49 protein-coding genes and 1 pseudogene (2 of these 50 only partly in view) are annotated in these 57,671 nt (G+C 67.8%); 29 read left to right on the forward strand and 21 right to left on the reverse strand.

Annotation, left to right across the window (positions count from 1 at the left end):
• Positions 1–2,034, forward strand: a pseudogene (gene hrpB / locus IPK85_05060) (ATP-dependent helicase HrpB) (it extends 487 nt beyond the left edge of the window).
• Between the two features lie 39 nt (positions 2,035–2,073).
• On the opposite strand, the gene IPK85_05065 reads toward hrpB, so the two are convergent.
• The 4 genes from IPK85_05065 to IPK85_05080 all read right to left on the reverse strand — a co-directional run bounded on the left by IPK85_05065 (position 2,074) and on the right by IPK85_05080 (position 5,812).
• Entirely contained in the window at positions 2,074–2,898 is an 825-nt protein-coding gene (locus IPK85_05065) for a universal stress protein (GenBank protein MBK8246751.1), read from the reverse strand.
• A 55-nt stretch (positions 2,899–2,953) separates the two neighbouring features.
• Positions 2,954–4,516, reverse strand: a complete 1,563-nt coding sequence (locus IPK85_05070; GenBank protein ID MBK8246752.1) for an HCO3- transporter — start codon at positions 4,514–4,516, stop codon at positions 2,954–2,956.
• 522 nt (positions 4,517–5,038) lie between these two features.
• Positions 5,039–5,524: a hypothetical protein gene (locus IPK85_05075; protein MBK8246753.1), complete on the reverse strand. Its 486-nt coding sequence runs from the start codon at positions 5,522–5,524 to the stop codon at positions 5,039–5,041.
• Between the two features lie 66 nt (positions 5,525–5,590).
• Positions 5,591–5,812, reverse strand: coding sequence for a type II toxin-antitoxin system Phd/YefM family antitoxin (locus IPK85_05080; protein MBK8246754.1), 222 nt, complete (start codon positions 5,810–5,812; stop codon positions 5,591–5,593).
• Between the two features lie 211 nt (positions 5,813–6,023).
• Here IPK85_05080 and IPK85_05085 point away from each other — a divergent pair, with 211 nt between their 5' ends.
• On the forward strand, positions 6,024–6,896 hold the full coding sequence (locus IPK85_05085; GenBank protein ID MBK8246755.1) for an ion transporter: 873 nt from the start codon (positions 6,024–6,026) through the stop codon (positions 6,894–6,896).
• Here IPK85_05085 and IPK85_05090 read toward each other — a convergent pair.
• From IPK85_05090 to IPK85_05115, 6 genes are all read right to left on the reverse strand, one after another.
• Positions 6,874–7,680 carry an amidohydrolase gene (locus IPK85_05090; protein ID MBK8246756.1) on the reverse strand — a complete coding sequence of 269 codons (807 nt, stop codon included), beginning with the start codon at positions 7,678–7,680 and terminating at the stop codon, positions 6,874–6,876. The genes IPK85_05085 and IPK85_05090 overlap by 23 nt on opposite strands.
• The gene (locus IPK85_05095) at positions 7,677–8,405 is read right to left on the reverse strand and encodes a GNAT family N-acetyltransferase (protein ID MBK8246757.1); all 729 of its coding nucleotides are present in this window, start codon (positions 8,403–8,405) and stop codon (positions 7,677–7,679) included. Before IPK85_05095 ends, IPK85_05090 begins: the two co-directional genes overlap by 4 nt.
• Positions 8,402–9,826, reverse strand: coding sequence for a DUF389 domain-containing protein (locus IPK85_05100; GenBank protein ID MBK8246758.1), 1,425 nt, complete (start codon positions 9,824–9,826; stop codon positions 8,402–8,404). The genes IPK85_05095 and IPK85_05100 overlap by 4 nt, the downstream gene beginning before the upstream one ends.
• Before the next feature lie 72 nt (positions 9,827–9,898).
• Entirely contained in the window at positions 9,899–11,395 is a 1,497-nt protein-coding gene (locus tag IPK85_05105; protein ID MBK8246759.1) for a sodium:proton antiporter, read from the reverse strand.
• A 457-nt stretch (positions 11,396–11,852) separates the two neighbouring features.
• A complete protein-coding gene (locus IPK85_05110) occupies positions 11,853–12,224 on the reverse strand; it encodes a hypothetical protein (protein ID MBK8246760.1) in 372 nt (123 codons plus the stop codon).
• A gap of 35 nt (positions 12,225–12,259) precedes the next feature.
• On the reverse strand, positions 12,260–12,793 hold the full coding sequence (locus IPK85_05115; protein ID MBK8246761.1) for a MarR family transcriptional regulator: 534 nt from the start codon (positions 12,791–12,793) through the stop codon (positions 12,260–12,262).
• A 201-nt stretch (positions 12,794–12,994) separates the two neighbouring features.
• Here IPK85_05115 and IPK85_05120 point away from each other — a divergent pair, with 201 nt between their 5' ends.
• The 4 genes from IPK85_05120 to IPK85_05135 are packed head-to-tail and all read left to right on the forward strand — an operon-like array spanning position 12,995 to position 17,539.
• On the forward strand, positions 12,995–14,203 hold the full coding sequence (locus IPK85_05120) for a cation:proton antiporter (GenBank protein MBK8246762.1): 1,209 nt from the start codon (positions 12,995–12,997) through the stop codon (positions 14,201–14,203).
• 44 nt (positions 14,204–14,247) lie between these two features.
• The gene (locus tag IPK85_05125) at positions 14,248–15,741 is read left to right on the forward strand and encodes a family 1 glycosylhydrolase (GenBank protein MBK8246763.1); all 1,494 of its coding nucleotides are present in this window, start codon (positions 14,248–14,250) and stop codon (positions 15,739–15,741) included.
• Positions 15,738–16,520 carry an HAD hydrolase family protein gene (locus IPK85_05130; protein ID MBK8246764.1) on the forward strand — a complete coding sequence of 261 codons (783 nt, stop codon included), beginning with the start codon at positions 15,738–15,740 and terminating at the stop codon, positions 16,518–16,520. The genes IPK85_05125 and IPK85_05130 overlap by 4 nt, the downstream gene beginning before the upstream one ends.
• Positions 16,517–17,539 (forward strand): glycosyltransferase, encoded by a 1,023-nt coding sequence (locus IPK85_05135; GenBank protein MBK8246765.1) that lies wholly within the window; start codon positions 16,517–16,519, stop codon positions 17,537–17,539. The genes IPK85_05130 and IPK85_05135 overlap by 4 nt, the downstream gene beginning before the upstream one ends.
• Before the next feature lie 177 nt (positions 17,540–17,716).
• On the opposite strand, the gene IPK85_05140 is transcribed toward IPK85_05135, so the two are convergent.
• Positions 17,717–19,291 (reverse strand): thiol-activated cytolysin family protein, encoded by a 1,575-nt coding sequence (locus tag IPK85_05140; GenBank protein ID MBK8246766.1) that lies wholly within the window; start codon positions 19,289–19,291, stop codon positions 17,717–17,719.
• Between the two features lie 223 nt (positions 19,292–19,514).
• Between IPK85_05140 and IPK85_05145 the strand changes: the two genes are divergently transcribed.
• The 4 genes from IPK85_05145 (at position 19,515) to IPK85_05160 (ending at position 23,317) form a co-directional block, all read left to right on the forward strand.
• Positions 19,515–20,087 (forward strand): sigma-70 family RNA polymerase sigma factor, encoded by a 573-nt coding sequence (locus tag IPK85_05145; protein ID MBK8246767.1) that lies wholly within the window; start codon positions 19,515–19,517, stop codon positions 20,085–20,087.
• Between the two features lie 274 nt (positions 20,088–20,361).
• A complete protein-coding gene (locus tag IPK85_05150) occupies positions 20,362–20,979 on the forward strand; it encodes a serine/threonine protein kinase (protein ID MBK8246768.1) in 618 nt (205 codons plus the stop codon).
• Entirely contained in the window at positions 20,976–22,715 is a 1,740-nt protein-coding gene (locus tag IPK85_05155; protein ID MBK8246769.1) for a tetratricopeptide repeat protein, read from the forward strand. The genes IPK85_05150 and IPK85_05155 overlap by 4 nt, the downstream gene beginning before the upstream one ends.
• 176 nt (positions 22,716–22,891) lie before the next feature.
• The gene (locus IPK85_05160; protein MBK8246770.1) at positions 22,892–23,317 is read left to right on the forward strand and encodes a hypothetical protein; all 426 of its coding nucleotides are present in this window, start codon (positions 22,892–22,894) and stop codon (positions 23,315–23,317) included.
• 70 nt (positions 23,318–23,387) lie between these two features.
• On the opposite strand, the gene IPK85_05165 is transcribed toward IPK85_05160, so the two are convergent.
• Complete coding sequence (locus tag IPK85_05165; protein MBK8246771.1) at positions 23,388–24,431, reverse strand: hypothetical protein; 1,044 nt, start codon at positions 24,429–24,431, stop codon at positions 23,388–23,390.
• Positions 24,432–24,636: 205 nt separating this feature from the next.
• Positions 24,637–26,730, reverse strand: coding sequence for a hypothetical protein (locus tag IPK85_05170; GenBank protein MBK8246772.1), 2,094 nt, complete (start codon positions 26,728–26,730; stop codon positions 24,637–24,639).
• Between the two features lie 154 nt (positions 26,731–26,884).
• On the opposite strand from IPK85_05170, the gene IPK85_05175 reads away from it, so the two are divergent.
• From IPK85_05175 to IPK85_05190, 4 genes are all read left to right on the forward strand, one after another.
• Positions 26,885–28,183 carry a hypothetical protein gene (locus IPK85_05175; protein MBK8246773.1) on the forward strand — a complete coding sequence of 433 codons (1,299 nt, stop codon included), beginning with the start codon at positions 26,885–26,887 and terminating at the stop codon, positions 28,181–28,183.
• A gap of 73 nt (positions 28,184–28,256) precedes the next feature.
• Positions 28,257–28,883: a protein kinase gene (locus IPK85_05180; protein ID MBK8246774.1), complete on the forward strand. Its 627-nt coding sequence runs from the start codon at positions 28,257–28,259 to the stop codon at positions 28,881–28,883.
• A complete protein-coding gene (locus IPK85_05185; protein MBK8246775.1) occupies positions 28,832–30,979 on the forward strand; it encodes a tetratricopeptide repeat protein in 2,148 nt (715 codons plus the stop codon). Before IPK85_05180 ends, IPK85_05185 begins: the two co-directional genes overlap by 52 nt.
• Before the next feature lie 77 nt (positions 30,980–31,056).
• Positions 31,057–31,446, forward strand: coding sequence for a hypothetical protein (locus IPK85_05190; GenBank protein MBK8246776.1), 390 nt, complete (start codon positions 31,057–31,059; stop codon positions 31,444–31,446).
• A 37-nt stretch (positions 31,447–31,483) separates the two neighbouring features.
• On the opposite strand, the gene IPK85_05195 is transcribed toward IPK85_05190, so the two are convergent.
• Together IPK85_05195 and IPK85_05200 are read right to left on the reverse strand one after the other, a co-directional pair.
• On the reverse strand, positions 31,484–32,035 hold the full coding sequence (locus IPK85_05195) for a sigma-70 family RNA polymerase sigma factor (GenBank protein ID MBK8246777.1): 552 nt from the start codon (positions 32,033–32,035) through the stop codon (positions 31,484–31,486).
• Positions 32,036–32,165: 130 nt separating this feature from the next.
• Positions 32,166–32,666 (reverse strand): hypothetical protein, encoded by a 501-nt coding sequence (locus IPK85_05200; protein ID MBK8246778.1) that lies wholly within the window; start codon positions 32,664–32,666, stop codon positions 32,166–32,168.
• Positions 32,667–33,053: 387 nt separating this feature from the next.
• Between IPK85_05200 and IPK85_05205 the strand changes: the two genes are divergently transcribed.
• Both IPK85_05205 and IPK85_05210 read left to right on the forward strand, forming a co-directional pair.
• Positions 33,054–34,826, forward strand: coding sequence for a peptidase S41 (locus tag IPK85_05205; protein MBK8246779.1), 1,773 nt, complete (start codon positions 33,054–33,056; stop codon positions 34,824–34,826).
• A 129-nt stretch (positions 34,827–34,955) separates the two neighbouring features.
• Positions 34,956–36,599: a serine/threonine protein kinase gene (locus tag IPK85_05210; GenBank protein ID MBK8246780.1), complete on the forward strand. Its 1,644-nt coding sequence runs from the start codon at positions 34,956–34,958 to the stop codon at positions 36,597–36,599.
• Here IPK85_05210 and IPK85_05215 read toward each other — a convergent pair.
• The gene (locus tag IPK85_05215; protein MBK8246781.1) at positions 36,578–37,309 is read right to left on the reverse strand and encodes a hypothetical protein; all 732 of its coding nucleotides are present in this window, start codon (positions 37,307–37,309) and stop codon (positions 36,578–36,580) included. The genes IPK85_05210 and IPK85_05215 overlap by 22 nt on opposite strands.
• An 81-nt stretch (positions 37,310–37,390) precedes the next feature.
• Between IPK85_05215 and IPK85_05220 the strand changes: the two genes are divergently transcribed.
• Both IPK85_05220 and IPK85_05225 read left to right on the forward strand, forming a co-directional pair.
• Entirely contained in the window at positions 37,391–38,701 is a 1,311-nt protein-coding gene (locus IPK85_05220; GenBank protein ID MBK8246782.1) for a serine/threonine protein kinase, read from the forward strand.
• An 89-nt stretch (positions 38,702–38,790) separates the two neighbouring features.
• Complete coding sequence (locus tag IPK85_05225) at positions 38,791–39,072, forward strand: hypothetical protein (protein MBK8246783.1); 282 nt, start codon at positions 38,791–38,793, stop codon at positions 39,070–39,072.
• Positions 39,073–39,133: 61 nt separating this feature from the next.
• On the opposite strand, the gene IPK85_05230 is transcribed toward IPK85_05225, so the two are convergent.
• The 4 genes from IPK85_05230 to IPK85_05245 form a co-directional block, all read right to left on the reverse strand.
• Positions 39,134–39,727, reverse strand: a complete 594-nt coding sequence (locus IPK85_05230) for an RNA polymerase sigma factor (GenBank protein MBK8246784.1) — start codon at positions 39,725–39,727, stop codon at positions 39,134–39,136.
• 64 nt (positions 39,728–39,791) lie between these two features.
• On the reverse strand, positions 39,792–42,665 hold the full coding sequence (locus IPK85_05235; protein ID MBK8246785.1) for an Ig-like domain-containing protein: 2,874 nt from the start codon (positions 42,663–42,665) through the stop codon (positions 39,792–39,794).
• A gap of 13 nt (positions 42,666–42,678) precedes the next feature.
• Positions 42,679–43,845: a hypothetical protein gene (locus IPK85_05240; protein MBK8246786.1), complete on the reverse strand. Its 1,167-nt coding sequence runs from the start codon at positions 43,843–43,845 to the stop codon at positions 42,679–42,681.
• Positions 43,842–44,645, reverse strand: coding sequence for a hypothetical protein (locus IPK85_05245; GenBank protein ID MBK8246787.1), 804 nt, complete (start codon positions 44,643–44,645; stop codon positions 43,842–43,844). Before IPK85_05245 ends, IPK85_05240 begins: the two co-directional genes overlap by 4 nt.
• Positions 44,646–44,956: 311 nt before the next feature.
• On the opposite strand from IPK85_05245, the gene IPK85_05250 reads away from it, so the two are divergent.
• A complete protein-coding gene (locus IPK85_05250; protein MBK8246788.1) occupies positions 44,957–46,465 on the forward strand; it encodes an Ig-like domain-containing protein in 1,509 nt (502 codons plus the stop codon).
• A 51-nt stretch (positions 46,466–46,516) separates the two neighbouring features.
• Here IPK85_05250 and IPK85_05255 read toward each other — a convergent pair whose 3' ends face one another.
• Positions 46,517–47,377, reverse strand: coding sequence for a hypothetical protein (locus tag IPK85_05255; protein ID MBK8246789.1), 861 nt, complete (start codon positions 47,375–47,377; stop codon positions 46,517–46,519).
• 201 nt (positions 47,378–47,578) lie between these two features.
• On the opposite strand from IPK85_05255, the gene IPK85_05260 reads away from it, so the two are divergent.
• The 10 genes from IPK85_05260 to IPK85_05305 all read left to right on the forward strand — a co-directional run.
• Entirely contained in the window at positions 47,579–48,151 is a 573-nt protein-coding gene (locus IPK85_05260) for a sigma-70 family RNA polymerase sigma factor (protein MBK8246790.1), read from the forward strand.
• A gap of 28 nt (positions 48,152–48,179) precedes the next feature.
• Positions 48,180–48,770, forward strand: a complete 591-nt coding sequence (locus IPK85_05265) for a hypothetical protein (protein MBK8246791.1) — start codon at positions 48,180–48,182, stop codon at positions 48,768–48,770.
• Between the two features lie 24 nt (positions 48,771–48,794).
• Complete coding sequence (locus IPK85_05270) at positions 48,795–49,523, forward strand: hypothetical protein (GenBank protein ID MBK8246792.1); 729 nt, start codon at positions 48,795–48,797, stop codon at positions 49,521–49,523.
• A 113-nt stretch (positions 49,524–49,636) separates the two neighbouring features.
• Positions 49,637–50,755 (forward strand): hypothetical protein, encoded by a 1,119-nt coding sequence (locus IPK85_05275; GenBank protein ID MBK8246793.1) that lies wholly within the window; start codon positions 49,637–49,639, stop codon positions 50,753–50,755.
• Complete coding sequence (locus IPK85_05280; GenBank protein ID MBK8246794.1) at positions 50,710–51,597, forward strand: ATP-dependent Clp protease ATP-binding subunit; 888 nt, start codon at positions 50,710–50,712, stop codon at positions 51,595–51,597. The genes IPK85_05275 and IPK85_05280 overlap by 46 nt, the downstream gene beginning before the upstream one ends.
• On the forward strand, positions 51,597–53,528 hold the full coding sequence (locus IPK85_05285; GenBank protein MBK8246795.1) for a type IV secretion system DNA-binding domain-containing protein: 1,932 nt from the start codon (positions 51,597–51,599) through the stop codon (positions 53,526–53,528). Before IPK85_05280 ends, IPK85_05285 begins: the two co-directional genes overlap by 1 nt.
• A gap of 179 nt (positions 53,529–53,707) precedes the next feature.
• Positions 53,708–54,445: a hypothetical protein gene (locus IPK85_05290; protein MBK8246796.1), complete on the forward strand. Its 738-nt coding sequence runs from the start codon at positions 53,708–53,710 to the stop codon at positions 54,443–54,445.
• Positions 54,446–54,570: 125 nt separating this feature from the next.
• Positions 54,571–55,614, forward strand: coding sequence for a hypothetical protein (locus IPK85_05295; GenBank protein MBK8246797.1), 1,044 nt, complete (start codon positions 54,571–54,573; stop codon positions 55,612–55,614).
• A gap of 22 nt (positions 55,615–55,636) precedes the next feature.
• Positions 55,637–56,281 carry a hypothetical protein gene (locus IPK85_05300; GenBank protein ID MBK8246798.1) on the forward strand — a complete coding sequence of 215 codons (645 nt, stop codon included), beginning with the start codon at positions 55,637–55,639 and terminating at the stop codon, positions 56,279–56,281.
• Positions 56,278–57,671, forward strand: the 5' portion of a protein-coding gene (locus IPK85_05305; protein MBK8246799.1) for a protein kinase. The gene runs 283 nt beyond the window's last position; the window shows 1,394 of its 1,677 coding nt (coding positions 1–1,394); the start codon lies at positions 56,278–56,280; its stop codon lies beyond the right edge, outside the window. The genes IPK85_05300 and IPK85_05305 overlap by 4 nt, the downstream gene beginning before the upstream one ends.

The following is a 57,671-nucleotide window of genomic DNA, read 5'->3' on the forward strand; positions in this document are numbered from 1 at the left end:
CGGCAGAACCGGTCGCACGGTTGCTGGGCGACGCCCCGGTCATCACGAGCGAGGGTCGCACCTGGCCCGTGGATGTTCGTTATGCCGCACCCCGTGACGGCCAACGCCTCGAGGGATCGGTCGCCGCATTGATCCAACGCGCGCTCCGTGAGACGCCGGAGGGTGATGTGTTGGCCTTCCTGCCCGGCCAGGCCGAGATCGCGCGGGTCCAACAGCGGCTTGCCGACAACCAGGTCGCGGCCGAGCTGCACCGCTCTGTGGGGGAGCCTCTCATTCGCGGACCAGGACCGCGCGCTGCAACCCTCGCCCGCGGGGCGACGCAAGGTGATCCTGGCGACCAGCATCGCCGAGTCGAGCCTGACGATTGATGGCGTGCGCATCGTGGTGGATAGTGGCGTCTCACGGGTCCCACGCTTCTCGCCCCGCACCGGCATGACGCGGTTGGAGACGGTGCGCGTCTCACGAGCATCTGCAGACCAGCGCGCCGGGCGCGCCGGGCGACAGGCCCCTGGGGTCGCATGGCGGCTGTGGGATGAAGGGGAGCAGGCGGGGCTCCTCGCCGCTGCTGCTCCGGAGATCGCCGAAGCCGACCTCGCCCCACTCGCATTGGAACTCGCGGTGGCCGGGGTCGACGTCACTGACCTCGCCTGGCTCACCCCGCCGCCGGCGGCGACCCTCGCACGCGCCCGCGTCCTCCTGCAGCAGCTGGAGGCACTCGACAGCGGCGGACGGGTGACCGCGCATGGCCGCGATATCTCGGCGTTAGGCACCCACCCGCGCATCGCGCACATGCTCATCCGCGCCGGCCCCCCCGACGCCACCGCCCTCGCCTGCGACCTGGCGGCGTTGCTGGAGGAGCGCGACATCCTGCAGGGGGATGGCCCCGCGCAAAACGCCGACCTGCGCGTGCGCGTGGAGCTGGTACGCGAAGCCCGACGCGGCGACCGGATGCCCGATCACGCCGGGGAGATGCGCGTCCGGCGAGACACCGTCCGCGCCGTCGTCGAGGCTGCCCGCACCTGGCGCAGGCAACTGGAGCTCCGCCGGGACGTTGACTGGACCGATGACAGCAGCGTCGGGCGACTGGTAGCGCTCGCCTTTCCCGATCGTGTCGCGCAGCGACGCGGCGAGACCGCGCGCTTCCTGCTGCGCAGCGGTGGGGGCGTCGTCTTTCGTGACTCCCCGGCACTGGCACGGGAACCGTGGCTCGTCGTGGCGGAGACCGACGGTCGCGTCCCCGAGGCCGGTGTGTACCTCGCCGCACCGCTCACCCTGGACGACGTGCGCGCCGACTTCACCTCGCAGCTCACCGTCGAGGAGGAGGTCGCATGGGACCCCACAGCCCAGGCCGTGCGCGGTACGCGTCGCGAGACCCTCGGTGCCCTCGTGCTGCGCGAGACCATGGAGCCGCGACCGGATCCCGCATTGGTGCTCGCTGCCGTTCGCGCACAACTCATCGCCACATCGTTAGGCGCGCTCACATGGAGCCCCGGTGCGGAGGCCGTGCGCCAACGACTCGCCTTTGTGCACCACCACCTGCCGGAGTGGCCCGACGTGGGCGACGCTGCGCTCCTCGCCACCCTCGATGAGTGGCTGCTGCCGCACCTCGACGGCGTGCGCAGCGCCACGCAACTCGCCCAACTCGACCTCGGCGGCCTGATGCTCAACCGCCTCGACTGGTCGCAACGCAGCCGGCTCGACGCCCTCGCCCCGACGCACTACGAGGCCCCGACCGGCTCCCGCCTCCCGATCGACTATGCCGACCCCGCGGCCCCGCTGCTCCGGGTGCGCATGCAGGAGATGTTTGGCCTGTCGGACGGACCGCGCGTGCTCGACGGACGCGTGTCTGTCGTCCTGCACCTCCTGTCCCCGGCGCACCGCCCGCTCCAGGTGACGCGCGACCTGGCCGGGTTCTGGCGCTCGTCGTACCGCGACGTCCAGAAGGAGATGAAGGGGCGCTATCCCCGGCACTACTGGCCCGACAATCCGCTCGAGGCCGAACCCACGCGCCGCGCCAAGCCGCGGAGTTCCTGAGCTAGCGCCTCCACGGGTCGTGCGCCAGCGACGACCCCGTCATGAGCGCGCGCGAACCACGAAGGTACAAATCGCCGAATGCGCCAGGACCTTCTCCGCCGTCGACCCCAGCACCCAGCGCGCCGGTCCGGAGCGCCCATGGGTCGCCATGGCGAGCAGGTCGAACGCGCCTGACTCGGTGGCCCTGAGGATCTCCTCGGCGGGAGCCCCATGGACTACTTTCACGGCTGTCGCGATGCCTGCACGTTGCAGGCGTTCCATCGGTACGGCGAGCCAGCCCCGCACGTCGGCTTCCCGCGCAACGCGTCGGACCGCAGCCATGCCCGGCGTATCCGTCGTCCCTGCATAGTCCACGTACAACAGCGTGACCTCCGCGCCGAGGGCGGTGAGCAGTGGGACCAGGGGATCCAGGACGCCATTCGCGCACTCCGAGCCATCCATCGGGATCAGCACTGAACGCACGCTCCGCGTCGGCGCGCTTCGCGGATTGCTGAGCCAGAGCGGAACCGGGCAGGCGCGCAGCACCCGTTCCGCGACGCTGCCCCGCACCCATCGGCTGAGGCCGCTGCGCCCGTGCGTGGACATCGCAATCAGGTCAACGCTGAGCTCGCCCGCCACCGAGAGGATGGTCGCTGCCGCGTCCGGTCCGGTGCGGTACTCGCGGGTGACCCGGGCGCCGAGTCCTGAGAGGTACCCCTCCGTGGTGTCCAGGTCGACCGGCTCGCCAGAATCGACGTCGGCGACATGCAGCAGCACGACCTGCACCGGCGACGCCGCGCCCAGGATGAAGGGGGCCAGCGAGGCGGCCACCGACCCCGAGAGGGCGGAACCGTCGTGAGGAAGCAGGATCGTATTCAGGGACATGTCGACATCCCCTCCTGGGGACCAGGTAGCTCGACCGGCGACGCAGTGGCCAACTTCACGAATGCACGTCGCCCCCAGCCATGTGTTCCGTTTCGCCCTCGAGTTCCTCGTGCGGATCGAGGACGGCGAGTTCCTCGTCGGTGAACCAACGGCGAAGACTGAGGCGAAGCGGGACCAGCGCCGCGATCAACACGGGAAAGAGGATCCCGGCGCGACTGGCCTTCAGCATCCAGAGCGCGCCGAGCCCGAGCACCTGGATGAGGGTGAAGCGATGAAGCTGACCGCGTGCGACACGCCGAACGGCGTGGGTGGCCGGATACAGCCGCGGATCGGTGAACCAGAGCTGGAAGCGCTCCCAGAACTGGTTGCCGCCCAGGGTGTTGAATCCCATGAACAGGAAGAGCCCGAACAGCACGGCCATCGGGATCACCTGGATCAGGGGCAGGATCAGGATGGAGCCGGCGATGAGCAGATGGATCATCAGCCCGGAGACCCGCGTCTCGCGCACACTGCGAATCACTTCGCGCTGCACACCACCGACGTCTACCACGTCCGTGGTCGCCAGGCTGCGCACGTGGTTGAGCGAGTGGACGGTAGCCGCGACGATCCATGGCAACGCAAAGACGGACCCAACGGCGACGATCACGCCGACCACGAGCAGGTCGAGGTGAAAGCCGGCGCCCTTGCGAAGTTTGTGTCCAGGAGCGTTGACCAGCCGCGTCGTGATGTTCTGGTCGAGGAAGAGGAGGATCGTCGCCATCACGGCGGGCCCCAGCGTGGCGAAGATCGCCCAGGTCGGCAGGGACCACAGGTCCACGCGCCAGGGCCGCCCGGTCGTCGTGCCGAAGGTGTCGGGCACGGCGGGCACCGGCAGCTCCACCTCGGGAAACGAGATCGCGACCCAGGTCATCCCCGCGATCGCCAGGCTGGGCCCGAAGTCGGACAGGAAGTTGCGCGCCGTCGCGTTGAGGTAGCTGCCACGGGCGGCACCCTTGAAGGAGCGCGCCAGCGTGTAGGTCCCCAGGCTCAACACGACCCCCAGGAAGGCTGCCGTCAGGTCACGCGGGTCGGTCCCGAACGGACGCGCCATGGAGCTGACCGCCTCCACGATGAAGATCACCGCGATCAGGCCGGCAAAGATCTCGTCAGTGAAGCGCGTGAAGTGCCGCATCAACACGCTCGCATCGGTGACGGCACACACGATGAGTAGGATGCCGGACCAGATCCCCGTCCACGCATACGTTGCAAGAAACGGGAGCCCGAGCTGCTCACAGGTGACATAGAGCAGCCCTGTGAAGATCACGATGGGTCCGGTGCCGCCGAGGATGGTGAGGGGTTGCCCGCTGAACAGGGCGAACACAATGCCCCCCGTGGCCGTGGCGATGATCATCTCGGTGGTGCCGATGTTGCCGCCCGTGACCGCACCCGAGAGTCCGCCAAAGGCGATCGCGTTGGCGAGGCAGGCAAAGAACAGAAACAGCGTGGACCCCAGCACCTTGGAGTGCAGGCCCGCGCGGAAGTCATCCAGGTAGAAGGGGCGCCGTCGCGCCAGGTCGTTGAAGAGCCCGCCGCCCAACCGCCCGCTGTGCGTCAAGCCGTCATCTTGCCCGTTTGCCATCTCACCTCTCTCCAGGGAACCTCGGTCATCGCCGCGCGTGGTGGGGCGGAGTACCTGCCAGACGGGAAGGGTCGCCACCTGCGCAGGTCCCGCAGGCCCGAGGTGCGTTCCGCCGCCTTGTACCCGGAGCATCGTCGGTTCGGCGGTCACGGGCAAGGCCTATAGTTCGGTCAACATCAATAGAATTCCTGCATGCGTCGGCACCGCGCTGGCCATCCCGGCCCCAGACAGACGCGCGCGGCGCCGCTCGGGATGCGACATCCGGCGACGGCTCGGCCCAAATGACAACGATCCCCTCGCGTCCTGCGAAGGGATCGTTGCCCACGGGAAGGCACCGTACCGCGCACCACCCCGCTTCACGCACGCGGCGCGGGATGGGACGCCGACGATGGTCCGTCGCTGCAGGATCCACGGCGGAATGGACCCCTCAGGGGCGGGAGACCCGCCTGCAGCCAGTCACGACGTGGGGTCATGATGGGCGCCCCATCCCGTGGTGCTCCGGGGCACCAACCGCGGAGGTTCTCAGCTCGCCGGCTTCCGTGGGGCGCCAAAGAGCCGCGCTGGATCGAACGCCGGGAGGGCATACCATTGGGCCGGTGCGCCTCGGCTGGCCTCTGGGCCCGCCACCGCCCCGACGACCTGTCGTTCATGGTCGACCGTGACGAGTTCCTGCGTGAGAGTGGGCAGCGACTTGAGCACGTCCGGCGTCAATGCGTCGATGCTGACCTGCCGTGTGGCAGAGTTGGCGTGGCCCACCCCAACGGGAAGCAGCAGGTGGCCTCGCTTGTCGGGCAGGAGTACCGAAAGATACCGCGGCTTCTTGTCCTGCTTGTCGAGCATGATACGGTCCACCGTGCCGAGTTTCGTGGACCCCGGACCCATGACATCCCAACCATGGACGTCGGGCAGGCCCGGACCCAAGGTGAAGTCCTTCACGTCGCGAGCGGCGAGCAGGGTTGATGCCGTCGTGGGCGTGGTGTTGGGGGTCGTTCTGTTGGGGGCAGCCATCGTGGCCTCCTGGGATAGGGGTGGATGGTGCACCGCGTCCCATCGCCCGACCCCGGCACACCAGGGTCACCCCTTGCCCGCACGGACCACGGTGGTCCATTCGGGAACATCACGACCCAACCGAACGCCGAGTTGCTGCAGGTCCTCAAGGGACACGAGCGCGGCCACGTTGCGACCGTGGCGCTGCAGCACGATGCGGGCGCCACCATAGGCGACCGCGTTCACCAACTCGGCCAACTGCTCGCGGGCATCGGTGGTGGCGATGCGCGCGAGGGGACGTGAACGCATACAGGGGACATGAGGGCGATACCGCGGGACGCGGCACGTCATGCGACGGGCCACCAGCGGTGGCCGCGCCGTGCCAGCATTTGCTGACAATGTCAATATAGTGTATTTTGTACGTTATGTCAACTTTGCACCTTTCGTTCCTGCAACGCTTCCTCGAGGACGTCCGCGAGCCCGCCCGACGCGCGCTGGCCTCGCTCCCGGCTCTCGTCCGATGAGCGCCCCCCTCACCGCGCCGCCCCGCGCGCCCTGGCGCGTCCGACTGCACACCGTGATCTTCGGCCACGAGACCACAGCCGGGAAGGCGTTCGACGTCGCCCTCCTCGTTGCCATCGTGGCCAGTGTGGGTGCCGTGATGGCCGACTCCGTGCCGTCGCTTCGCTCCACCTGGGGCACACCCCTGCGCATCGCCGAGTGGACCTTCACGCTCCTGTTTTCGATCGAGTACGTGTTGCGGTTGGCGTGCGCCGAGCGGCCGACGCGATATGCCACCAGCTTCTTTGGACTGATCGACCTTGCGGCACTGCTGCCCACCTACCTCAGCCTCGTCGCCCCGGGGAGTCAGTACCTCATCGTCATCCGGGGCCTGCGAGTGCTGCGTGTCTTCCGCATCCTCGCCCTCGCCGAGTACGTCGGTGAGGCCGAGTTCCTTGTCCGTGCGCTCCGCGATAGTCGGCGGAAGATCGCGATCTTCATGGCCACGGTCGCGACATTGACCGTGATGCTCGGGACGCTCATGTACTTGATAGAAGGGGCGCGGTCCGGCTTCACCAGCATCCCGACGAGCATCTACTGGACCATCGTCACCATCACGACCGTGGGATACGGGGACATCACCCCGCAGACACCATTCGGGCAGTCACTGGCCGCTGTCATCATGCTGTTGGGCTACGCGATCGTAGCGATCCCGACCGGCATTGTCACGGCGGAACTCGGGCGCGGGAGGCAGCGGCGCGTCGACTGTCCGCGGTGCCCAACCAGCCAACACGCCCTCGATGCCGCATTCTGCCGACGATGTGGCGAGGCCCTCGCTGCGGACCCGCCGGGCGCACGCGATCCCTCGACTACGCCGGCACGTCCAGCTTGAACAACCGGCGGGCATTGCCGGATAGCATCATGGCGGCCGACTCCTCCGGAAGGTTGAGCTGACGCACGAAGTTCAGGTAGGATTTCATGGAGCAGATCGGCCAGTCCGTGCCGTACAGGAAGCGCTTCGGATCCCCGGCGTACAGGATGACGTCGCGGATCTCTTCCGCCATGTAGTCCTCGAACGCCTCGGTGAACTCCCCTAGCACCAGCCCCGAGATATCCGCGTAGACGTTCGGGTTCTTGTAGACCACTTCCATGCAATCGGTCAACCACGGGTTCCCGAGGTGGCAGATCACGAACTTCACGTTCGGGTGATCCACCGCCACCTCATCGATCTCGAGGGGATGGGAATACTTGAGCTTCCCGCGGGCGGAGTAGGTGTCCCCCGAGTGAATCATGACCGGGACGTCGAACTCCTCCGCAAGGTCGTAGACCACCTGCAGGCGCCGGTCGTGCGGATAGAAGGGTTCATACCCCGGGTACAGCTTCAACCCCTTCACCAGCCCGGCGGCCAGGAAGTCGGCCAATTCGCGGAGCGTACGCTCCCGATAGTTGGTATAGCTGACCCCGGCGACCACCCCCAGGTTCGGGATGTCGCGAATGGCTTCCACCACCTCGGCCGTGCTCGGGCGGTGTGGGCTCACCAGGTAACTGGTGAGGACCAGGGCATGGTCCACCCCGTTCTCGGCCATGGACGCTTGCAGCTTGTCCAGACTGCTGGCGAGGGACACCGCTTCCTGCTCGTGGTAGTTGTTCAGGTGCACATGGCAGTCGACGATCATCGCGCGGCGGGAATGGGGAAAGTGACCGGCCCGATGCGACGCCGCGTGGCCAGCGCGCGCATCATCAGGCGAAAAGCCGGACGCTCCAAGGGGCGCGCGATGCGATACCCTCGCCGCCAGATGGCGTACAGGATCCGGCGCAACTCGCTCGCCGCGAGGTAGGGTCGGCGCGGGCCGGTGATGGCCTCGTGATAGAGGTAGAACGGCGACGGGTCGTCGCTCGGGCGCAGCCGTGGTTGGAAGTAGGGAAAGTTGAGCACAAGGACCGCTGGCCGACGCGCGAGCGCGCGCAACCACGGGTTCTCCGCGCTGACCTCACCCAGGATCGCCGCGAGCGGCACCCCCGCCAGCCTGTGCGCGTCGCGCTCGAAGGCACGGCGCAAGCGCTGGCGCAAACGCGAGCCCAGCCCACCCGAGCGCATCCCGGCGTCAATCGCGAGGTACCCCACCATCCCCACATTCAGGCTCCCGAAATAGGTCCCGGTCGCCAAGCCCACAACCTTGCGTCCCCGCACGGCGATCAACAAATGCCACGCAAGGTCGGTCCAGACCCCGCCGGCCTTCTCCTCGAGGGTGGCCTTCCAGTCCGCCAGGGAGACACGCTCCGACGAGTGAAACGTTCGCGCGAGCAAGGCATACGCCTCCGATAGCTGCGGATCATTGGCGTCCGCGACCTCCCGGACCGACAGCCGGGTGGACCTGGGAACGACGGGCTTCCGGATCACGGGCTGCGGGGCGCGAGTGTGTGGGCCACGCGAAGCGAGTCCAGACGCAGGCGCTGGGCGAGGAAGGTCTCGACTCGTCGGCGGTCAGGAGCACCCGGCAGCCGGCTCCAGGCAATCACCGCGGTCTGGGCGGTGTCTCCTGCGGCCGCCCCCCTCGCCGCCTGGACGGCGGGCCCCACCTGGATGGAGCGTACATCCGGGTAGAGCGCCACGAGCTCCCGCGCAACGTCGCCGAGCGGCCACTGCGCTCCGCGAACGCGGAGCAACTCGCCCTCCAACAGTGCGATGCGCGCGTCACGAGACTTTAGCGCCGCCTCATTTCGCGTATAGAGATCCTCGAGGATCCCCGAACGCACCATCTGGCCCAACTGTTCGGGCGCCATCGTCCCTTCGTCCGGCTGGTGGATCACCAGGCGCGCCCGATCCAGCCCGTAGTTGGCCAGTCGCAGGCGCAGGTTGTCCACCGTCTCCGGCGAAAGTGGGCGTCCCAGGATCGTTGTTTCGATCGCCGACGAGTCGCGCCCGTGGACAATCTTCGTGGACACCACCGAGCGGTCGGGAAATACCAGGGACTCCTCCACAAACCGCCGCGCCGCGGACTCGAAGCGCGTTTCCCGCACCACCTGCCAGCCGACGTACACACTCGGCAGGATCGTCAATCCCATGGCGACTCCCAACAGGAGGCGCCGGCGCCCCGCCTCCCTCGGATCCAGCGCTTCAACGCGCTGAAAGCCGAGGAGTCGTACGACCGAGAGGGTCGCGAAACAAATAAAGACCGAGTTGATGACGAACAGGTACAGGGCCCCGAAGAAGAACGAGAAGTTCCCGGTGGCCAGCCCAAACCCGGCCGTGCAAAGGGGCGGCATGAGGGCCGTCGCAATCGCCACGCCCGGGATGACGTTGCCCCGGTCCCCCTTACGCGTGACTGCGATGATCCCTGCGCTCCCGCCAGCGAGGGCGATGAGCACGTCGTAAATGGTGGGCCGCGTTCGTGCGAGCAGCTCGGATTGCGCTTCGGCCAGGGGAGAGACCAGGAAGTACAGCGCCGACGTCACGAGGCTTGCCGATGCCGCGATCGTCAGGTTGCGCACCGAGCGCCGCACCAGCACCAGGTCGTTGATGCCCAGGCCAAGGCCCGCCCCCATGATGGGACCCATCAACGGCGAAATCAGCATGGCGCCAATGATGACCGCCGTGGAGTTGACATTCAGCCCGACGGACGCGACGACGATCGCAAGCACGAGGGCATACAGGTTGCCCCCCGTGAACTCGATCTGGCTGACGATCTGCCGAACCGCCCCTTCCTCGTCGGTGTCGCTGAGCCGATACAGGGGACGCAGGGCGGCCCGCAGGCGCACGATGGCACTCCGGGTCCCCGTCCTGGGTCTGGCCTCGACCTCTGCCTGTTCTGCGCGCGTCATCGGTCTCGTGGCGGTTGGTATGCGTCCTCCCCCGGTGGTCGCGTCCCACCGGCCGGGGGAGCCGTGCGGTCGCTACACCTCACGTCTGGGTGGGCCCCCGGGTTCCGGCGACGCGGAGCCGTGCGGACGTGGAAGCGCCTCGACCCCATGCGTTTCGAGTTGTATGCGCCGACCGGCGACCTCGCGCGTCAACTCCTCATGAACTTCGCTGGAGATCTCATCCGCGCGATAGCCCTCCCCCACCAGTCGGGCCTCCAGGGCCAGAAGGTGCCGCAATGCCGCATGGCGGTCTCGCTCCATCGCCCCGGCCTGACGGCCGAGGGTGTCGATGGCCTGTCGCGCGGCGTCGAGGCGATGCCGGTAGGGTGCGCGGAACGCCTCGGCGTCGCCGTCGCTGACAACGTGGCGGGCCTTGAGTTGATCGATCTCCTGGAGCGCGCCCGTCGCGACACGCACCTCGGCGCGCGCACGTTCCAGCGCGATGTGATCCTCATTCTTTCGGACGAGCCCCAGACGGCGCAGCAAGGGGGCCATGGTCATTCCCTGGAGGAGAATCGACGAGAGCACCACACCAAGCGTCATCGTGATCAGCTGTTCCCGATGCGGCAAGTCACGCGGGAGCCCAAGGGCGAGCACGATGGACAATCCGCCGCGGATCCCGCCCCAGGCGAGGACCGTGGTCCACCCACGCGGCACAGCTTCGTTGGTCCGACGCAACAGCACCGTGACCGCGGCCACGACGAAGAACCGGGCAACGAGCATCGCGACCGTCGCCACCGCGATCTCGCGCCAGTAGGAGGCGAGGCCACCCAACGAGACCTCGAATCCGATCAGCAGAAACACGATGCTGTTGAGCGCAAAGGCCAGGTACTCCCAGAACGATTCCACCGCGAGAAGGGTAGTGGGCGACATGCCCTCGTCCCGGCCGACATTGCCGCACACCAGCCCCGACGCCACGGTGGCGATCACCCCCGACGCGTGTACCTGTTCGGCGGCCACAAACGCGCCGTAGGCCGCGATGACCGTCAAGGTGATCTCGATGGTGGGCTCGTCGACCCGCTTGGTGACGTGCGACGCGGCCAATCCAACCGCCACCCCGATCAGAGCGCCACCGGCCGTGGTGGAGAGGAACTGCGCCGTCAGCGCACTCACGGTGGTCGTCCCGCCGGTGACCGTGGCGAGGATCAGGGCAAAGAGCACGATCGCGGTGCCGTCGTTGAGCAGGCTCTCCCCCTCCACCAGAAGGCTGAGGCGCGACGGCACATGCAGCGTTCGAAATAGGGCAACAACCGCTATGGGGTCAGTCGCGGCGATGAGGGCGCCGAACACCAGCCCCTGGCTGAGCATGAAGGTGGGATCCACCTCGAGCCCGCGCACGATCCACGCGGTGATGACGCCGGTAACTCCGATCGCCGCCACCACGCCGGGCACCGCAAGCGCGAGGATGACGCGGGCGTTCTCGCGCAGCCGGTGCCACCTGATGTGGTATGCCGCCTCGAACAGCAGGCCAGGCAGGAAGACGGCAAAGAGCAACTCCTGCGTCAGGTGCGGGGCGTCGATCCAGCGCAGCGCCCCAAGCCCGAGTCCGGCGAGGACGAGAAGTTAAGAGGGAATGCGGAAGTGCCTCACCAGCAGGGCAACGGCGGTGGCCACGCAAAAAGCAGGATGAACGCGAGCTCGGAATTCATGGACGGCAAGCTGGGGGGGCGGAACGACGGGAAGAACATACCTGCGAGGCTGGACCCTGCCTGCGGTCACGACGCCGGGCGTTCTGGTTGGGTCAGTGCGACCCGCAGCGTAGGTGCCTCCACAAGGTGGAACGTGGCCGAGGCAAGCTTGACCGTCCCCTGCGTCGCATCGATGCGGGGGGGGGGGCGGGGGGGGGCGGGGGGGGGGGGCGGGGGGGGGGGGGGCGACGCCGAATGCCGCGGCGACGAGCACGAAGAGTTTGCTCGATCCGACCCGGCCGCCCCACTCGCTCAGGCTTGCGTCCATGGTGCCTGGCTCTGGACCTGGTTCGGTACTGCTAGGTTCGGGTCGTTCGCGCACGCTCGACGCGGCGCCGCAACGCGCGTTCACACGATCGAATCGCTGCGCTGGCAGCCGCCCAGCTGGTGCCCCCGGTGGCGGTTACCACGACTACGCCGAGGGAGACGGTGGTCACGGTCACCGTTGCGCGCACCTTGGGAGCGCCCACCGGGCCACTCTCATCGCTTGTGGCAACGAGGACCCGCGTCAGTCGCGTCGCGTACTTCCCCAGGTTGCGACCGAGGGCGTCGCGAAGACGCGCGGACTCCAACGTCTCGTCCGGCCCGTTGTCTCGAATGGTCACCGGTGTCTCGGCTGTGGCCGTCTTGCCGCGTTCGCCACGGGCCTGCCGGAAGGCGTCGACGCCCATCGGGCCTCGAGCATTGGTTGACTTCCTCTGTCCTGTCATCTCACCCTCCCGTCTGTTCGGTTGGACCGCGCGGGCGCGCGGCGTTTCGGCGGCAGCTCAGGCTCCTTCGGTGCGGCCAGGTGTTCGGCCAGTGCCGACATGAGCGCATGGACGCGTCGGATATCCTCGGGGTCGCTCTCGGCGAGGACGGCGGTGACGGCGGACTCGACCGTCTCCTCCGTGTCCCCTGTGAGTCGACGACCACGCCGTGTGAGGGACACGCGGATCCGGCGTCGATCGTGGCGATCCGCGGTACGATTCAGGAGCCCTGCCTCCTCGAGCCGCGCGAGCAAGCTGGACAGGCTTCCGGGGTCCAGGTGGAGCAGCGCCGCCAGTTCGGAGGCCGTTGCGTCGGGGAATCGACCAGCCAGGCGAATCACCATCCGTTGCGGCGCGGTGACCCCAAGGCGCCCCTGCATGTGTCGCGACCGACGCTCCATCGCGTGGTTCACCCGCCATAACAGACGCAGGAAGTCCAGCACGGGCCCCAGCTGATGATCGACGGTCGGTTCCGCGGGCAGTTTGGACATTCCGGTTGGACATGGGACAGGACGGGCCAGGAACGTTCTCGCCAAACATCGGGAGACTTTCGCTGGCAACACGGTGACAATAGCACAAGATACTTGGATTTCCAAGTATCTCGTGTTACCCTATGTCATCGCCGACCCTGGCCCAACGATCCGGACCGGGGCTCGGCCTTCCCTGATTCCCCGCGTTCCGCAAGGTGACCGATGGCCGACGAGGCAACCCCGGAACTCGCCTACCTGCTCCTGGTCTTCGGGTTGTTTGTCGTGCCGAAGTTCCTGCAGCGGTATCGCCTGCCGAGCGCGGTCACCAGTCTCGCGCTCGGGGCGTTCGTGTCGCTCGGCCTCCACCTCTTCACGCAGGACGCCACGATCCAGCTCTTCGCCACGCTGGGGATTGTGGCGCTCTTTCTGTTCGCCGGTCTCGAAGTGGATTTTCGCGAGCTGCAACGGGAGATGACGGTGCTCACCTGGCACCTGGGGATTCAGCTTGTCCTGCTTGGCGTGGTTACCTGGATGTTGGCCAGCCTGGTGCCGCTGCAAGGGCGCGCGGCCGCCCTGGTGGCGCTGGCCCTCCTCACTCCCTCCACGGGGTTCATCCTGGACTCCCTCCCAAGCTTTGGGCTCAGCGGACGCGAGCAGTTCTGGGTGAAGTCCAAGGCGATCTCGACCGAGCTGGTGGCCCTCGCGGTGCTGTTCGTCGTGCTCCAGGGCGATGACATCCAGCGCCTGGGGATCTCCTTTCTGACGCTAGGGGGGTTGGTGGTCGTGGTCCCGCTCGCGTTTCTCTTGTTCGCGCGCACGATCCTGCCCTTTGCGCCAAAGTCCGAATTCGCCTTCCTGGTGATCGTCGCACTGGTCTGTGCCTTCGTCACCCGACGACTCGGAGTGTACTATCTGGTCGGCGCCTTCCTCGTGGGCGTCTCGGCGCAGCGATTCCGGCGCGAACTTCCGGCGCTGGCGTCGGAAAAGATGCTGCACGCGGTAGAGGTCTTTGCGTCGTTCTTCGTGCCGTTCTACTTCTTCAAGGCCGGGCTGCACCTCGAGCGCAGCGACCTGACCTGGACAACCTTCGCGGTTGGGGCCGGACTCCTGGTGGTGGCCGTGCCGCTGCGGGTGGTCACCACGGCATTGCTGCGTCGCATGGCGCTGCGTGAGCAGTGGCGCGACGCCGTGCGGGTGTCCACCCCACTCCTCCCCACACTGGTGTTCACGCTCGTGATCGCGGAGATCCTGCGTGAGCGCTTCGTCCTTCCCCCGTGGTTGTTTGGGGCACTGGTCTTCTATACGGTCCTGAACACGATCATCCCCGGATTGCTGCTGCACGCGCCGGCGGCCGAGCCTGACTTGATTGTAGCCGGCGACGCGCCCGATGAAGGGGTGGCGCCGCTCGTCCCCCAACCGAACCAGCCTTGAACCCCTCGAGCGATCGCGCATCCAAGGGACCCCATACCCCCTTCATGCATCGAGACCCGGCGTCCAGCGCGCCGACACAGGAAGAGCGCGGGAGCGAGCTGCCGACGGATTTTCACTGGGGCGTCTCCACCTCGGCGTACCAGATCGAGGGTGCCCACGACGCGGATGGGCGCGGTCCATCGATCTGGGACACGTTTGCCGGCCAGCCGGGCGCGATCGAACGTGGGGAGGACGGTCGACACGCGTGCGACCATTACCACCGCTGGCAGGACGACATCAGGCTCATGCGTGAATTGGGGCTATCGAGTTACCGGTTCTCCGTCGCGTGGCCGCGCATCCAGCCAACGGGGCGCGGCGCGGCGAACGCCGCAGGCCTCGCCTTTTATGACCGGCTGGTCGATGGCTTGTGCGAAGCAGGCATTCGCCCGTTTGGGACACTGTACCACTGGGACCTCCCCCAGGCGTTGGAGGATCGCGGCGGGTGGCCCCACCGCGACACCGCGGACCGGTTCGCCGACTACGCCGCGTTGGTGGTCGGCGCGCTGGGAGACCGGGTCAAGGATTGGTCGCTCTTCAACGAGCCCTTCATCTTCACGTCGCGCGGATACCTATTCGGGCGATATGCGCCTGGACGCCGCAGCCTGCCCGCTTTCCTCTCGGCCGTGCATGTGGTGACCATGGCCCATGCCCTCGGCTTTCGGGCCGCCAAGGGTGCCCGAAGCGACGTGCGCGTGGGCTCGACCTTTGCCCTGGCCCCCTGCGAACCGGCGACCAACACGCCGGACGACCGGTGGGCAGCAAGCTACGCGGACGCCCTCTTCAACCACCTCTTCCTTCAGCCCCTGCTCAACGGCCAGTACCCACGCGCCTTTCTCGAGAGCATTCCGGCTGCCGCATTGCACGCCAGATCAGGCGATGACGCATTGATGCGTACCCCGCTCGACTTCATCGGCGTCAACTGCTACTACCGGCTCGTGGTGAGTGCGGGAGGCCATAACCGTCCCGACCTGCCCTACTTCCTCTTTGATATCCGATCCGACACACGCAGCGCCGGCGGTCACGCCGACTTCAGCACGGCGCCGGGACAGGTCGCGCCCATCGAGAGCGCCTTCGGTCGCAGCGAAGGGAACCGCACGGCGATGGGATGGGAAGTGTGGCCCAAGGCACTCTACGACGTGCTGATGGAGCTCACCCGGCTCTACGGCCGCATCCCGCTGGAGGTGTGCGAAAGCGGCTGCGCCTTTGACGAAACGCCGGACCCCGACGGTCGCATCCGGGACCAGGCACGCATTGCTTATCACCAGAGCCACGTCGAGTCGGTGCGACGGGCACACCAGGACGGGGCAGACGTCCGGAGCTATCACGTATGGAGCCTCTACGACAACTTCGAATGGGCGTCGGGTTATCGGCCGCGGTTCGGCCTCATCCACGTCGACTTCGCCACGCAGCGTCGGACCTGGAAGGACTCGGCCTTCTGGTTCCAGCGGTTGTGTCGGGCCGCGCGGCGCGCGGCGACGAACCAACAGGCGGCATCGTGACGCGCGTCGTGCTGTTTTCCGACGTCGACGGCACCCTGCTGGATGCCGCCGGGAAATACGCGATGGGCCCGCTCGCGCTGGAGCCATACCTGCCCGCCCTGCAGATCGTGCTCGCCTCGAGCCGGACGGTCGGCGAACTCGTCCCGGTACAGCGCGACCTTGGCATTACCGGGCCAGTGGTGGCAGAAAATGGTGCCGTCGTGGCCTGCCCCGCTGTGAGCGGGGGCAACCTCATCGGTGAGCCGGCGACGTACGACGGCGAGGGATGGATTGTGGTGCGGTTGGGCGTTCCCGCTGACAGCCTCCGTCGGCAGCTGATTGACGCCGCGCTGCGCACCAAGGTATCGATGGTGGAGCAGGACACGGTGTCCCCCGGCCTCGACCGTCGCTGTTCCGTCCTGTTTCGTCCAGCGCCGGGCGCCCCCGTGACCTCCCTGGCCCCGCTCGTGGCGGACCTGCGGGCGCAGGGCCTGACGGTTGCGTCGGGAGGCTCCTGGCAGGCGCTCACGGGCAATGCGGACAAGGGCAGCGGCGCGGCGGCGCTCCTGCATCACCTCGGGGGCGAGACGCCGCCCGCGGTCGCCGCCGTCGGCGATGAGGACAACGATGTGCCCCTGCTGCGAGCCGTTGGTCGAGGGTTCGTGATTCGTCGTCCCGACGGCACCTGGCACCCGGAGCTTGCCGCCTTGCCGGGCGTCACTCGACTGGGCGCCCGTGGCATCCGGGGGTGGCGTACCGTGGTTCGCGTGCTGGGGCGGGAGGCGACCACACCACGATGAAGCCCACGCGCCCTCGCTGGACCATCAGCGTCCTCACGATTCCCGAACGGGAGTCGTACCTCCAGACGCTCCTCGCCTCCATCGCTGCGCTCCCCGGCGCGGCCGGGCTTGTCGTCGACGTGATCTACAACCGGGATACCCGCGAGGCACCAGCTGACGTCGAGGAACGGGTGCGCGGCCTCGTGACGGGATTGCAGCTCAACGTCTACTTCAACCCGGCCAACCCGACCATTGGCGCCGCGCGGATCCAGCAGCTCAATCACTGCAAGACGCCGCTGGTGGCCTTTGTGGATGACGACCTCTCCCTGCACGGCGACGTCCTCGCCTCCGTGGAAGAGGAGCTCCGCCGCCTGCCCGTGGCTGGCGTGGGACTCCGTTCCTACGTTGAGGACACCGACCAGTTGTTCAAGCCACGGGCGTCGACGCCCAGCGTGGACGCGCACGGCATGCGGTTCATGCCCGTGCAGGGGATGCTGGTGGCCGGCTACCGACGGCTGTTCCTGGACGTTGGGGGGTTCAACCCCCGGCGGGAATTCTGGGGCGAGTGGACGGAGTTGAACTTGCGCCTCTGGCGCTCAGGGTTCCCGACCGGCTACGCCATGTCCGGCGCATTCCTCAGGCACTGGGAGCGAGCCCCCGCTTCACCGACGCGCAGCATGGTTGGCCGGGAGGAGAACGTGCTCTGGGGCCTGATGTGCACCGCGCTCGAGTATGACGCGATCGAGGAAGGACCGGAGACCACGCCCTTCTGGGACCTGGTCGAGTCCCGGTACATCGCCTACTCGTTCGGCGCAGATGTCAGGATTCGGGATGTCCTGCGCACCGCCTTGCGCCTGACACCGCGGATGAGCGCGATGTACCCCCAGATCGCGGCCTTCCGGGATACCGTGCGCCAGCATCCGTTCGACTTCAAGCCGTTCCACGCCTTCACCACAGAAGAAGTCGCTGCCGTCCTGGCTCACGCCGCAGCGAGGATTGGCCCCTACCGTGCCGATGCCTGGGGCGGATCCAGCGACTGACATCAACAGCACCCGAGGCGCAACACTCACAGAGAGCGTTTCCACAGGTGTCGGCACCCCGCGCCGGTTCTCGCGACACCGCGCGCCCGGAGTTCATTTCGCGACCCGGCATAACGCCACACGGGGATGGTGCCTCCCGCACCACCCCCGTGGGTACCAGAGCGCGCGTGGTCCGCGCTACAGGTAGTTCGCGCGTTTGGTTACCCGGTAGGTGAACTTCCCCGTGGCCCCGAGGGCGTTGACCGTCGGCGTGAAGGTCACGGTGCTGCCGTCCCCGATCGACTTCATGTTGTTCAGGTTTCCGTTCACCGCGCCGGGATAGCCGAATGGCATACAGCCGGCCACTTCCGCGAATTCGGAGCAGAGGTTGAAGCTCTGTCCCGGCGCGATGGTCCGGGTGCGGGTGACATTGAAGTTCTGGGGGCCCGTCGTGGGTCCGAACACCCCAACCTGCATGAAGCTCGCATCCACCCGGGCGATAAACGCACATGCCAGGCAGAACCCCGAGGCCCGCTCCACGCGCGTCAGGTTCACGTTCACTGTATAGCTCCCCGGCGCGCGGCACCCCGTTCGCTGGTCGTACGCCACGTTGTTGTGGATCGTGGCTACCTGCCGCCCCTTCAAGGTCTTCACCGTAAAGGCGATCGGGACCGCGGTAGTCGCCTCGGCGGGCACGAAGAACTTGCTCCAGTCAAGCGAGGCGATGGCGGCCGTCGCGGCCGATTGCGGGCCACCGAACGGCAGGATCTGGTAGTTCGCCGTGGACAGCAGGCTGCGCTGTCGTTGGGTGAGGGTCGCGCCGCCGCGGAAGGCTCCGCCCGCCACGTTCATCGCGGCCTTCAGTTCATTGACATCGATCACGTCGGTCGACCGCGCCGAGAAGAACAGCGCCCGGCCGTAGGTGATCGACTCGATGTACAGGGGAATGTTGTCCGGCCCGAACTTGCCACTCGCCACCAGTGCCTGGAGATCGGCCTCCCGAACCGACGCAGCAAAGAAGTCCGACCCCTTCGGCAACAGGTCCTCGGCCACGTTGATCGTGTACATCTCCTGCACGAACTTCACCACCACCGAGTTGGTCTTCACGCTCCGCGTGTTGCTGGAGTTGATGTTCCCACTCGCGTCGATCCCCTTGAGCGGGTTGCTGTAGCCGGCGGAGACGCCGACCGCTGTCATGGATTGATCGAACGTGTTCGCCTCGGTCAGCTCGAAGACCATGTTGGCCGGGATGACGTCCTTCACCCCTTGCTCGGTCGCGCCACGACGCTGCAGGTCCGCGATGGCCTGCGCCATGGTCACGCTGTTCACGTCCTTCACCTCGATCGACTGATTGCCGAGCGGGAGGGAGATGCGGAGCGTCATCGGAGCCCGCGCCAGCGAGGTGATCACCGCTGGACTCCCGCCGCGCAGTGTCTTCCCCTCGATCAGCGCCCCGGGATAGAGGTTGCTCAGGTTGCTCCCCGCCGACAACACGCGGTTGAATGGCTTGACCGTATTCAGGTTGGAGACGTCGCACTTGTAGTCCATGAAGTCGCTCCCCAGGGCTTCCCGCAGGAACACCGCCGGACGGGCGACCGGTGCCCGTTGGGACGGCATGTTGTCGACCCACTCGGGGAGGGCGGTAATGATGGACTCGATCTTCGCCGCGTCGGGCGACTTGGGGATGCCCCCGTCGGGGCCGGTGGAATCAGTGCCGCACGCGGCGAGGACGCTGAGCCCGGCGAGGGCGGTAAGGCGAAGGAGGCGGGTCATGGTGGGGATGGCTGAGGCCTGGGGACGATTTCCTGCTCACCCCAGAGAGCGACGCTCCCGGGCCGACTCCCTCATTTCGCGGCGATGAGGGGATCACGCCGCGGATGTCGCTCTATGAAGTGACATGTTGACCCTTCCTCGTTGGCCGGCACCGGGTGCGGAGGCGCGCCCCAGCGCGTACCTTGCGACGTTGCTGCTTGCCCAACGTCGACGCGATCGATTGATGTCCGAAGGGAACACCGTCACGCGTGTGCTCCGCGCCTGGCAGGTCGGCGATGAGGTGGACCTCGATCGCCTCATGCCCATGGTGTACGAGGAACTGCGTGCCCTTGCATCGCGGCAGATGCAGGGCGAGCGGGTCGGCCACACGCTCCAGCCGACCGCCGTGGTTCACGAAGCTTTCCTGCGGCTGTCCGGCACCGACATCCAGTGGAACGATCGCGTGCACTTTTTCGCCGTCGTCGCGGCCACGATGCGGCGGGTCCTTGTGGACCATGCCAAGTCGCGTCGACGCGACAAGCGCGGTGGTGGCGCTGCGCACGTGTCACTCGACGAGGCGCTGCACGTCGTGGACGGGGCCGTGAGCGACGTCATCGGACTGGACGAGGCCCTGACACGGCTCGCCGTCCACGAGCCCAGGAAGGCACGCGTCGTGGAGCTGCATTACTTCGGGGGGCTCAACTACGACGAGATCGCATCGACGCTCGAGCTCTCTGCAGCCACCGTGGACCGTGACCTGCGCTTCGCCAAGGCGTGGCTTCGTACCGAACTGCGTCCGCCGGAGGACCCCACGTGACCGAAGCACAGGGAGACGACCGGAGCGCGTGGGTCGCCCTGGAGGCGGCCTTTGCCGAGCTGGCTGACCTGCCGGTCGACGAGCAGGCACAGCGGCTCGCGGCGCTCGATCTCCCGCCAGAGTTGATGGCCCGACTGCGGGCCCTCCTCGACGCTGATCGCACGTCGCACGACGTCATCGGGTCGGCGATCGCGGCGGTCGTCTCGGCACCCTCGGGTCCCCACCCACCGAAGTCGGCCCATGGCGCCTGCTTCGCTCACTTGGCGTCGGTGGCATGGGGACCGTCTACCTCGCCGAACGCGCAGATGAGGCATATCAGGCGCAGGTCGCCATCAAGTTCCTGCGCGGTACGCTGGCGACTCCGGATCTCGAGCGGCGCTTCCGCGCCGAGCGCCAGTTCCTCGCCACGCTCGACCACCCGGGCATCGCGCGCCTCATCGATGGCGGCACCGCCCCGGACGGCACGCCGTACTTTGTCATGGAGTATGTCGACGGCGAGCCGCTCGACACCTGGTGCGACGCCCACCATCTGGACGTGCGCGCCCGCGTCGCGCTGGTGCAGCGGATCTGCGACGCGGTGCAGCATGCGCACCAGGGGTTCGTCGTCCATCGCGACCTCAAGCCGGCCAACATCCTTGTCACCGCTGACGGCTCGCCCAAGCTTCTCGACTTCGGCATCGCCCGGCTGGTGGACGACTCGCGGGAGGGGCGCGACCTCACCTTCTACCAGGCGATGACCCCGTCCTACGCGAGCCCGGAACAGCTGCGCGGCGGGGTCATCACCACCGCGTCCGATGTCTGGTCGCTCGGCGTCATCCTGTTTCGCCTGCTGGCCGGTGTTCCCCGCACGACCTCGACGGCCTCTCGGCGGCCGAGGTCGAACGGCGGGTGACCACGATCCCCGCTCCCCTGCCCTCTCAACGGGCCCCGGCCACGCGTTCGCGTGAGCTCCGGGGCGAGCTGGACACCATCGTGCGCAAGGCGTTGCAGGTGGACGCCGCTCAGCGGTATCGCACGGCCGCCGACTTCGCCGAGGACCTGCGACGATGGCTAGCCCGCGAACCCATCCTCGCACGGCGCCCGACGGCTGCATATCGCACTTGGTCGTTTGTCCGGCGTCACCCGCTGGGGGTTGGCGCCTCGGTGGCGGCGGTCCTCGCCCTCGCCGCGCTCACCGCCACCTCCCTGGTGCAGGCCGGCCGCGCCCGCGACGCCGCCGAACGCGCTGCGGCCGGCCAACGCACCGCCGAACAGGCGACCAACGAATTGGTGGAGCTGCTCAATCTCGCCGACCCCAACATCAGTGGCGGGGAGACGATCACGGCACGGGGTATGCTCGATCGCGGCGCCACGCGCATTCTCACCGGGCAAACCACAGATCCCGACGTGCGCGTCTCCCTGGCGATCGCGCTCGCGGCGGTCTACCGGAACCTGGCCGCCTACGACTCGGCCGGACCGCTCCTCGATACCGCACTCGCCATCCGCACGCGCACCCACGGCCCTGCCTCGTCAGCCTACGCGCAGGTCCTGCACGAGTACTCCACGCTCCAGTATGCCCTCGGGAACTACGATTCGACCGCGGCGCTCGAACGTCGCGTTCTCGATATCCAGCGCGTGGCTGCCCCCGGGGACAACGCCGTCACCGAGGCCGCGCTGGAAGGACTCGGGACCGCCCTCGATGAGACGGGCGAATACGTGGAGGCGGAACAACACCTGCGGGCCGCCCTCGCGATGGCGCGCGTCGTTCATGGCGACAGCGCCATGGAGGTGGCGAACGACCTCCTCTCCCTGGCCGCCGTGCTCCGCGCACAGGCACGGTACGATGACGCGGTCCCCTTGCTGGAGGAGTCCGTCGTGGTGGCCACCCAGGTACGCGGACGTCGCAACCTCGACGTCGCGAACGCGCTGAATCATCTCGCGCGGACGCACTCGCTGGCTGGGCGGCATGAAGCGGCCATTCCGATCGTCAAAGAGGCGATCGACATCCAGGCAACGGTCCATGGGAAGCCGCATCCCGAGACGGCGGCATCCCTCGGCAACCTCGCCGGGATCCTGGCGAACCTCGCGCGGCTCGACGAATCACGCGTCGTTCGGCTGCAATCGCATGAGATGCTGATGGCGTACTTCGGTCGCAGCCACCCGTACATCGGGGCGTCGTTCACGGCGATCGGTGATCTCGCCTTCCGCCAACAGGACTGGCAAGGAGCCCTCGCGGCGTATCGTGAGGCGAGGGTCATCCAGGAAGCCACCCTCCCGCCAAACAATCCGCAGCGCGGCACGGCATTGACCGGAATCGGCCGCTCCTTGCTGGCGTTGGGCCGTGCGAGCGAAGCCGAAGCGCCCTTGCGCGCGGCCTATCGCGTGCGCGCGGCGGGGCTGCCCAAGGGACACTGGCACATTGCCGCGTCGGCGCTCCCGCTCGGGGAGTGCCTTCTCGCGCTCCGACGGCCGGCCCAGGCCGAACCGCTCCTGCGCGAAGCCGCGCAACTGCTCGAGGCGACGTTCACCGTGGCCGATGGGCGTGCGCGGCAGGCGCGGGTGGCCCTGACGAATGCGTTGCGCGCCCTGGGGCGCACGGCATCGGCGGACTCGGTGGCGGCGATCCGGGACTCCACGGACACGCGTTAGGTTCGTCAGGGTCGGGGTCGGTACGTCCCATCAGGGAACGGCGGCTCCCAGGCGGCAGGTCCGCGCACGAGGCGCCAACGCCTGGCAAGCGCCAGCGACCTGACCGCAGGCGTCCGCATGATGCGATTGACCCACGTCTGTCGCTCTGGAAGGAGAACCCACTTCCGGAGCATGCCGTGCGTCGTTCCCTGAAACTTCTCGTTGTGTCCATCGGACTCGTGCAGGGGTGTGGCACAGCACCCGTGGAACCCGGTGCTACGCCTACCCCGCCACCGGCCATTGAGCAGCGTCCCACGACGAGTGCACCAAACGTCCCCGCGGGATTCAAGGTGACCTGTCTCTCCGATCCGAATGCCGCGACGGCGTCGCCAACCTGCCCGGTGGTGGTGTGGGGGACGAAGGTCTACTGGGCCTACACGGCGCTGGATAACAGCACTAACATGCGCATGGTGGCGTACCAGGGAACAAGTGAGGTGGGTACTCTGGACCGATCGGGAGCGCGCTACCTGTACCGCATGTCGGTCAACGCGACGGATTCGACGGTGACCATTGTCGGACAGGCCAGCAACACGATTGTGGTCCGTTGGAGCGACCTCCCTTAGGGACGGTCGCCCGAGCGACATCGCGCGCGGGGCGTCAGTGGCAGTGATCGCAGGTCGTTCGGCGTCGACGTCACGGGGAAGCACGAAGGGTTCGCCACGGCGTCCGACGCAGCAACTTCCCGTCGCCATCGAGCGCCCACACGCGCCAGCGCACGGCGGCACCGGCCCCCGCGATCTTCGCGCCGGGCAGGTCGTAGTTGCGCTGCGCCGCGGGCACGAGGGCACGAAGGACCGAGACGCCCCCGGCGTCCTGGACCTCGACACGATAGAACGAGGCCTGGCGGTCCGCGCTCCACGCAAGGCGAACCTGGGACTCAGTGGACACCACCGCGCCATCGCGAGGACCGAGCGGCGACAGCCGCGCATGCCGCACGCTCCCGGCTGTGCCATCGCCGGCCACGACGTACCTTAACACCGGCATCGGGAAGCCCGCGACCGCCCCCGCGTGCGCGACGCCGCGGCCCGCGCCCACGCTGCCGAGGTTGGAATCCCCCTCCCGATCGTCCGTCGCCTCGACGCGCAACAGCACGAGGTACGACCCGTCGGCGCTCGTCGGCAGGCGCGCCGGGTCGGGCCCGGGCAGCGTCACCGTGCCACCCGGTGGCACAAAGACATTGAACCGCTCCACCTGGACGAATCGACGCTGCTGCAACCGCTCCTCCACGGGAAGCGCAGCCTCAGGCAACAAGTCGAATGCCGTCGGCCCCTCCTCACCCGGCAACACGACCTCCCACCGACCGACCAGGCGCCCGGTCCCGTTGTACATGATGCGCGCCGTGAACGGCGGCAGTACCTGACCGGACGGCACAAACTGCACCTCATGGTGTCCATCAAAACGCACGCGGACATCAGTCAACGCGAACGGTGTGCGCGCGCCACCCGCCGACGGCCGACACGTGACTGCGACAAACTCATCGCGGCCACCGCTCACGTTGGCGAAGCGCCGCACATAGTAGAACGACGGCGTCTCGCCGCGACGCGCGTCCTGCCAGGCCCGCCGCGCCACCGACGTCGGGATCGACATGATGTCCGTGAAGGCGGCGGTCCCGCTGGCGCGCGACAGATCGTACCGCGCCGGCAGCTGCCCGAAGATGGTGCCGGGCTTGCAGCGCACCCCACATCCGGCGCCGCGCTGACCAACTCACCACACCAGAATGCTTCCGCCGGTCGCAGCCCGGCGCGCAACCCGCCAAACGTCAGGAAGACGGTCGTCGGGTTCATCATGTTGACGTTGACCCCAGTCGGATTCACGCGCACCTGCGCGGCCAGGCCCGATGCAGCACCCAGCGCCAGCAGGCCGGCTCGAAAAACCACACGCATCAGAACACCCGCAGGTTGAAGCCGGAATTCACCATCCACTGCCGCTGCTGCTGCACCGCGAGCGGGTCGCTCTCCTGGCGCGCGAAGTCCGGGACCCGCGCCGTGGTGCGACCAAAGCGCAGGAACAGCTGCCCGCGGGCCCCGCCACTGGCGTCCTTGAGCACCGTGAGCGGCTGCGTGATCTCCACGCGCTGGTCGGTATTCAGCGTCACGGGCCCGGTGGGAGGGGTCGTGCGCAGCAGGGAGAACGCCACCATGAGCGACGTCGATTGACCGCGACGCAGGTTGGCGTTGAGCGTGGCTCGTCGCGTCGTGCTCCGTTCCGACCGCTCCAGTGATTCCTGAAAGTCGTCGCCGAGGTCGAGCGACACGTCCGCCGCAGAACCGAACGCCGACCCGATCGAGAGCGCGTCAGAACCCGACGCAAAGTCGGCCGCGGCGCGACCTACCTGGCGGTTGTCCTGATGCGCGCGATTGCTCCGCACCCCTACCCGCCACGTGCCAACCTGCCATTGTGCGCCCAGGTCCCGATTGCGCGAGAGCTGGTCCGGCACCTGATCCGGCGTGAAGATGCCACCTTCCGGCACTCCGTCCCCGGCCTGGTGCGTACGGTTCAGCGACCACGACACGGTGGGGAGCCACGCCGCACGTTGCGTGACGCCCAGGAGCTGGGCGAGCGGCGCGGCAAGGCTGGTCGTGCGCACCCGATCGCGCGTGGTCATGAACCCGGGCAGCTCGGTGAGGTTGTCCCGCGAGCGGCTCACCGTCACCTGGCCGTTCAGCGCGCCCAGCGTCAGGGTGAGGTCTCCACCATCCTGCTGACGGTCCGCCTGCACGGGAGCCACCACGCTCCGGTAGAGCGGATCCACGCGTTCATGCCGCATCGTGACCGCCGCCTGAACCGCGCCAATCCCCGGAAGGGTACGTCCTTGCACCGGCGTCAGGCTGGCCTCGACAAAACGTGCAGTGTTTGTCTCGCGCTCCATCGCGACCAGCAGCGTGTCGGCCCCAAGTTGGGAATCGCGGAGCGGATTGACGAACCGTGAGCGGGACACCCCACTCGTCAGGCGCAGTCGCTGTCCCGGCGTGGCCGCGCTGAACTGCAGCGACCCGCCATCGCTCGCCTCGGCGTCAATCACCGCCCCTTGCGTGAAGCCGCCGCGTGGCAGCATGCTCGCGTCCAGCCAGGTCCCGTCGACGCGCAGTGCCCCCGGACGCGTCGGCAGCAGTTCCCGACCTAACGAGACGGCCAGGACGCGATGATCGCCGTTGGAGACCGGGAGCAGCTGGTCCCACCCCACCGTGGACGCGGCCCCCATCGCCGCCATCCCGAGGGTGGTCCCCCCGCGCGTCCAGGCTATCGTCGCCCCGCGCGCACCAAAGCCGTTCACCAGGTGGCGACTCGCCCCGAAGCTCGTGTGTCCCAGGACCACGGTGGTTCCCGCGGTCCGCAGCGAGACGCGATAGTCTGACAAGTCAAGTCGCGGCGCCGCGTCCTGCCGCAGGCCATACCGCAAGGCTTCCTCGCGACGCGAGGCGCCCACCAGGTTGGTCGAACTCTCCAGCGTGAACCCCTCGTGTTCGTGCGTGGTGCCCAGGGAGCCGTTGAACGCGAAATCCTGGTAGCGAGGACGCTCCGGCTCGGGCATGCCGCTGGTGCTGCTGGTCAGCTGTCCCTTGTTGGTCAGGGTGCCCTGCGGTTGCGCCTCGATCCGCCGAAAGCCGCCCGCGGTGAGCACCTTCACGGTGACGCGCTGCAGCTCAATCCATGCGGCCCCCGTCGTGCGGTAGGCCACCACCTCGGTCTGGCCGTGCGGGAGCGGCTCCACGCCGGGGCGATAGCGCAACCCCGTCGGCAGGCGCTCTGCCAGCCCGGTCACGTCCACGCCACCCACCATGAGGACCAGCGCGCCCTCGTCGGGGCGCAACACGCGGTGCAGCCGGATCTCGATCGGGGTGGTGTTCGGCAGGTACCGGCCCGTATCGATGGCGATCTCAACGCGGAGGCTGTCGGCATCGCCCTGGGCCGGCAGGACAACCGGCAGCAGCGACGCGGCGACGAGGCAGAGCGGGCGAGGGAAGTGATGACGCACGGAAGGGGACAGGGACGGCGGGAACTGGCATGGTCTCCCCCACACCATCGGCAAACGGCCGCAACGGGTATCACGGGTTTGATCCCCAACCGGCGAGTTCTCCGATGGTGCAGGTGTTCCCCCTGCATTCGGACCACCCGCCGCCGCGCTGCCCATGTTCACCTGTCCTGCCCCCGCGTCCCGCGTCCTGCTGACCCTCTGTTCCCTCGCGGTGCCGCTCGCGCTCCGGGCACAGACGCGGGCCCCCGTCACGGAAGCGAAGGCGCTGTTTGATGCGCGAACTCCGGCCACGACGACCGCTGGCACCCTCAAGCGCGACCATGCGCGGACCATCACCCAGACCAGCACAATCCTGCGCACGGTCGGCTACCCGGCATCTGATGTGGTGCCGGCCCTCCGCACCGAGTTCACGTCGAGCGCGAGCACCATCTACCAGGCGCTGCGCGTGGCTGGATACGACGCCCGATCCTCCGGCGACGCCATGACGCGCGACGGATTCGTCCTATCGTGCATCGACCCGCAGGGGTACGCGGTACCGTGCGGCGGATTCGGTGGATCTCCCGATACCCCGGTCATGGGCCAACTCACGGTCCATCCGTCGCCGGAGGGTGAGACGGGACAGCAACTCTATATCACCGGATCGAATATCCCGCCGGTGTTCGTGATGCTGGGTGGCGCGATGCTCACCGAGCTGAACGCGAGCAACTCGGCCGTCGTGGTGCGGCTGCCGTCGACGGCGATGACCGGGAACCTCACCATTCGTCGCAAGTCCGATAACGTCTCCGGCACGCTCCAGCAGAACTATCGCGTGGTCGCCCCGCCGCTGAATTGGTCAAACTGGGCACAGCCGGCCGTCACCGGGGCCGTGGAGGACATGAAGCGCTGGCTGCAGGGCGCCCGGGTCCAGTCCGGGTGTGCGATCGAAGGTCCCCTGGCGACGCTCCTCGCGGGGTCGTTCACATCAGCCACCGGATACGCGAACACCGTGCGCACGCGCCTGACCTCGGCCGGCGCTCCCGCCGCCATCGCCGATGCCTGGGACCTCGCCTTCCGGCAGGCGTTCGACGCGTATACGTCGCAGATCATCACGGTCCCGCCGCTGGCACTCTATCCATCATTTGCCGCCGTGATGGCCTCCAAGATCGGCCCAGTCCCCAACGTCCCCATGCCCCTGGGGGCCTTCACCAGCCTCGGTGGTCCCCAGATGCTCGCCCTGGCCCTCGGTGTCCGGGTGAAGAATGCGCTCGCCCCCGTCTCGGTCGATGTCCCGGCCCGTGCGCAGGCGGCTGATGCCTTCGCCACCGCCGTGAGCGGGCACTTCGCCGGGCTCCTGCTGAACTCCCTGGTCGTGAACCTGATGGGCGAGGGTCCGGTCCCGACGTACAAGACCGGGGGGGCGGGCCCCGTGAGCGGTGGCACATGCAAGGGCACGAACATCGTCCTGCTCAAGTGAGTTCCGTCGTGGCACGACCTCGCATCGCTCCCGCGCGCGCGTTACATACAGACGTCCCGGACCCCCATATCGCATGACCGAGGATCCCAGGCATTGGGCGCGCGTCGACGCACTCTTCGCGGAAGCGTTGTCGCTGGAGGCGGGGGAACGCGAGGCCTACCTTGATCGTGCCTGCGGCACCGACGACGCCCTGCGCGGGGAAGTCGTCGCCTTGCTCGCGTCGGTCACGGCCGCGTCGGACCGGATCGGCGACTCCGCCGACGCGCTGTTTGTGCCCTCCGGGCCCCTCGTGGACGCGCCGGACGCGGCGCTCCCCGAAGGCTCCATCGTCGGCCCGTATCGCGTCCGTCGACTCGTCGGCCGCGGTGGGATGGGCAACGTCTACGCGGCCGTCCGCGACGATGGCTCGCTCACCCGCGACGTCGCCCTCAAGGTGGTGCGGCAGGGCGCCGCCTCCCCCGGACTGATCCGTCGCCTGCGGCGCGAGCAGCGGATCCTCGCCGGACTCGAGCACCCCGGCATCGCGCGACTCTACGACGCCGGGATGACGAAGGATGGGACGCCGTACCTCGTCATGGAGTTTGTCGACGGAGTGCGCATCGACACCTGGGTCCGCGACGCGGGCTCGACACCCGGGCCATCCTCGCCGTGTTCGACGACGTCTGCGACGCGGTCGCGTTTGCACACCAGCGTTTCGTGATTCACCGCGACCTCAAGCCGGCCAATATCCTCGTCGACGCGCAGCGCCGCGCCCGGCTCCTGGACTTTGGCATCGCACGCCTCACCGACGACACCGACGAGGAGACCCTCACCCGCCCCGGCCAACTGGTCCTCACCCCGGAATACGCCTCGCCCGAACAGGCGCGCGGCGAGCCGGCGACTGCAGCGATGGACGTCTATGCGTTGGGAGTCCTCCTGCACGAGCTGCTCACCGGGGTGCGGCCCGAGTGGCAGCGGATGGTGATGACGCAGCAGTCCCTGGTTGGTGTCGAGCGGGCCATGCGTGCGCCCAGCGCTGTGGCCGCCGATGCGACGCGAGCGCGTGACCTGCGCGGCGACCTCGACCAGGTGATCCTCACGGCGCTCGCGCCCGATCCGGCGCGACGTTACCCCACGGTCCAGGAGCTGCGCGACGACCTGCGCCGCGTACGGGACGGCTACGCGATTCGCGCCCGCCGTCCTGGTATCGCCGAGCGCACCTGGCGCGCCGCCCGCCGCAACCCGGTCCTCGCCAGCGCATGGTCGGCGGCGATCGTCCTTGGCATCGCCTTCCTCGCGAGTGTCTTCGTCCAGAACGCACGAGTCGGGCGGGAACGCGACCGCGCGACAGCCGCGCGGGATTCAGCAGCCGCTGATCGTGATCGCGCCCTCGCCACCAACCGTGTCCTCTCCTCGCTCTTCGACGCCGCCGATCCCTGGAACACTCGCGACGGCGCCCCGGTGACGCTGGGCGAGGCGCTCGACCGTGGCGTGGCCCGCGTCAACCGGGAGCTGGCCGGTCAACCCGCCGCACGGGCCGTGTTGCTGACCGCCATTGGCAAGGCCTACACAGGGCTTGCGCGCTACGACGATGCCCAGGCGGCCCTGGACACCGCGCGTGCGTTGCAGGCCACCGATCCTGCGTCGACGGCTGACGAACGCGCCGCCACCCTCACGGCCCTCGGCCTCCTCGCCTCAGCGCGCGGACTGACGACGGCGGCGGAGTCCTTGCACACCAGTGCCCTGCAGCTCCGCACAGACGCGATCCCGCGACCGTTGGACTCGGTCGTTGCACCTGCTGCGCCGGCGCCCGATCGCCGATTGGCGATCGCTTTGGTGAACGTGGGCGCGAGTCACATGGACGCGCGACGGTTCGATTCGGCGCGCGTGTACCTCGATTCCGGCATCGCCGTGTTGCGCGCGCAGCGACCCATGGACTCGACCGCGCTGGCCGAGGCCCTCAACAACCGGGCGACGCTCGCCATGCGGGGCAACGACTTTCCCCTGGCCGCGCGCCTGGCCTCCGAAGCCCTCGGCATCAACCGCCTCGTCCTCGGGAACGACCATCCCCGCGTGGCCGGGGAAATGACCAACCTGGCCTTCCTGCTCGATCGCACGGGGCGCAGCGCCGAGGCGGAACCCATGGTCCGCGAGGCGCTGCGCATCCTTGGCGCTCGCGTACCTGCCGGTCACCCAACCATCCGCAGCGCTCGCGTGTTGCTCGGCAATATCCTCTCGCGCACGGGGCAACTCGAGGAAGCATCGGGGCTGATTGCCGACGTTGTGCGGGTCGAGCGCACACTGCCGGAGGCACAAGCGGGATTCTCCGTCACGCTCGACAACTATGCCGGCGTCCTCGAGAAACTCGGGCGACATTCCGACGCCCTGGCGACCTACCGTGAGGCGCTGGAGGTGGCCCGTCAAACATCCGGCCCGGAGAACCCCGGGGTGGCCATCATGCAGGGCAAGGTCGCCGACATGGCCTGCCGGGTGGACGGCCCCTCCGAGGAGGTGCTGCGGTTGTTTGGGGAGTCGAACCTGGGACTGGAACGCATCTTTCCGGAGACACATCCCTTTCGCGTCGGAGGGCGCGGGACGCGGGCGATGTGCCTGCTCCGCGCCGACCGCCGCACCGAAGGTGAGCCCGAGCTGGTGGCGGCGTTCGATGCAGCCCGACGAGGCCCGCCGCAGCTGCACGGCATGGCGCGCCTGTTCGGCAACGACCTCGTGGCCCTGTACACCCGCCTGGGCGACCAGCAAAAGGCCAACGTCGTCCGCGCGCAGGTCGACTCCCTCACCGCCCCAGGCTCCCGCTGAGCAACGCCGAGGGACCGATGATACGCCGCAGTCCCGAAATCCGATGGTGAGAGTGTCCCTTCATCGGATCCTCTCTCATGCGCATCTCGAAGCTCGGCCTGATCGGCGCCATCGGTGGCGCCGTCCTCACCACCATCGCTGCTGCCAGCCCGCGCGGATTCGCGGCAGTCGCCGAGACCTACTACGGCTGCCTGCCCAACTACACGTTCCAGGTGAGCGGCACCAATGCGCGCTGCTACAAGCCGGGAACTACCACCACCGCGGACATCATCTGTGGAATCGGCGCGGTCAAGGCGCTGGACCAGTTCAACGGGGGAAAGGACGGCTGCCAGCTGAAGACCAACAACCTGCTCACCAACTACACCTGCCCGACGGGCTACGCGCAGAAGGTGCAGCCTGGCCCGGACATGTGCACGAAAGCAGGTACCCCATCGATCCTGGCGCCATCAGTAGCAAAGAGTCTTTAGGCGATGCCGCGCGGGGCGGGAACCCTCCCGCCCCCGTTCAGGCCGTCCCCTCGGTCATGAAGCGATACAACCAGGCGCGGGCCCGGGCCCAGTCCCGCTTGACCGTGGGGACGGAGAGCCCGACGACGGGGGCGATCTCCTCGTAGCCCAGCCCGGCAAAGAACCGGAGTTGCACCAGCTGCCCGAGCCTGGCGTCGTGCTGTTCCAGCCGTACCAGCGCCTCCTCGATCGCCAGCAGGTCCTCCGCGCGATCCACCGCCGGCAGCGCCCCTTCATCCAGCGAGACCGCGCGTGCACCACCGCCCCGCTTCTCGGCCACGCGCGCCCGCGCATGGTCCACCAGGACGTACCGCATCGCGCGGGCCGCCAGGGCCATGAAGTGCGCCCGATCGTTCCACACCGCCGCATTCCCCTCGCTCAGGCGCAGGTAGGCTTCGTGAACGATGGCGGTGGTGTTGAGCGTCTCGGACGCCCCCTGCCGCGCCCGCTGGTCATGCGCGAGGCGCCGCAGCTGGTCGTAAACCTGGGCGTACAGTTCGCCGATCGGCGAGGCGGGAGGTTCCGACGACACGACATATATAGGGGCCATGGACAGCGGCACGCGCAACCCCCCTACGGCGCGCGGCATGGCGTGGCACCGGCGCGCGCGAGGTCGTGCCGCGTCCTGTCGCGCACGACCCCGGTCACGTCGACCCGATCCCGGCGGTTCCGGACGGACGTCAGAACGCCTCGTCGATCGCCTTGGAGCAGCTGCCACCGCTCTTTGAAAGCGTCATCTTGCTGATCGTCACACTGTACTTCTTTGCCGGCTGCAGCTGCTTGAGCCCCGCGCGCAGCAGCGAGTGATCGTCGTAAATCTTGACGCTCGACGCGGCGAGCGATTGCCACTGCGCCCCACTCACCTCGTAGCCCTTGAGCGACCACCCGTTCTTGAGCCCGCTGGACTCGCTGAAGAACAGGACCTGCGGGTTGAACTCTGGCAGCGGGGACCACGCAACCGGCGGCGTGTTGACCACGCATCCGATAGTGGGGCCAAAAGGCATCAGCTTGGCGCTGCCCCCGGGGAGGTTCCAGAAGCACTGGAAGGTCCATCCTCGCTGTTTGGCAAGGTCGTACGCGTTGTAGACGTTGATGTTGCAGTCCGTGGCCTCAGCCACACTGGCGGTCGTGGTGCATAGCAGGAAGAGCAGCGTGGCGCGTCGTCGCAGGGAGCGAGTCATGTTGCAAAGGGGTGAGAGGTGGCCACTTCCAACATCGGGAATGCCACTCGGATCGTATCACCCGGCTTGCTACCGGCCCCCGCCCTGGTCCGACCTGGCGCGCCCTTCCGCCTGTCGCCGGGCGCTTCCTCGCTGCCCCGATGAGCCGCATCGGCGGCGCTCGTCGCAGGGACGCCATGGTGCCGTTGCGGGCTCCCCGGTGGCCAGGGTCGCGACGCGAGTACTGGCGATCGAGGCGTTGGAGGTCGAAACTCCTGCCGCCTGGCGACCAACACTCTCGGGAACCGCGATCTCCGCGCGGGGGTATCGCATCGCGGCGTCGGGGTGGTTCAGTGTCACCAACTCCAATTTGCCGGCGGAGCACTCCATCTCGGCCAGGGGGTCGAAGTGAATCGAAGACGACATGTCGGAGTGCTCGCGATCGCGTGCGCCTTGCTCCTCTTCGCGCTCCCTGGGTGTCAGGACGTCCCGGAGGTCACGTCGCCGACGAACCCGACCCCGGTCGACGTCGAGTTCGACCAGGGGTCGGGCATTGCAGCCCGCGAGCTCTCCACGACCCAGGTGCAGAATCTGGCGCTTCTCGGCAGGGTCTGGGGCTTCGTGAAGTATCACCATCCCAAGGTGACGGTCGGTGGCGTCAACTGGGACTACGAACTGTTCCGCGCCCTCCCTGCGGTCCTCGCGGCTCAGGACCACGCGTCAGCGTCTGCCGCAATGGTCGGTTGGATCGACCGTCTGGGCGCCGTTCCACCCTGCAGTCCGTGCGCAGCGGCAGCCACAGACGCGCAGTTGCCAGCGGACAACGCGTGGATCACTGACGGTGCTACCACCGGCGCGGCGCTCAGCAGCCGACTCCAGACTATATTGCGGAACCGTCCTGTGCTGCCGTCGCAGCGATACGTGTCGTTTTTCCCATCGGTCGGGAACCCCGATTTCTCGGGTGAGCAGCGCTACGCAACGCAGACGTCACCCGACGCCGGCTACCGACTCCTGGCGCTCTTCCGCGTCTGGAACATCATCCAGTACTGGTTCCCGTATCGGGATGTCATGAACGAGAACTGGAACAGTGTGCTCGTCGAATACGTCCCCCTCATGATGCGAGCGATGGACGGGGACGCGTACCGACGCACGCTCATCCGGCTGATCGGCCGAGTCTACGATACGCACGCGAATATCTGGAGCGACATTCAGGTGCAGCCGCCGGTTGGTGCCTCCGAAGCGCCGCTGATCCTGCGTTTCGTCGAGAACACGCTCGTTGTTGCCGGCTACACGCACGCCACCCTTGGGCCGGCCACCGGACTGAGGGTGGGGGATGAGATCCGGAGCATCGGTGGAGTGGCTATCGATGCCCTCGTGGACTCCCTGAGGTCGTACTACCCGGCATCGAACGAGCCAACGCGTCTTCGAGACATCGCGCGAAAGCTCACGCGGGGCACCGGCCCGGTGGTCCTGGCCGGGGTTCGCCCGGCAGGGTCATTCAACACGTCGGTGGAGCGCGTGCCGCTCTCCACGCTCGACAAGTCACGTGCCTTCGTGAACGACTTGCCGGGCCCGACCTTCCGCATGCTGTCAGACAGCGTGGCGTATCTGAAGCTCTCATCGGTCGTCGCGGCAAACGCCATCAGCTACATCCAGCAAGCGCTTGGAGCGAAGGTGCTCGTCATCGACATCCGCAACTACCCGAGCGAGTTCGTGGTGTTCGCGCTCGGAGGACACCTGGTCGCGGGGTCGACGAGCTTCGCCAAGTTTACAGTGGGCGACGCGGCCAATCCCGGCAGCTTTCGGTTTGGTGCGACCGCCTCGCACACCAGCCGTACGCCACTCTTCCCCGGATCCGTGGTGATTCTGATCGACGAGACGTCACAGAGCCAGGCCGAGTACACGGCGATGGCTTTCCGCGTCGCGCCGGGAGCTCTGGTGGTCGGAAGCACCACGGCCGGGGCAGACGGCAATGTCTCTCGGATCCCGTTGCCCGGGAACGTGGAAGGAATGATCACCGGCATCGGGGTGTTCTACCCAAACGGAACGCCGACGCAACGTGTGGGCATCGTACCTGATCTGGTCGTACGCCCGACCGTGGCCGGCATCCGGGCCGGTCGAGACGAAGTGCTGGAGGCTGGCGTCAGTCGCGCGCTGGGGCGTCCGTTCCGGCTGCCCTGAATGTTCACGCGTTCACCGCGTCGCTGGGATTAGCCCCTCCGTCTCATCGGGGACGAAGTTGGATGGCCGTCTTCGGGAATGCCCCATTCCCCGCCTTGTCCTGCCACCACGCGACGCGCACTTTCCGTCGTGATGGGCACTCCCCCACGCGTCCCCCCCGATCGCCTCCCCCGCGTCGAGGCCATCTTCTCGGAGGCCCTCGAGCGCACCCCGGAGACCCGCCCCGCCTTTCTCGCGGAGGCCTGCGGGGCGGATGCCGACATTCGCCGGGAAGTGGAGAGCCTCCTGGCCGCGCTTGAGCGCTCGGGAGAGCGCTGGGAAACTCCCGCCCTACGGCTCGCCGACCTCACCTCGGCAACCGCCGCCGGGGAGACCCGCGTCGGCATGATGGTCGGACCGTACCGGCTGGTCCGACTCATCGCCCAGGGCGGGATGGGGGCGGTGTACGAGGGAGAACGGGCGGACGCGCAATTCCATCAACGTGTCGCTGTGAAGTTCCTGCGCCATGGCATCCCGACCACGCAGTCGCGACGACGCTTTGAACATGAGCGCGCCATCCAGGCGCGACTACAGCATCGCAACATCGCTGGCCTGTTCGACGGCGGCGTCCTCCCCGATGGCCATCCGTATTTTGTCATGGAGTTTGTCGACGGCGTTCCCATCACGACCTACGCCGCCACCCATGCCCTGTCGATCCCCGCACGACTCCAACTCGTGCGCCAGGTGTGTCGCGCGGTGCACTACGCGCACGAACACCAGGTGGTCCACCGCGACCTCAAGCCGAGCAACATCCTCGTCACCACCGACGGCACCGTCAAGCTCCTCGATTTCGGGATCGCCCGGCTGCTCGAAGGCTCCGCCGATGACCTCCCCATCACGCTCGGCGGCGACCGCGCCCTCACCCTGGAATGCGCAAGCCCTGAACAGCTCAACGGACAGCAGGTCACGACGGCCTCCGACGTCTACTCGCTCGGCGTCGTCCTGTACGAGCTGCTCACCGGACGGCGACCGTTCATGATGGCCGACCTGCCGATCGCCGAAGCCATCCGGCAGGTCACGCAGGTAGCACCCGTCCCGCCGAGTGCCGCGCTGGCAGACGACGCGCCGGCCGCGCTCCGCCGCACGCTGCACGGCGAGCTCGACGACATCACCGCGATGGCCCTGCGCAAGGAGCCGGAACGCCGCTATCCCACCGCCGACGCCATGGCGCACGACCTCGCCGCGTGGGAACAGGGACGCCCGGTCAGCGCCACCGCCGATACGGTTGCATACAGCATCAGGAAGTTTGTCAAGCGACACCGGTGGCAGAGCGCCAGTGCGGTGCTGCTGCTGGTGTCACTGGTCGTTGGGGCGTCCGCCACCTGGTGGCAGGCGCGCCGCGCCGAGACGCGGTATCGGGACGGGCGCCGCCTCGCCAACGCCCTCCTCTCTGACGTCCACAACGCCATTGCCGACCTCCCGGGCGCCACCGCCGCGGGAATCTCGTGGAGAAGTCGCCAGCGTTCCAGGACCGTGGTGCTTGTGGCGCGCGCCCTGGGACGGCGCGTCGTGTCCGGTGAAACGCCAGGCCTTCGAATCGAGCGCCGGATGGACGTGAGCGAGCACTCCTCTCAGGGGGCACCCCGGCAGAGAGGTTCCGTTCCGCGCCGCATCGGAACGGAACCGCCTCGGGCAACGGGCACGGAGCCGGTTGTCGGGTCCCTCCGCGCCCCTTCCCTCCCGTCCTCCTCGGGCGCCGGCGTCGCACGGGCTCAGCGTTTTGCTGCCGTGTGATCACTGAGCCACCGCACAGCCTCGGCACGATCCTCCGGCATGAGGTCCGGCTCCGTGAGGGCGAGGAACTTCCGGTAGGCGTCTGCTCGCGCCTCGGGCCTCGCCTTGGCATACTTCGCAAGGGAAAGGAGCTGGAGAACTACGTCAGCGCGATCACGGAAGACGGCCGAATAGTTCTCTGGGCGCCGCGCGCCATCGTCGCTCGATGGAAGAGGGGGGAGGTCCAAGGCCCTTACCAGGGAGTCGCCGAGTTCCTCGATGAGCGCCATGAGGCGTTTGGCCGATCCCCTGACGTTGACGGTACGTACGACTTGGGAGGTTTGCACATCGACAGCTCGCGCCTCAATGGAGACGTGATTCTGCCTGTCGACTAGGAAGCCACCCACGACTACGTACCGAGCTGCCAACAGGAGACCGGCGCGCGCCATGGTGGCCGGATCCATCCGCTCGGGGGGCATGTCGAGCTCTATGATAATCTTGTCGATGTTGCTGCGTTCAGCTGTCCGGACGAAGTGCGAGCGGTGCAGATGTCGAGACAGGAAGTCAGAGAACCCGCCCCGAAGGGGTTCGTAGTCAGCATGGTTGATGAGTGCTATATTCTTGAAGTCGAGGACGGCGATGCCGGGGCGCTGGCTGTCCGCAACCTGCGCAAGCGCAGGTGCGGCGACACTCAGGGACAAGGCAAGGCACATCAGGTCCGGTCGACGCATGTTCATACCTCGGGGTATGCGGCACATGATGATGGATTCTCCGTTCCCGTTGGCACGTTCGCAAGCCGGAGGCGGGCGGCCGTGAGGCGATGTCCGGCGTGCGGACGCACCTGGACCGATGGACAGTCCTTCTGCCCGGATGACGGCACTGCGCTGGAGGTGGAGCGCGAGGTGTCGCTCGTCGGTACCATCATCGCCAAGCGGTACCGCGTGATGCGCCTGCTCGGTGCGGGTGGCATGGGCAAGGTGTACCTTGTGCACCACCTGAATCTGGACGCACCGCTGGCGATCAAGGTGATCTCGCCAAGCCAGGCCAAGGACCCGGACGCGGTGGAACGACTTCGCCGTGAGGCGCGGAACGCCCACAAGGCGCGGCATCCCAATGTTGTGCAGGTGCACGACCTTGAAGAGGACGGTGCGCACGTCTTCCTGACCATGGATTTCGTTGACGGGCCCACCCTCGACCAGGTGGTGGCCACGGAGGGACGGCTCCCGTTGCAGCGCGTCCTGTCCCTGATCCGCGGTGTGGCCGAGGGCTTGGGTGCGATCCATGGGTGGCGCATGGTACACCGCGACCTGAAGCCGTCGAACGTGATCGTCGACCGGTCAGAGGACGGCCGGGAGGTCCCCAAGCTGCTGGACTTCGGCATCTCTCGCGTGGAGCACGATCCTGCCCAGGCGCTGACGTCCCCGGAGTTCGTGTTCGGCACCCCGGGCTTCATGGCTCCGGAGCATCGCATGGGGCTCCCAGTGGACGCCCGCGCCGACGTGTTCGCGCTGGCGATCCTGACGCTGTACCTGCTTGCTGGCCGGCTCCCGCGACTGGCGGCGGGGAGGGATTCCAGATCGAGCAGTTCGTCGGCGACCTGGAGCCGCCGCCCGCGTTGCGACCAGTACTTGAGCGGGCCATGGCGCGGCGTCCGGCGTCCAGGTACGGGCGCGCCGTGGACTTCGCACACGCCCTGGACGAGGCGGCTGGTGTGGCTGGGGCGAGGTCACTCCCGCAGGACCCGCCGAGCCTGCCCGAGGTCGCGCCCGCTGCTCCGGCGACGAGCATCCGGGCGCCGCGACTGCTGCGTCCGTCCCCGACGGTGCCGTTGCGCACCCTGGAGGAAGCTGCAGCCGGCGTGCAGGCAGGAGCCGAGTCCTCAGGCGAACCGTCAGCTGCGGGGTCCGGGCGTCGCCGGTGGGGCATGCTGGCCGTGGTGGCCGGAGGGCTCGCGGCAGTTGTCGCGCTGCCCCCTCTCCTGCGCGTGCCACGCGGGGCCGCTGGAGCGCCGTACCCGGCACCAACCGTGGGGGAGAGCGTACCGCCGGTGGTTCTGCGCCCTGAACCCAATTCCCAGAAGCCAGAAGCCCGTCCGCCATCCCTCCCGGAGAGCGAACCGCTGATCGCTCCGAGTCCCAAACCTGTCTCCGTACGGCCGAAGCCCCTGCGCGTGAAGCCACCCGAGCCGGAACCCGCGACTGGCGACACGACCATGGCTCGGCGACTGGACTTCCTGCGTGCGTTCGCGGAGAGCCCATGGGTCATCAACGTGGACTCCGCCCGGCGTGCCGAGCGTGAGGCAGCGGTGGCGCTGGTGCTCACGCGAGATGCCTCCATCCGAGCGGAGATCCGCTTCATCATGGCCCAAGCGCTCTGGTCGCAGGGCCCGCGTCGCGCCGACGCGTGCCGCGAGGTAGCCGCAGTATTGAAGGACACAAGCGCCGAGGCCGTGAACGATGCAGCGCGCACGCTTGCCAAGGCTTGCCCCAAGTAACCTCCTCGCATCGTTCTGACCGGCGACTCATGACAGGCAAGTGCCGCCGGCGTCCCCTGGCTTACATCCGGAGTCCCGGAAAGAGGGCCTCGATGCGCTCTCGGGCCCGGTGCACCCTCACGGCAGCCGCCTCCGCGGAGATGTCGAGCATCCGGGCGATCTCCCTAGGGCCAAAGCCCTTGATGGAAAGGAGAAACGCCTCCCGCAGCGTGTCCGACAGTTCATGCATCACGAGCTCCAGCACGTGCTTCTCGTCGATGCGAGCCTGTGCTGAAGGCTCGCGCAACGGCTCGGTAACGGCCGGAGACCACTCGACTTCGGGGCGCCTGGAGTCAGAGCGTCGCCGAGTGCGCGCGATGTTGAACGCGACGCCGAACAGCCACTTCGAGAACGCGCCCCTCTCGGTGTAGCCCGTCAGCGTGTGCGGAAGGGTCATGAAGACATCGGTCACGACTTCTTCGGCGCGGTCACCGGCGACATGGCGGATGCCATGAAGCAGCCCGGGCCCGAAGCGGCGCCAGAGGGCGCCGATGTATGCGTCATACCCAGCACGGGCACCCTCGATGAGCTCCTCATCCGAGAGCGACGCGGCAGCAACCTGTACGCCGGTTGTCAAGTGGATGAGGGTTTCGTACGGATCGGGGCGCACTTGCACGTGCTCGCTGCGAGAAGGGTATGAGCGCGGTCGAGACCTTCGGTCGGCCCGGTCACATAACTGCCTAACGTCGAGGAGGGGCTACCGCGATCGCATGTCGCACCGTGGATGCAGGGATCCATGTGACCGGGCCAGAGACGCCGTCACCCAGGGGGCCTGCAGGGCCTGCCGGGTCACCCCACCAGGCACCAGGGAGCGCAAAGCTTGATGTTGTGAGGTTGATGAAGCCAGCTCCAGCGTTGCCCATGAGGTTGACACGTGTGAACGAGAGGCCCGAGTTTGGGGAATATCGAATACCCTCTGCACCACTCTGTGTGACCTCGAGACCGTTGACGGTACCGGCGAAGGCCTGCACGCCATGAGAACCCGATGCCCGTACGACAACATCCTCGACCAGCTGGGTTCCAGAGATCGAGAGGCCCACATTCGCCGTGCTATCGATGAGTGTACGGGCAAGTCGTCCACTGGCTAGCTGGAGAAGCACGCCGCTCTGCTTCGACTTGCGAATCCACGAGCTGTCAATAGCGATCCTGTGTGCCCCGGAATGCACCCAGATAGCCCAGCCGCTGCTGCGAGAGGCATGCTCGACGATGGTGTTGATCAGGTAGCTCGAGTCCGGCGCGACATCGTCGAAGAAGAGCATATTCCATCCAGGGACCGAGTCAACCGCCGTAAGCAAGACGGGCCTGGTCTGAGTTCCTCGTGCCACCAGACGTCCACCTCGAATAAACCCCAGGCTCCCTCCGTTCATGGCGAGCACTGCACCGGGTCGAAGATCCATCACGCCGCCTGAATCCAGGTCGACCGTGCTGTTCACCCGCCACGGCATTGTACCGAAGTGGCGCAAGGTGTCCCGCTTCACTGATGCACCGGAGTCAATGATGATGGAATCGCGGGCATTGCCAAGCCAACTCAGCATCGACAGGGAGTCTGGGGCGAGCCGCGCGAGCACCCGTGCGGTGCATTGGAATGGCACTCCTTGATTGGCGGTGATCACGATAGGCCCAGTCCTGACGGCATCATCGGCCCCTGCACACAGGAGCCCTTGACCGCTTCGCTCAAGGCGGACGCTCCCGAGGGTGATCGTGGACACCGAGCCTCCCAACAGCCTCATCGCTGCCCCCGCCGCGTTGCTTACGAGGATGCCGCTCGCGGTCACGCCGCCTCCGACCAAGAGTCCGTCGGCCCTCCCTGCGGATTGGCACGTCCCCGCGACGCTCACTGAGTCGACCGCGACATCCCTCAGGATCGACCCGGCGGACGCAACGTATGCGGCATAGACGCCCGTGGAGCGGTGAATACGTACCGAGTCAAGCTGGACCACGTGGCCGCTTGCAGCGAAGAGGGGTCCGGGATAGTCACAGGGCGGCGCGGCGGACACATTGCGAAGACCGCCGGTGATTAGAACGTGCATCAGGCGGCTCGTGGGTACTGTGTTGCCTCCTCCAGTGAATCGAAGGCCAAACCATCCGCGGCTTGAGTCTGACGGCTGGAACATGATCGGCTGGGTGCGTGTCCCGATCGCCTGAAGGAGGCCGTCGCTCTCGACGATCAGCGCAGCGGCCGGGGTGCCACAGATGGTGACTCCCGGGTTGACGCGGAGCGTGGCACCGCCGCGCACGACCACGTTCCCATTAAGAAGGTAGGGGCTCTGTGCCGCGGTCCAGGTCTCACTGGACTGAAGAAGGCCGGCGCGGACCGTGGCCGGCAGGCCCCCGCACAATGGAGCGCCCACGGTGACTCTGACTGAGTCAGCCTTGGTGGAATCCTGCACGGAGGTTGCAAGGACATGAGTGCTCCCTGCTGCCAAGCCCGTGACCACACCGACTGAGGAGACCGTGGTGACGGTTGGATTGCGGCTCGTCCAGGCCACGCTCGAGGATCCCCCAGGAACCCCGCCGGACACCGAGGCCGTCAAGGGCGCCGACGCACCGGCGGCGAGACTCAGCGACGCTGGTGCAACCGACACGGAAACCGCGGGACTCACGCGCACGATAGCCTGACCCGTGATGCCTGCAACCTGCGCGACAATGGTCGCGGCCCCGGGTGCGAGGCCGGTGACAATGCCCGCCGATGAGACGGAGGCGATCGCCGTGTTGCTGCTGGACCATGCAACGGGCCGCCCGGTCAGTACGTTGCCACCCGAGTCCGTGGCCGTTGCCGTCGCCTGAGTGGACGTGCCTACGGCGATGTCGGAGCTGGCAAACCGCACACTCACCAGTGCGACCGGAACAGGCACCACCGTCACGACGGCACTGTCGCGGGCCTCACCAACGACTGCGGTCACTGTGGTCGTGCCCGGGGCAACCGCCCGAACCAGTCCGCTCGTCGAGACGGTGGCGACTGTCGGGTTCCGACTCTGCCATGCGACAGAGCGGCCCGACAGCGTATCCCCACTCCGGCCGAGGACCAATGCACCGAGCTGAGTGGATTCGGCCAAGCGGAGCGCGACGGCCGTGCGCGTCAGGCGTACGGAGCCCGCAGCGACAAGGGACACCGTTGGTGCTAATGCTACCGAACCCGCGCCGACTTCGATGGGGCCCACCTCGGTGCTGTCCAGCGTCAAGCTGCTGGACGACAGCAACGTGATGGCGATGTATACCGCACAGCGACCTGAGCTGCCAACGCATGATGTGATCTCGACCGTCGACGCCAGCTGATTGGCGCCCGGTTGCACGGAAAGCGTATCCCGCTGGAGAGACTGGCGTGCAGATCCTGATGGTGTGGTGAAGTGCAGGGCGATCCGCTCGCCGGCTCGCGCCGAAGTCTGTGCGTTAAGCAGTACCTGCGCCTTCAGCATGCGGTCGCCATCACCAGTTGGCGACTCCGTGCAACTCACACCAGTGAGGACCAGCCCAAGGAGAAGGAGGCATCGACTGGAGACCGTCCCGCGGCCGGTCACGGGCAAGGCGGAGTCGCCGTCCACGCGCACTATCACGGTTGGCCTCCTCCTATCGACCGCGAAGCGACAGTCCGAGCTGGACTCCGACGGCTGCCGATGCCTGCTCGCCGATGTCGATGCGGCCAAAGTTGAGTCCCAGCGAAGGCCGGAACAGCGAGCGACGGGATGGCAGCTCGTACCCGACCTGGACCCGGGCCATCGTCATGGCGGCCGTGGTGATGCTCGGGTCCGACGCGAGGCCCGAGTCGAAATGGAGCGCGACACTCCCGAAGGGAGCGGGCCGTCCGGTCCTACCCACAGAGCCCATGGCCCCGACCTCGAGGCTGCTGCCACCGCTGCCCCTGACTGCGGCGCCGTCGCGCCCCGTGTATGGCAGCCGCGAGCGCTCGGAGAAGTAGATCCGTGCATCACGGAAGTGTGTCGATGCAACCTCCAGCTGACCGGCCACACTAACCATGGGGCCGAGGGTGTAGGTGCTCCGCGTGGTCAGGCCACCGACGCGCACATCGAAGCGATCTTGACCGAAGACGTCCACGGCCATGAGGACGCTGAATCGGTGCTCTCCGAGCAGGCGGTCCGCAGCCAGGGAGGCGCGCACCGTCCCACCGGGTTGCAGGTCGGCCGTGGTCGACGCGCCGAGGATCCGTGCTTCGACAGGTTGGTAGGCGCCGCGGTACTCGTACGACGCGCCGGTGGCGAGCGACCACGACCCCGCCTGCCATGCATAGGCCATCCCGGCTCCTCCGCCTGCGCCGGTGCCGAAGCCAGCGACTGGCATCTGAAGGGCCGGAGCGGCGACGACGCGGAGGACGTCGAGCTCTTCAGCGGACAGTCCTGTCGCTCCGATCGGGAGGTTCGCCGAGAAAGTCGCGAGCAAGCGGTCGGAGAAGACTCGCCCCACGGCGCGGACGCGGACATCGGACAAGGCCGTCAGCTCTCGGGCGTCGCCCTGGCCTGACGCCAGGCCGACCGACGTGCGGGAGATGGCGCCCGTGGCGTCAACCGACCAGCTCGAGCCCACGGCGACCCGAAAGGAGTACGGGACAGCAAGCTGCTGCACGGAGGACACCGCGGCCGAGTCCAGCCCCAGCGGGGTGGCGAATCGCCACGTGGTGAACGACACGGCCGACGCTGTCGCGAGGCGGTCTGCCAGCGGTTGGGCCGCGAGGGCCGAGCTCGCGAGGGTCACGAGGAGGACGCCGACAGCGGCCTTCATGGGACGTTCACCATGATGATGATCTGGGTCAGGATGCGCTCCCTGAACGCAGGGTCCGACGCATCCGAGGGACGCGTTGGGCCCCGAGGCGTGATTCCCTGGATGGAGATCAGCGCGATGTCCTGCAGGCCCTGCGCGACGCTGGGTTGGGCCAGTGCGGCGAGGTTGTCGGCGGCGGGCTTGAAGCCGGGGTCAAGCTGCAGGGCGCGGCGGTACTGCAGGCGCGCGCGCCGGATGCCCAGCAGGAGCTCCTCGCGTACGCCGCGGCTGTACGCCAGGAAGGCCGCAAGGTTCTCCGTCCGTCGCTGCTCAATGGCCACGCGCTCAGCTGGCGTCAGCGTGACACCAAGGGAGTCCAGCAGGGCAAAGGCCAGTCGCTTCTCCGCATCAATGATCCGATCGACATCGGTCTCGAGGGCCGCACCGGGGGCGACTTCGGTCGTCGCGACCCGTGTGATCTGCGTCCCGATGCGCAAGACCGTCGGGGAGTTCGCCGAAAGATCACCAATCACGAGGCGACCGACGCCCATGATTCGGCCGAGACGTACGCGGAGCGCGGAATCGACCCGTGCTTCCTGGAGCGCCAACTCGCGCAGGATAGCATCACTACGCACACGCTCAAGCACCGTCAGGTCTCGCGAGACAGCCAGGTCGGCCGTGAGTAGATCCGCCAGTCCATATCCCAGAACCGCGAGGTCCTCGGGGAGCCCCTGACTCGCAAAGGGAAGGACGCCAATCGCGCGATCAGAAGGAGCGACGGTTGGGTCGGCGTGGTCGTCGAGGATGCTCCGTCGCGCCACGGAATCCGCGCGGGCAATTGCGGGCGGGAGCGTGGCCCGGACTGCCGGGCTGCAGCCGACGCCTAGCAGGGAACTGACAAGCGCCGCCTCGCGAAGACACATTCGCATACTTGGCTTGTTGGATTGTCACGACGACTGGACAGTACAAAGCGGCAGCCGAATATTGCTGGATACTCACCGTCCGTCAATAGAGGCCTGAAAGCGTGCTCCTTGAACCGTGGGATGGCGCGGCGCGACCGGCAATTCTTTGTTGGAAGAACACCGCCCGAGCGCGGAATGCGCGACCGTTCGCCAGGATCGCGTGCGCCATCGTGCTCGGCGCTCTCGCATCATCGTGTACCGAGTCCTTCAGTGGCTCGCCGGTCGACAGCCAGGCGATGATCCACCTGCAGGTGGGTGCCAGGCAAGGGGAGCGCATCGCGCTCCATTTCACCACGGCGGGGAGTGGGGGCAGGCAGTCACTCCTTCGAGATACCGTGACGCTTCAGACCGGAGTGGACGGTATCACCTCGGTGGTGGATATTGCCCGGTGTGTTGATGCGAGCAACACATGCTCGCTCTACGCAGCAGTCGTCCTCCTCGGTGCCACCGGTGGCGTGCTAGACAGCGTGGAGATCGGACCAATCACGACACGCCCAGGAGGCTCGACCACGGCGCCCCAGGTGGCGCTCATCGCTGCCGGTGCCGTCCGCCTCTCATCTACCCAGTTCGCGCTGCTGGCCGGCGACTCGGGTACCATTGATGCCACGATCCTGGGACGGAATGGTGACACGCTCAGCAACAGGCGAGCGACATGGGTCAGCAGGAATCCAGCCACGGCCTCGGTGTCCTTGACCGGGGTGGTGCGCGGCGTAGCGCCGGGTACCACGGTTCTCGTCGCAACCGCTGGCGAGGCACGAGACAGTGCCACGATCACCGTAGCGGCGCAGGTGGCCGTCAGCATTCTCCTCGATTCCCTCCGCCTGAATCCTGGGCAGGCCGCGACTCTGAATGCGAGCGTGTCAGGTGGGCTCCCTGGAACGCAGCGAACGCTCGCGTGGACCAGCAGGGACCCCAGTGTGGTCACCGTGGATGCGGCGGGCGTCCTGAGGGCTGTCGGCTTCGGAGCCACTCGTGTGCTTGCGAGGGCGACCGCGGATCCTCGAGCCGCGGATTCCGCGATGGTCATGGTCCAGCCAGAGCCGCTTGCACTCGTCGGCAATGCGCAGAAGCGTGGCGACTCGACCATCCGATTGACGGACGCTGCCTCGTTCACGAGCGGCGCCGCGTGGTCAGTTACGCGGCGTTCCATTGGCGGTGGGTTCTCGGTTTCCTTTCAGTTCGTGATCGGAAGTCCGGGGGGGGTGACTGACGCCTCGGGAGCTCCCGGTGCCGACGGGTTCGCGGTTGTCATCCAGTCTGACGGCCCGACCCCCCTTGGTGCCTGCTGTATAGGCTACAAGGGAATTCCGCGGAGCATTGCCATCGAGTTCGACACCTTTGGCAACGGCGCTCCATTCGACGCCCCGAACAGCAATCACGTGAGCGTTCACAGGCGGGGTGTGGTTCCGAACGAGCAGGATCACGTGGCGTCGCTCGGGAGCGCCGTGCCAGCATTCGACATCTCCGATGGGTTGGTCCACAGGGTCGTCGTTGACTACGTCCCCGGCCTCCTGTCTGTCCGCGCAGATGGACAGCTCCTGATTGCCGTGCCGGTCGACCTCACGAACATCGCCGGGTCGAGCATCCTGGACCCGAACGGCCAGGCGTGGATTGGATTCACGGCTGGGACCGGCTCAGCGTGGGAAACCCACGACATCATGAACTGGGTCCTGCCATAGCTTATCGCCCGGGCAGTGAGGGAGCGGTGGCTGGAGGCCGGATGAGGTCCCCTACTTGATCGTCCCCTCGAGCAAGGCAGACCAGCTGCGTTCCAGCCTGGCTGCTTCCGCCATGCACCGCTCCGCACGGTCGACCGGGAGCAATCCCTCGGTCACGATGGCCGCGAGCCGTGCCGGGTTGGCTCCATAAGCCCAGCAACGGAGGTTGTACATCCGCTGACGGGGCAGGCCGTGATCCCCGGCCTGCAAGGCGTCGCTGACGGAGCGAGAGCTCCGTGACAGCTCATCGAACATCGCGGCCGCGGCGAGGGGCTGCACGTAGTCGGGTTCCCCGACCATCAGGGCGAAGTAGGCGGCAAACTGGTCGGCCGCATCCTCCTCCCGCCCGGCAATCGGCAACCCCTGGATATGGACGATGGCGTGCCCCAGCTCGTGCAGGACGGTGAAGCCGATGGCACTGCTCGCCAGCTGGTCGCCATTGCGGTAGGACTGGAAGAGCGCGTTCACCGACTGCAGGAAGTCGGCGCAGACGACGATCGTCTGCGAGCGCGGGTGGTAGTATGGACTCCGACCATCACAGTCCATCACCTGGAACGTGAGCAGGCTGTTGAGGGCCATGGATGCGTCGATCGCGTTGGCGAGGGGCACCAGGCCCTGCGCCAGCGGGAGGAGTCGACGGTCCTGCGGCGACATGACCCGCACCCGCCCGCTCGAAGCCGCGGCCCGTGGGTGAGCCGGGGCGGCCGGCGCCTCGACGAGGGCCAGTGCTGAGCTGACCCGGCCGTGGGTCTGGGCCGCCCCGGTCCCGGGGGTGACCAGGAGGGCGGCGCCCACGAGCCCGCCGCAGGCACAGAAGGAAGGGACGCACCGGCGGACCGTGCGCCGGACGCGGGCGAGCAAATACATCGACATGTGGGTTCTCCGCTGTCTGCATGGGCCGGGCACCGCGCCCGACATCCATGGATTGCCGGGCGCCATACCGTCCTTACATCGATCCTGCTCCACGGACCCGGAAACCGGCATGTAAGGACATCCGACGGGCGGCACTGAATGGATGACGGGGAGCGCGCCATGCCTCCCGTCCAGCCGAACCCCTCAGGAGCCACGCCTTCCATGGAAGCACAGCCGCTCATCCCGGAAACGACCCGCCGCCAGCTCGCGATACGACACCTGCCACTCCCCGAACTGATCGCCGCCGCACGCGAGGGAGGCAATGCGGCCATCGGCGAGCTGGTGCGCGTCTACGCCGCCGATATCCGAACGCGCCTCGAGGGCTTCGCGGGCGAAGCGACCGACGAGGTGATCACCGACACCTTCATGTCGCTGCCGGAGCGACTCAAGGGCTACCGGGACGAGGGCAAGTTCGAGCGCTGGCTCCTGGGTGTCGCATTCAACCTGGCCCGCACGCGGCGTCGCTCCGCATTCCGACGTGAGCGTCACGAGGGGGCGACCCTCCGCGACGTGACCCGCCTGCCGAGTGCTGCCGCGCGGGTCCACGAGGCCGAGCTGATGGAGGTCGCACAGGACGAGCTGTCCCCTGCGGAACGCGAGGTGTGGTTCCTCAGCTATCAGGGCTTCGACGCGGCCTCGATCAGCGAACTGCTCCACCTGAAGCCGAACGTGATAGCAGTACGGCTGCATCGAGCCCGCGCGCGCTTGGCGGAGCATGGCTTCGCCGAGGCGTGACCTTTCTCACAACCCCATCCACTCAGCCATGACCCGAACTCTGACACGTGCTGCGCTGGCGGTCCTGCTCGCGCTACCGGTGCCGACCCAGCGTCTTGCGGGTCTCGGCGTCGCCTCGCGGAGTGAGGGCCGCGCACCTGCAGTACTCCCCGGCCCCAGCGAGCCGGTGCTCCGTCGGGGGTTGATCGCCGACTACTACAACCTCGATCGCTCGACCCTGCAGCTCCCAACCGGGGAGGCAACCGTCCGCCGGATCGACGGTGGCATCTGGTTCAGCTGGGGACGCGGTGCCCCTATGCCGCGCATCGCGCCGGACTTCTTCGGTGTGCGGTGGCAAGGATACCTCAAGGCCGAGACCCCGGGGCGCTACGTGTTCACCGTGCGTCATGGCGGCGCCGCGCGGTTCGCACTCGGGGGTCAGCTCATCTACGAGAACCTTCGGTCCGCGAGGCGTCCTGTCACGATCGAGTACGTGGTCAGCAAGCCTGGATGGATCCCGCTGGTCTTCGAGACCCTCCAGGGTTTCGGCACCGCCGACGTGCATCTCGCATGGTCGCCCCCGAACACGTCGACCGTCGAAGCGATTCCCGCCTTCGTCCTCGCCCATCGCGAGGGCTGACCCTACCTGCCCCGGAGCCGACACATGCATCCCCGTCCCGTGCGCGCCACCCCACTGGCCACATCCCTCAACACCATGGCGGCTCCGGAGCGGCAGCGTGAGCCGGAGGCGCCCCCGTTGATCCGGCGCGCCGCCGACCAACGGCGCTCGGGCGGTCCGCCGGCCTCTTCGCGACTCCGCGTCCTCGGGCCCAAGCTGGCGCGGGGGGCCGCGATTGCCGGCCTCATGATCTGCGGACTTGCCGCCGGGCGCACCATCGCGATCACGCGAGGCGGCGCCGGGGGCAGCGAATCGGGGGCCGTTGGATACGCGGTGCACGTCGCGGCGAATCCCAACGCTCCGCTCAATGTCGGCGCGAACGACTTTCGCGGACTGCAGCAGGTGGTGGCGAGCGTGGATCCGGCGCTCGTGCCGATGAACGTGGATGGGGCTACCGCCGAGCTCTTGCACTCCCTGCAGGCCGGAGCCACGGAGTTCGCCTCCGTTCGGCTCTTCGACACCGTGGCCGAGGACGGGGACGTGGTGACGCTGACGACCGACACCGGCGCGCGCTTCGGCCCATTCAGGCTCACCAATGCCGGCAATGTGGTCAACATCCCCGTGGCCGGCGGGCGCCTGCCGACCCTCACCCTGCATGCGATCAAGGATGGCAACGGGGGCGTGACGGTCGGTGCCACCACGAGCGTGGGCACGTGGTACAGCGGGATCATTCCAGAGGGCGGGCAGCAGGTCGTGCCCATGGGTCGCCAGTGAACGCGCTCGAGGAGGTGCGTGCCCTCTGGCGGTCGTCGCTGGCATTCCGGGTCACCGCCGGCCTGGCGATCGCCGGCCTGCTCATGCTGGCGTCCTAGCTCTGGAGCCGAGCCGTGCCCACCCCACACGTGTCACCATGGCAGCACCCGGTTGTGCGGTTCCTCGGCTGGGTGCTTGGCTGTTACGTCGCGCTCACGTTCGCCCAGCGCCTGTCGCCGCTGCACTGGGTGATTGCCGCAACCTGTGGAGCGATGGCGACGACGATCTACCTGTTGCGCTTCCGTCCTCAGCGCCTCGTGCGGCCCTATGCCATGCCCTGGCTCGGGGGCGCGATCGACTGGGTGGCCCGGGTGTCCGGCGAGCAGCCGCCGACCAACCCGTGGGATGCCGCCGCGCAGCCACAGGCTGCGACGACGGCGGGCGACGCGTCGTCACCGCTGGTACCGGAGACCCCGTCCGAGTACGCGCTGCTACTGCACCGGCTCCAACACGAGGTGCGCGGTCACGACCGGGTGCTCGAGCGCCTGGTCCGGTCGCTGCGTCAAACCGCAGAGCTCCGGGTCCGTGCATCGGACCGCGGTGCGGGTGTCCCGCTGGGCATCCATCTCCTGGTCGGTGCCAAGGGCACGGGCAAGCGCTTCCTGGCGGCCCGACTGGCCGCACATCTCTATCGGCGTGGGGGTGGAACGGTCGTGGATGCGACCGGGGGTGGTGAGGTCATCGCCCCCATCGTGGACGCCCTCCGTGCGAACCCCGCGCAGGTGATCGTGGTGGAGGCGGCGGACCAACTGGCCCCCGAAGGCATTGCGCAGCTGGTCGCGGCCGCGGCCGGTGCCCCCCTGGTCGATCCAGTGACCGGCATGCGTGCGACGGCATGGAATGCGGTGATCATCCTCCTCGTACACCGGGACGCTGGATGGCTCAGCACCAGTGGTGTCGTTGACAACGTCGGCACGGGCCAGACCCAGCTCCTGGACCAGGTGAGTAGTGAGCTCGGCGTGGACCGGCGCCTGGCCTGGGCCTTGAACGGGGCACACCCGATGTGCCTGCCAGAGCCCCTGGTGGTTTCCAACCACGGTCCTCCATGTCCCAGAGCATCCTCGATCGACTCACCGACCGGACCGCCCTTCTCGCGCTCCTGGCAGCACAGTCTGGAGGGGAATCTCGTGAGATCAGTGCCGAGGAGATGGCCGCCCGGCTCAAGGAACGGGTCCGTGGCCAGGACCATGTGATCGATGACCTGTCGCAGCTGCTGATGCTGCAGTGGGCCAAGGAGCGCCGCGGGCGCCCGATTGCGAACCTCCTCCTGCTCGGTCCCACCGGCACCGGCAAGACCGAGCTTTCAAAGACGATCGCGGCATACCTGTACGGGGATGAGCGGGCGCTGCTCCGCTTCGACTGCGTCGAGTTCTCCGCCGAGACCGCCCGGAGCCAGCTAGTCGGCGCACCCCTCGGATACGTGGGCTCGGCCCAGGGTGGGGTCCTCACCCGCCCCGTGATCAACAACCCCAAGCGCGTCATCCTGTTCGACGAGATCAGTGATGCACCGTCACCCATGGTAGACCTGTTCCTTCCCTTGATGGGCGAGGGGCGCCTCACGGAAGCCGGGAGCGGAGAGGTCGCCGATTTCACGCAAGCCGTCACCATCCTGACGAGCAACAAGGAGTTCCAGGCAGTCTGCAAGCTGCAGGAGGAGATCGCGGACTACCACGAGCGGGTCAACGCCATCAAGAGCCACCTCGCCGCCAGCGGCGCCTTCCGCACGGAGGTGATTGGCCGCTTCGACCGTGTCTACGTCTTCAAGCCGCTCGCGGGCATCGTCATCGCGGAGATCGCGGCCCTCAAGATGTCCACCCTGGCGCGCGAGTATCGCCTCGAGCTGGAGTGGGTCGATCCCTCGATCATCCTTGCCGCCATGGATGCGGGGTCGAAGCTCGCCAAGTTCGGCAACCACCAGCTGGTGAAGGAGATAGACGACATGCTTGGGCCCGGGCTCGTGCTGGCCAAGCGGCGCGGGGCCAAGCGAGTGCGCCTGGAGCGCAACGGCGGCGCGCTCGAGGTGAGGGACGCCTGATGACTCCAGTGGCAGACACGGAGGCGGCGCTGCAGGCGTCCGCCGCGGAGGCACGGCGCGACCTCCTGCAGCCCCTGGCGGCCGCGCTGCTCGTCCTCGTGACCGCCCACCTGCTTCCGAAGCCGCCCCACGGTCGTCCATTCAGGTTCGCCCTGACCGTGGCCTACTTCGCGGCCGCGCTGCAGTTGTGCTGGAGCTTGAACCAGCCCCTGCAGCGCTACCTCAACGCGTACTACGCGGCCGCGTATCGCGGGGCGCCGCTGATGCTCCGGCGGAGCTGGCAGCAGTTCGTCCGCGCCGTCGGGCGCATCGGCAACACGCTCTCCTGGGCGTCGATGCTGTTCGTCATCCTGACCGGACTTCGCGTCCTGCAGCACTGGATCCCGTCGCTGGGCGTCTTCAGCCCCCTGAGCGGCTGGCCGTGGTGGATCGCCCTGGCGTCGATCGGGCTGTTTCCCCTGTACGCGCGAGGGATGATCACGGAGGGCCTGGAGCGTTGGCATGCGCTCGAGGACAACCGGAGCCTGAGCCGATTCACGCCGCACCCGGTGGCCGACGCGGCGGGCGCCGGCGACGAGCCCGCCATGCTCGTGATCGACGAGGGGAGCTTCCGCGCGGGCGGCTTCAACTGGCAATGGGACGACTTCCACACGAGCTGCGTGGTGTTCGGCCAGCCCGGCTCCGGCAAGACGGTGTGCGTGCTGAACGCCCTGGTCGACGGACTCGTGTCGAGCCTGAGCGGAAGTGCCATGCCGCCGGCCGGCCTGATCCTGGATCCCAAGGGCGATTTCCGCGGCCGGGTGACCAGCCTCATGGCACGTGCCGGACGACCGGACGACCTGTTGATCCTCGATCCGTCGACCCCCGAGGCGAGCGCTCGCTGGAATCCACTCGACACATCGGACGACGAGCTGGAGCTGGCCGACCGCCTGGCGGCGTGCATGCAGGCCCTCGGCCGCTCGAGCTCCCAGCACGACTCCTTCTGGATCGACAGCGCCAAGCGCTTCCTGCGCCACGCCATCCGCCTCGTGCGCGCGTCGAACGTCGGCGAGCCGCCAAGCTTCACGGACCTCGCGGACCTGGCCACGCGCGACGAGGCCATCGCTGAGCGGATCGACCGGATGAACCTGGATGATGCAGGTGCCGTGCAGGCCGCTCGCTACTTCGAGGACGAATGGCGGAAGCTGGCGGACCAGACACGCGCATCCATCAGTGCCCACGTGACAAGCCTGATCGATCCGTTCCTGGTCGAGCCGTACAACACCTTCTTCGCTGGCCGCAGCACCGTGTCGATCGCGCGACTCGTCGACGAGGGAAAGGTGCTGTACGTGGACATGCCGATCGCCGAGCGGGAGGCCATGTCCCGCACGGTGTGTACCCTGATCAAGCTCGAGTACTACCGTGAAGTCCTGCGCCGCCCCGGGAAGGAGCGCCAGAGTTTCTTCCTGTGCGACGAGTTCCAGCAGTTCATGACGACGAGTCACGGCCGGGGTGACGCGGACTTCTTCGAACGGTCGCGACAGAGTCGCCACGCCAACATCGTCGCGACCCAGAACTATCCGGCCCTCCTGAAGGCGGCACGATCCGCCGGCGGGGGCGATGAAGTCGTGGAGAACCTGGTCGGCAACTGCGCCATCAAGCTGTTCCTCCGAAACACCGACGCCCGAACGAACGAGTGGGCCTCGGGCCTCTTCGGGCGCTCGCTGGTGACTCGTGTCTCGGCTGCCCGGAGCCAAGAGCGTCACTCGTTCGGCGGCCAGGTCCTGGGACGCCAGGACGAGTTCGACAAGGTCGTCGGGCCCGAGGAGTTCGCCGCGCTGGCCATGCCCCTCGGTCGCCATGGGATCGGCTACGCCGAGTCGATCGGGCTGATCGGCTCACGCACCGCGTACGAACGCACCACCCTGCGGTGGCGCGTGCACCCCTTGTGAGGAACGCACGATGCTGCGCTGGCTCTTGAAGTGGGGGCTGATCCTGCTGGCTGCCTCCGTCGCGTGGGGAACGCTCCAGGGGGCATTCCTGCACACGTACTGGTGGATGTTCCCCTGATCGAAACGGACCCTGCAGCGCGTGCTTGGCGCGCGCTGCAACACCCAAGGAGGGTAGGTGCATGAGCCACACACCACTGCAGGACCAGGTGATCGGCCTGGCGAGGGACAGCCATGGGGCGCCAGTGCCGGAAACAGAGGCCACCGTCGTGTCAGTGCCGCAAGGGGGGCGTCGGTACCTGGTGCGCGTGCACGGAGCCCCGGGACAGTCCCAGGGGGCCTTCTACATTGATTGCAGCACCGTGGCGCGGTGCTACCGTGCGGACGGGTCGTTCGACCAGGAGCGCTTCCGGGCAGAGATCGGCCTGCTGCGCCAGTTCGGGCGCGCCGACCCGCAGAAGGACCTCCGCTACGTCACGATTGTCGAGGTGGACGACAAGTCTCCGCCGTTCCTCCGGAAGACCGTCGGTCCGCAGACACGCGACAACATCAACGGACGCACGGTGGAGAACCTTCCCGGTGGTGCCACGGAGTACGTCATCCTCCGTGATGACCAGTGCATCCGTTCGCCGAAGCAACGCACGATGCTCGACCTGAACGACCCGCGCACCCGCGAGATCCTGCAGAAGGGGGCGGACCTGGAGAAGCACTCCCCGCTGCGGACGCATGGCCAGGGGCGCATCCTCGACGGGAAGGGCGTCAACCCGGAGGTGAGGAGCGCCCTGGACCTCTCCCGGCGGGAGGCCCAGTTCCGGCTGCGGCACCTGACGCCCGCCGAGCGGATCGAGCGGGAGCACACGAAGGGGCAGGACGCCGTGCCGGTCCCGGACGCCAGGCGCCACAAGGTACACCTGCCCTAGCACGCGGGATGTAAGGCCGGCACGTGGGCGGCACTGAATGGATACAGGGAGGCGTCGACCGGGCGCGGGCGACTGCCTCCCTGACCATCATCTCACAGTGCCTTCGGGCAGGGAGGACCACCGACATGCGTTACCCGATTCTGCTGGTGCTGATTGCGACGGCTCTCACGGGGCGCGGTGCTGCGGCCCAGGACTTGACCGTCGCCGTCTATCCGTTCAAGGCGTCTGGGGGCACGGCGCCGGGCTGGACGCCTGCCATGGACTTCGGCGACCACGCGGCGCAGGTGCTCGAGACGGAGCTTGTCCGCATCAAGGGGTTCTCGGTCATGACACGGAACCGGCTGAAGGAGCTGGCACGGGAGCAGGGGTTGAGCCTCTCCAACGAGTTCGATTCCACGAGCGGGCCACGGCTCGGGCGATTGCTCGGCGTGAGGGCGCTCGCCACAGGTGAGGTGGTCTCGATCAACGTGAAAGAGAGCCAGAGCCGACGAGGCGTGGCACAGGTCGCGGTCCAGTCCGTCGCGCGCCAGGCGAATGCCGTCGTGACCGTGAAGCTCTACAGCACGGAGACCGGTCGGCTGATCTTCGCGGAACGGGTGGAAGGGCGCGCGGAAGTGCAAGTTGGCAGCGCCCGGCAGGTGCCACTGCAGAAGGTCGGATGCTTGATCACGAAGCTCACGAACCGGGGGAAGAACTGTGGAGGCATGGGAGACGTGCAGGCCAGCGACGTGAAGGTGCAAGTCACCGCGCAGAGTGCCGATGACATCGCCTCCGCCGCCATCGCCGATGCGATCACGAAGGCCGTGAAGATGCTCGAGGATCGCTATGCGGACGTGGTGAGCAAGTGTCCCGAGCCGACAAACGACGGCACCCTCGCTGCCAATCCGGCGCAGATCGTGGCCGTGCGCGGTGGGCTCTACGTCCTGAATCGCGGGTCGGCGGCCGGGCTCAAGGAGGGCGACACGCTCCAGATCACGCGACTCGACGAGGTCATCCAGACGGCCACCGGCGCCATCCAGCCGATGACGATCATCGGCACCATGGAGATCACGATGCTGGGGCCGGACTGGGCGAAGGGGGAGTTCCGTGCGCGCACCGTGCGCGGCACCCGGCGTCCGGTGGCGCGCGCCGAAGTCGGTGATCGCGTCATCATGGTTCGCGCCAACTGAACCCCCAGCGCACCGAGGCCCCATGTCTCCATTCTCTCGCTATCTCGCGCTGTTTGCCGCCTGCCTGGGCGTCGGCTATGCCGGCGCCCGGGCCCTGGGCGGGCAGCCGCGGCCATCCAGCACTACGCCGTATGCCGGCGCGGCCGGCGCGCCGGTTGGGGGGGTGTCCGGTACCTCCGTTGCCGGGCCTGTCGATGCCACCGTCGCTTCGCTCAGCACTCCGGTGATCGAGGTGCAGGACGTGCCAGCGCCCGCCGTACTGGACAATCCGGATATCCTGCCGCCCGACACCCCGGTCCGGGTGCCCCGGTTGGTCATGCCCAGGGTCATCCCGCGGGGCGCGACACCCCGATACACCGACGTGCGCCCGGTGGCGCCGCGGGACGAGGACGAGATCTCAGGGCGGCTCGAAGCCATGGAGCAGGAGCTCGCGACGCTCGAGGGTCGCTACCACGCACAGAGTGAGTACTACGAGCAATCCGAGGTGACCCTTGCCGCCACCGGAATGAGCCTGCGCACGAGCATCGTGGCGGATCTCGGGACCGGGAGGGCGGCGCTCGGCAGTGTCCGGGCCGCCATGGCCGATGGTGATGCGAAGCGGGCCGAGCGAGGCCTGACGACGCTACGCCGCGTGGTGAAGGCACTCGAACAGGCGCGCCGCCGATGACAGCCCTACGCGTTCCGGCCCCGCCACTGGAGTCCCTGGCTCCCCTGCGCTGTGGCGACATGCTCTTCGGCAGCTACCTCGTGGATGCCGTCCTGGGCCGCGGGGGGATGGGCACCGTCTATCGTGTGCGGCACCTGGCCACCGGGGAGGTCCGTGCCGCCAAGGTCATGCACGGCCCGGGCGGGTACACCGCCTCGAGTGAGTCACTCTTCATGCGCGAGGCGAAGGTGCTGTCGCAGCTGCGGCACCCCGGCGTCGTGCGCTACCTTGACCATCTTCGCGATGGCGACCGCTGGGTGCTCCTGATGGAGTACCTGCAGGGCGAATCGCTGGCGGAGCGCGTGTCACGCGCGGCCATCCCGGCGAGGGAACTCGAAGGGCTGCTGCATGCGCTGAGCGATGCCCTGGCATCGGTCCACGCGTGCGGGATGGTGCATCGCGACCTCTCCCTGGACAACGTGATCCTGCGCGATGGGGACATTGGTCACCCCGTCCTGATCGACTTCGGCATCGCCGCGGACGTGTCCGGCACGTCGACGCTCGTCGATGGGTTCAAGGGCAAGACAGCGTGCGCGTCCCCGGAGCAGCTGGGCCTGGGAGGCGGAGTTGTCGGCCCCGCCTCCGATGTGTACTCGCTCGGCCTGCTGGTTGCCGGCGCGTCTCAAGGGGCCCCGCTTCCGATGGGGCGATCCCTCGCGGAGGCCGTGGAGTCCCGGCGGACGGTGCCGGCCGTGCCGGCCACACTCCCGCCAGCCATCGCCGGGCTGGTACGCTCGATGCTGGCGCCAGACCCGGCGGATCGTCCCCACGCCGCCACGATCCGCGATGCGACTGCCTCGGCGCAGCCGCGCGCGTGCCTCGCGGCCCCCGACGCGGGCTGCGCTTCCGCGCCTGCGCCACCGGACGGTGCGCTCGACCGGTCGCTCGGCGAAGGGGGCTCTCCCGTGCTGCGGGGGATCGGTGCCGCGGCCATCGTGGCAGCCCTCGGCATCGCCACGGGGGTGGCGACGTGGGGCCTGGTGTCGCGCGCCCGCGCGACGGTGCCGCAAGGTGCCGCCGTGTCCGTGGCGCCTGTCAGTCCGTCCTACACGGTCGGGGCGCCGGGCCTGTCGGCCGCCCGCATGCGCGTCCTTGCGGAGGCGGAACGGTACACGCGATCCGCATGGCTGATGCTGCCGGCGAATGTCTCCGGGCGGTGCGGCGCCGGTCGAGGCTATCGCTCGGACTTCGTCCCGGGGCAGTCCGTCCAGGGCCTGGCGTACGACTGGGGTGGCAATGACCAGCCTGAGGTATTCCGGCGGAAGCTGCAGGCGTCGTTCGCCGCGGGCTCGCACAGCTGGCATGGTGTCAACGCCTGCACGGCCGGGATCGACTGCTCCGGCTTTGTCGG

It is taken from the genome of Gemmatimonadota bacterium, from assembly GCA_016712265.1.
Taxonomy (GTDB): Bacteria; Gemmatimonadota; Gemmatimonadetes; order Gemmatimonadales; family Gemmatimonadaceae; genus RBC101.

Bases quoted from the DNA above. Each gene is read 5' to 3' on its own strand.
- IPK85_05065 (MBK8246751.1), bottom strand. From the start codon at position 2,898: ATGTCCCTGAATACGATCCTGCTTCCTCACGACGGTTCCGCCCTCTCG.
- IPK85_05070 (MBK8246752.1), bottom strand. From the start codon at position 4,516: ATGGCAAACGGGCAAGATGACGGCTTGACGCACAGCGGGCGGTTGGGC.
- IPK85_05075 (MBK8246753.1), bottom strand. From the start codon at position 5,524: ATGGCTGCCCCCAACAGAACGACCCCCAACACCACGCCCACGACGGCA.
- IPK85_05080 (MBK8246754.1), bottom strand. From the start codon at position 5,812: ATGCGTTCACGTCCCCTCGCGCGCATCGCCACCACCGATGCCCGCGAG.
- IPK85_05085 (MBK8246755.1), top strand. From the start codon at position 6,024: ATGAGCGCCCCCCTCACCGCGCCGCCCCGCGCGCCCTGGCGCGTCCGA.
- IPK85_05090 (MBK8246756.1), bottom strand. From the start codon at position 7,680: ATGATCGTCGACTGCCATGTGCACCTGAACAACTACCACGAGCAGGAA.
- IPK85_05100 (MBK8246758.1), bottom strand. From the start codon at position 9,826: ATGACGCGCGCAGAACAGGCAGAGGTCGAGGCCAGACCCAGGACGGGG.
- IPK85_05110 (MBK8246760.1), bottom strand. From the start codon at position 12,224: ATGGGCGTCGACGCCTTCCGGCAGGCCCGTGGCGAACGCGGCAAGACG.
- IPK85_05115 (MBK8246761.1), bottom strand. From the start codon at position 12,793: ATGTCCAAACTGCCCGCGGAACCGACCGTCGATCATCAGCTGGGGCCC.
- IPK85_05120 (MBK8246762.1), top strand. From the start codon at position 12,995: ATGGCCGACGAGGCAACCCCGGAACTCGCCTACCTGCTCCTGGTCTTC.
- IPK85_05125 (MBK8246763.1), top strand. From the start codon at position 14,248: ATGCATCGAGACCCGGCGTCCAGCGCGCCGACACAGGAAGAGCGCGGG.
- IPK85_05135 (MBK8246765.1), top strand. From the start codon at position 16,517: ATGAAGCCCACGCGCCCTCGCTGGACCATCAGCGTCCTCACGATTCCC.
- IPK85_05140 (MBK8246766.1), bottom strand. From the start codon at position 19,291: ATGACCCGCCTCCTTCGCCTTACCGCCCTCGCCGGGCTCAGCGTCCTC.
- IPK85_05145 (MBK8246767.1), top strand. From the start codon at position 19,515: ATGTCCGAAGGGAACACCGTCACGCGTGTGCTCCGCGCCTGGCAGGTC.
- IPK85_05150 (MBK8246768.1), top strand. From the start codon at position 20,362: ATGGGGACCGTCTACCTCGCCGAACGCGCAGATGAGGCATATCAGGCG.
- IPK85_05175 (MBK8246773.1), top strand. From the start codon at position 26,885: ATGTTCACCTGTCCTGCCCCCGCGTCCCGCGTCCTGCTGACCCTCTGT.
- IPK85_05180 (MBK8246774.1), top strand. From the start codon at position 28,257: ATGACCGAGGATCCCAGGCATTGGGCGCGCGTCGACGCACTCTTCGCG.
- IPK85_05190 (MBK8246776.1), top strand. From the start codon at position 31,057: ATGCGCATCTCGAAGCTCGGCCTGATCGGCGCCATCGGTGGCGCCGTC.
- IPK85_05195 (MBK8246777.1), bottom strand. From the start codon at position 32,035: ATGGCCCCTATATATGTCGTGTCGTCGGAACCTCCCGCCTCGCCGATC.
- IPK85_05200 (MBK8246778.1), bottom strand. From the start codon at position 32,666: ATGACTCGCTCCCTGCGACGACGCGCCACGCTGCTCTTCCTGCTATGC.
- IPK85_05215 (MBK8246781.1), bottom strand. From the start codon at position 37,309: ATGCGTCGACCGGACCTGATGTGCCTTGCCTTGTCCCTGAGTGTCGCC.
- IPK85_05225 (MBK8246783.1), top strand. From the start codon at position 38,791: ATGGCTCGGCGACTGGACTTCCTGCGTGCGTTCGCGGAGAGCCCATGG.
- IPK85_05240 (MBK8246786.1), bottom strand. From the start codon at position 43,845: ATGAAGGCCGCTGTCGGCGTCCTCCTCGTGACCCTCGCGAGCTCGGCC.
- IPK85_05255 (MBK8246789.1), bottom strand. From the start codon at position 47,377: ATGTCGATGTATTTGCTCGCCCGCGTCCGGCGCACGGTCCGCCGGTGC.
- IPK85_05260 (MBK8246790.1), top strand. From the start codon at position 47,579: ATGGAAGCACAGCCGCTCATCCCGGAAACGACCCGCCGCCAGCTCGCG.
- IPK85_05265 (MBK8246791.1), top strand. From the start codon at position 48,180: ATGACCCGAACTCTGACACGTGCTGCGCTGGCGGTCCTGCTCGCGCTA.
- IPK85_05270 (MBK8246792.1), top strand. From the start codon at position 48,795: ATGCATCCCCGTCCCGTGCGCGCCACCCCACTGGCCACATCCCTCAAC.
- IPK85_05280 (MBK8246794.1), top strand. From the start codon at position 50,710: ATGGCCGCCCGGCTCAAGGAACGGGTCCGTGGCCAGGACCATGTGATC.
- IPK85_05285 (MBK8246795.1), top strand. From the start codon at position 51,597: ATGACTCCAGTGGCAGACACGGAGGCGGCGCTGCAGGCGTCCGCCGCG.
- IPK85_05290 (MBK8246796.1), top strand. From the start codon at position 53,708: ATGAGCCACACACCACTGCAGGACCAGGTGATCGGCCTGGCGAGGGAC.
- IPK85_05295 (MBK8246797.1), top strand. From the start codon at position 54,571: ATGCGTTACCCGATTCTGCTGGTGCTGATTGCGACGGCTCTCACGGGG.
- IPK85_05300 (MBK8246798.1), top strand. From the start codon at position 55,637: ATGTCTCCATTCTCTCGCTATCTCGCGCTGTTTGCCGCCTGCCTGGGC.